The 57516-nt window shown below is 61.2% G+C and carries 55 protein-coding genes and 1 tRNA gene (1 of these 56 only partly in view); 18 read left to right on the plus strand and 38 right to left on the minus strand.

The genetic code is table 11. The annotated features are described in order from the left end of the window. From VN623_RS09065 to VN623_RS09075, 3 genes are all read left to right on the plus strand, one after another. Positions 1-468 (plus strand): sensor histidine kinase (locus tag VN623_RS09065; protein WP_325570270.1); only part of this gene is annotated, 468 nt, incomplete at its 5' end. Positions 469-676: 208 nt separating this feature from the next. Further along, on the plus strand, positions 677-820 hold the full coding sequence (locus VN623_RS09070) for a hypothetical protein (protein ID WP_325570271.1): 144 nt from the start codon (positions 677-679) through the stop codon (positions 818-820). Further along, entirely contained in the window at positions 813-1337 is a 525-nt protein-coding gene (locus VN623_RS09075; RefSeq protein WP_325570273.1) for a hypothetical protein, read from the plus strand. The genes VN623_RS09070 and VN623_RS09075 overlap by 8 nt, the downstream gene beginning before the upstream one ends. Positions 1338-1366: 29 nt before the next feature. Here the strand turns inward: VN623_RS09075 and glpD are convergent, their stop codons facing one another. Both glpD and VN623_RS09085 read right to left on the minus strand, forming a co-directional pair. Beyond that, on the minus strand, positions 1367-2854 hold the full coding sequence (gene glpD, locus VN623_RS09080; RefSeq protein WP_325570275.1) for a glycerol-3-phosphate dehydrogenase: 1488 nt from the start codon (positions 2852-2854) through the stop codon (positions 1367-1369). Between the two features lie 43 nt (positions 2855-2897). Further along, entirely contained in the window at positions 2898-4850 is a 1953-nt protein-coding gene (locus tag VN623_RS09085; RefSeq protein WP_325570277.1) for a sodium/substrate symporter small subunit, read from the minus strand. Positions 4851-5475: 625 nt separating this feature from the next. Here VN623_RS09085 and coaBC point away from each other — a divergent pair. The 4 genes from coaBC to VN623_RS09105 all read left to right on the plus strand — a co-directional run bounded on the left by coaBC (position 5476) and on the right by VN623_RS09105 (position 9280). Next, positions 5476-6717, plus strand: a complete 1242-nt coding sequence (coaBC, locus tag VN623_RS09090; RefSeq protein ID WP_325570278.1) for a bifunctional phosphopantothenoylcysteine decarboxylase/phosphopantothenate--cysteine ligase CoaBC — start codon at positions 5476-5478, stop codon at positions 6715-6717. Then, positions 6714-7289, plus strand: coding sequence for a dUTP diphosphatase (dut, locus tag VN623_RS09095; RefSeq protein WP_325570280.1), 576 nt, complete (start codon positions 6714-6716; stop codon positions 7287-7289). Before coaBC ends, dut begins: the two co-directional genes overlap by 4 nt. Positions 7290-7425: 136 nt before the next feature. Then, complete coding sequence (gene cysK / locus VN623_RS09100) at positions 7426-8424, plus strand: cysteine synthase A (protein WP_325570282.1); 999 nt, start codon at positions 7426-7428, stop codon at positions 8422-8424. Between the two features lie 19 nt (positions 8425-8443). Next, on the plus strand, positions 8444-9280 hold the full coding sequence (locus VN623_RS09105) for a HesA/MoeB/ThiF family protein (protein ID WP_325570284.1): 837 nt from the start codon (positions 8444-8446) through the stop codon (positions 9278-9280). Positions 9281-9319: 39 nt separating this feature from the next. Here VN623_RS09105 and VN623_RS09110 read toward each other — a convergent pair whose 3' ends face one another. Continuing rightward, positions 9320-10318: a D-glycerate dehydrogenase gene (locus tag VN623_RS09110; RefSeq protein WP_325570286.1), complete on the minus strand. Its 999-nt coding sequence runs from the start codon at positions 10316-10318 to the stop codon at positions 9320-9322. Between the two features lie 162 nt (positions 10319-10480). On the opposite strand from VN623_RS09110, the gene VN623_RS09115 reads away from it, so the two are divergent. Then, on the plus strand, positions 10481-11104 hold the full coding sequence (locus VN623_RS09115; RefSeq protein ID WP_325570288.1) for an SH3 domain-containing protein: 624 nt from the start codon (positions 10481-10483) through the stop codon (positions 11102-11104). 21 nt (positions 11105-11125) lie between these two features. On the opposite strand, the gene irrA is transcribed toward VN623_RS09115, so the two are convergent. Then, positions 11126-11539: an iron response transcriptional regulator IrrA gene (irrA, locus tag VN623_RS09120; RefSeq protein ID WP_325570290.1), complete on the minus strand. Its 414-nt coding sequence runs from the start codon at positions 11537-11539 to the stop codon at positions 11126-11128. A 298-nt stretch (positions 11540-11837) separates the two neighbouring features. Between irrA and fabA the strand changes: the two genes are divergently transcribed. The 5 genes from fabA (at position 11838) to VN623_RS09145 (ending at position 15994) form a co-directional block, all read left to right on the plus strand. Continuing rightward, positions 11838-12362 (plus strand): 3-hydroxyacyl-[acyl-carrier-protein] dehydratase FabA, encoded by a 525-nt coding sequence (gene fabA / locus VN623_RS09125; RefSeq protein WP_325570292.1) that lies wholly within the window; start codon positions 11838-11840, stop codon positions 12360-12362. A gap of 64 nt (positions 12363-12426) precedes the next feature. Continuing rightward, positions 12427-13659 (plus strand): beta-ketoacyl-ACP synthase I, encoded by a 1233-nt coding sequence (fabB, locus tag VN623_RS09130; RefSeq protein ID WP_325570294.1) that lies wholly within the window; start codon positions 12427-12429, stop codon positions 13657-13659. A 134-nt stretch (positions 13660-13793) separates the two neighbouring features. Then, positions 13794-14663 carry an enoyl-ACP reductase FabI gene (gene fabI, locus VN623_RS09135; protein ID WP_325570296.1) on the plus strand — a complete coding sequence of 290 codons (870 nt, stop codon included), beginning with the start codon at positions 13794-13796 and terminating at the stop codon, positions 14661-14663. Between the two features lie 51 nt (positions 14664-14714). Then, complete coding sequence (locus tag VN623_RS09140; protein ID WP_325570298.1) at positions 14715-15560, plus strand: glutamate racemase; 846 nt, start codon at positions 14715-14717, stop codon at positions 15558-15560. 170 nt (positions 15561-15730) lie between these two features. Next, the gene (locus VN623_RS09145; protein ID WP_325570300.1) at positions 15731-15994 is read left to right on the plus strand and encodes a hypothetical protein; all 264 of its coding nucleotides are present in this window, start codon (positions 15731-15733) and stop codon (positions 15992-15994) included. 133 nt (positions 15995-16127) lie between these two features. Here the strand turns inward: VN623_RS09145 and pnp are convergent, their stop codons facing one another. The 33 genes from pnp to VN623_RS09310 form a co-directional block, all read right to left on the minus strand. Continuing rightward, positions 16128-18329 (minus strand): polyribonucleotide nucleotidyltransferase, encoded by a 2202-nt coding sequence (gene pnp, locus VN623_RS09150; protein ID WP_325570302.1) that lies wholly within the window; start codon positions 18327-18329, stop codon positions 16128-16130. A gap of 175 nt (positions 18330-18504) precedes the next feature. Then, entirely contained in the window at positions 18505-18786 is a 282-nt protein-coding gene (gene rpsO / locus VN623_RS09155; RefSeq protein ID WP_325570304.1) for a 30S ribosomal protein S15, read from the minus strand. 206 nt (positions 18787-18992) lie between these two features. Next, positions 18993-19913 (minus strand): tRNA pseudouridine(55) synthase TruB, encoded by a 921-nt coding sequence (gene truB, locus VN623_RS09160; RefSeq protein ID WP_325570307.1) that lies wholly within the window; start codon positions 19911-19913, stop codon positions 18993-18995. A 46-nt stretch (positions 19914-19959) separates the two neighbouring features. Further along, on the minus strand, positions 19960-20361 hold the full coding sequence (rbfA, locus tag VN623_RS09165) for a 30S ribosome-binding factor RbfA (RefSeq protein WP_325570309.1): 402 nt from the start codon (positions 20359-20361) through the stop codon (positions 19960-19962). Between the two features lie 156 nt (positions 20362-20517). After that, the gene (infB, locus tag VN623_RS09170; RefSeq protein WP_325570311.1) at positions 20518-23247 is read right to left on the minus strand and encodes a translation initiation factor IF-2; all 2730 of its coding nucleotides are present in this window, start codon (positions 23245-23247) and stop codon (positions 20518-20520) included. Between the two features lie 11 nt (positions 23248-23258). Beyond that, positions 23259-23960 (minus strand): RNA-binding protein, encoded by a 702-nt coding sequence (locus VN623_RS09175; RefSeq protein ID WP_325570313.1) that lies wholly within the window; start codon positions 23958-23960, stop codon positions 23259-23261. 9 nt (positions 23961-23969) lie between these two features. Beyond that, positions 23970-25610, minus strand: coding sequence for a transcription termination factor NusA (gene nusA, locus VN623_RS09180; RefSeq protein WP_325570315.1), 1641 nt, complete (start codon positions 25608-25610; stop codon positions 23970-23972). 4 nt (positions 25611-25614) lie between these two features. Beyond that, on the minus strand, positions 25615-26256 hold the full coding sequence (gene rimP / locus VN623_RS09185) for a ribosome maturation factor RimP (RefSeq protein ID WP_325570317.1): 642 nt from the start codon (positions 26254-26256) through the stop codon (positions 25615-25617). Positions 26257-26383: 127 nt separating this feature from the next. Further along, positions 26384-27043 (minus strand): tRNA (guanosine(46)-N7)-methyltransferase TrmB, encoded by a 660-nt coding sequence (gene trmB, locus VN623_RS09190; protein ID WP_325570319.1) that lies wholly within the window; start codon positions 27041-27043, stop codon positions 26384-26386. Between the two features lie 76 nt (positions 27044-27119). Beyond that, positions 27120-28325 carry a methionine adenosyltransferase gene (gene metK, locus VN623_RS09195; RefSeq protein ID WP_325570321.1) on the minus strand — a complete coding sequence of 402 codons (1206 nt, stop codon included), beginning with the start codon at positions 28323-28325 and terminating at the stop codon, positions 27120-27122. Positions 28326-28544: 219 nt separating this feature from the next. Next, positions 28545-29009 (minus strand): helix-turn-helix transcriptional regulator, encoded by a 465-nt coding sequence (locus tag VN623_RS09200; RefSeq protein WP_325570323.1) that lies wholly within the window; start codon positions 29007-29009, stop codon positions 28545-28547. A gap of 99 nt (positions 29010-29108) precedes the next feature. Then, positions 29109-30749, minus strand: coding sequence for an apolipoprotein N-acyltransferase (gene lnt, locus VN623_RS09205; RefSeq protein WP_325570326.1), 1641 nt, complete (start codon positions 30747-30749; stop codon positions 29109-29111). Continuing rightward, positions 30746-31759: a hemolysin family protein gene (locus VN623_RS09210; RefSeq protein ID WP_325570328.1), complete on the minus strand. Its 1014-nt coding sequence runs from the start codon at positions 31757-31759 to the stop codon at positions 30746-30748. Before VN623_RS09210 ends, lnt begins: the two co-directional genes overlap by 4 nt. Positions 31760-31777: 18 nt before the next feature. After that, positions 31778-32290, minus strand: a complete 513-nt coding sequence (gene ybeY / locus VN623_RS09215) for an rRNA maturation RNase YbeY (protein ID WP_325570330.1) — start codon at positions 32288-32290, stop codon at positions 31778-31780. A gap of 6 nt (positions 32291-32296) precedes the next feature. Next, positions 32297-33292 (minus strand): PhoH family protein, encoded by a 996-nt coding sequence (locus tag VN623_RS09220; protein WP_325570333.1) that lies wholly within the window; start codon positions 33290-33292, stop codon positions 32297-32299. A 133-nt stretch (positions 33293-33425) separates the two neighbouring features. Next, positions 33426-34775 (minus strand): tRNA (N6-isopentenyl adenosine(37)-C2)-methylthiotransferase MiaB, encoded by a 1350-nt coding sequence (gene miaB / locus VN623_RS09225; protein WP_325570335.1) that lies wholly within the window; start codon positions 34773-34775, stop codon positions 33426-33428. 67 nt (positions 34776-34842) lie between these two features. Further along, a complete protein-coding gene (locus tag VN623_RS09230) occupies positions 34843-35724 on the minus strand; it encodes a lysophospholipid acyltransferase family protein (RefSeq protein ID WP_325570337.1) in 882 nt (293 codons plus the stop codon). 9 nt (positions 35725-35733) lie between these two features. Further along, entirely contained in the window at positions 35734-36189 is a 456-nt protein-coding gene (locus tag VN623_RS09235; RefSeq protein WP_325570382.1) for a Fur family transcriptional regulator, read from the minus strand. A 95-nt stretch (positions 36190-36284) separates the two neighbouring features. After that, positions 36285-36779: a ribosomal protein S18-alanine N-acetyltransferase gene (gene rimI / locus VN623_RS09240; RefSeq protein WP_325570339.1), complete on the minus strand. Its 495-nt coding sequence runs from the start codon at positions 36777-36779 to the stop codon at positions 36285-36287. Next, complete coding sequence (tsaB, locus tag VN623_RS09245; protein ID WP_325570341.1) at positions 36776-37474, minus strand: tRNA (adenosine(37)-N6)-threonylcarbamoyltransferase complex dimerization subunit type 1 TsaB; 699 nt, start codon at positions 37472-37474, stop codon at positions 36776-36778. Before tsaB ends, rimI begins: the two co-directional genes overlap by 4 nt. A gap of 10 nt (positions 37475-37484) precedes the next feature. Beyond that, positions 37485-38075 carry a malonic semialdehyde reductase gene (locus VN623_RS09250; protein WP_325570343.1) on the minus strand — a complete coding sequence of 197 codons (591 nt, stop codon included), beginning with the start codon at positions 38073-38075 and terminating at the stop codon, positions 37485-37487. Between the two features lie 74 nt (positions 38076-38149). Beyond that, positions 38150-38704, minus strand: a complete 555-nt coding sequence (locus VN623_RS09255; RefSeq protein ID WP_325570345.1) for a NifU family protein — start codon at positions 38702-38704, stop codon at positions 38150-38152. 136 nt (positions 38705-38840) lie between these two features. Further along, complete coding sequence (locus VN623_RS09260) at positions 38841-39341, minus strand: universal stress protein (RefSeq protein ID WP_325570347.1); 501 nt, start codon at positions 39339-39341, stop codon at positions 38841-38843. 63 nt (positions 39342-39404) lie between these two features. Continuing rightward, positions 39405-40442, minus strand: coding sequence for a tryptophan--tRNA ligase (trpS, locus tag VN623_RS09265; RefSeq protein ID WP_325570349.1), 1038 nt, complete (start codon positions 40440-40442; stop codon positions 39405-39407). A gap of 68 nt (positions 40443-40510) precedes the next feature. Next, the gene (murJ, locus tag VN623_RS09270; RefSeq protein ID WP_325570351.1) at positions 40511-42097 is read right to left on the minus strand and encodes a murein biosynthesis integral membrane protein MurJ; all 1587 of its coding nucleotides are present in this window, start codon (positions 42095-42097) and stop codon (positions 40511-40513) included. 192 nt (positions 42098-42289) lie between these two features. Next, positions 42290-45091 carry a [protein-PII] uridylyltransferase gene (locus VN623_RS09275; protein WP_325570353.1) on the minus strand — a complete coding sequence of 934 codons (2802 nt, stop codon included), beginning with the start codon at positions 45089-45091 and terminating at the stop codon, positions 42290-42292. Further along, positions 45088-47919 (minus strand): DNA mismatch repair protein MutS, encoded by a 2832-nt coding sequence (mutS, locus tag VN623_RS09280; RefSeq protein WP_325570355.1) that lies wholly within the window; start codon positions 47917-47919, stop codon positions 45088-45090. Before mutS ends, VN623_RS09275 begins: the two co-directional genes overlap by 4 nt. Before the next feature lie 204 nt (positions 47920-48123). Continuing rightward, positions 48124-49092: a GNAT family N-acetyltransferase gene (locus tag VN623_RS09285; RefSeq protein ID WP_325570357.1), complete on the minus strand. Its 969-nt coding sequence runs from the start codon at positions 49090-49092 to the stop codon at positions 48124-48126. Between the two features lie 78 nt (positions 49093-49170). Then, a complete protein-coding gene (locus tag VN623_RS09290) occupies positions 49171-50967 on the minus strand; it encodes an ATP-binding protein (protein WP_325570359.1) in 1797 nt (598 codons plus the stop codon). Positions 50968-51116: 149 nt separating this feature from the next. Further along, positions 51117-51347, minus strand: a complete 231-nt coding sequence (locus VN623_RS09295) for a Trm112 family protein (protein WP_325570362.1) — start codon at positions 51345-51347, stop codon at positions 51117-51119. A 26-nt stretch (positions 51348-51373) separates the two neighbouring features. After that, positions 51374-52057, minus strand: a complete 684-nt coding sequence (locus VN623_RS09300) for an LON peptidase substrate-binding domain-containing protein (RefSeq protein WP_325570364.1) — start codon at positions 52055-52057, stop codon at positions 51374-51376. Between the two features lie 31 nt (positions 52058-52088). Then, entirely contained in the window at positions 52089-53003 is a 915-nt protein-coding gene (trxA, locus tag VN623_RS09305) for a thioredoxin (protein WP_325570366.1), read from the minus strand. A gap of 27 nt (positions 53004-53030) precedes the next feature. Continuing rightward, complete coding sequence (locus tag VN623_RS09310; protein ID WP_325570368.1) at positions 53031-53528, minus strand: prolyl-tRNA synthetase associated domain-containing protein; 498 nt, start codon at positions 53526-53528, stop codon at positions 53031-53033. A gap of 168 nt (positions 53529-53696) precedes the next feature. On the opposite strand from VN623_RS09310, the gene VN623_RS09315 reads away from it, so the two are divergent. Continuing rightward, a tRNA-Gly gene (locus VN623_RS09315) sits at positions 53697-53771 on the plus strand. A gap of 90 nt (positions 53772-53861) precedes the next feature. Here VN623_RS09315 and VN623_RS09320 read toward each other — a convergent pair. Next, entirely contained in the window at positions 53862-54605 is a 744-nt protein-coding gene (locus tag VN623_RS09320) for a hypothetical protein (protein ID WP_325570370.1), read from the minus strand. 322 nt (positions 54606-54927) lie between these two features. Between VN623_RS09320 and VN623_RS09325 the strand changes: the two genes are divergently transcribed. The 4 genes in view from VN623_RS09325 to VN623_RS09340 are tightly spaced (at most 56 nt apart) and all read left to right on the plus strand, a layout consistent with a single transcriptional unit that may run on beyond the window. Continuing rightward, a complete protein-coding gene (locus tag VN623_RS09325; RefSeq protein WP_325570372.1) occupies positions 54928-55548 on the plus strand; it encodes a LemA family protein in 621 nt (206 codons plus the stop codon). A gap of 36 nt (positions 55549-55584) precedes the next feature. Next, positions 55585-56442, plus strand: a complete 858-nt coding sequence (locus VN623_RS09330) for a TPM domain-containing protein (protein WP_325570374.1) — start codon at positions 55585-55587, stop codon at positions 56440-56442. 37 nt (positions 56443-56479) lie between these two features. Next, positions 56480-57100 carry a TPM domain-containing protein gene (locus VN623_RS09335; protein WP_325570376.1) on the plus strand — a complete coding sequence of 207 codons (621 nt, stop codon included), beginning with the start codon at positions 56480-56482 and terminating at the stop codon, positions 57098-57100. 56 nt (positions 57101-57156) lie between these two features. Continuing rightward, positions 57157-57516, plus strand: partial view of an MFS transporter gene (locus tag VN623_RS09340; protein ID WP_325570378.1) — the 5' portion only. It continues 1104 nt past the right edge of the window; only the first 360 of its 1464 coding nucleotides appear in the window; it begins with the start codon at positions 57157-57159; its stop codon lies off the right edge, out of view.

The raw sequence follows: 57516 nt of genomic DNA on the forward strand, positions 1-57516 counted from the left end.
ATCGCCCTCGATCTCAACGCGATCGTGAAACGCACGGTATCGAGCGTCCAGGCGTTGGCCGAATTGCACGGGTTGGCGCTTGTCTTCGATGCCGGCGACGGCCGTCCGCACATTGTCGCCAATCCGACGGCGATGCGGCAAATCCTGCTCAACCTGCTGACCAACGCCATCAAGTTCACGCCGCGCGGCGGCGACGTTCGCGTCGCAACCGGTCATATCAAGGACGGCCGAATCTTTCTCGTCGTTCGCGACACAGGTTGCGGCATGAACGGCAAGACCCACGCGGATTCCGCGGTCACTGTATCCGACGGCGTTTCCGAGCCGTGGGCGCATGGACATGGCATCGGTCTGCCACTCGTGCAGCGGCTCGTGCGCGAGATGGGCGCCAACATCGAGATCGATAGCGCTCCCGGAAAGGGCACGGTTGTGCTGATCGCCTTCGGCGGCTCTACGCGCTCATCTGCATGAACAAGATCGCGATGATCGCCGGCGTCTGCTTTCCGCTCTAGCTAGTTGAAAATTATAAAAATTCTAATGTGAGCGCCGCGACCTGCTGACGGTTGACCAGCGCCTCGTGCTCAGGCTAGCTCAAGCGACGGTGCCGCCGCGGCACCCCGCGCCACGAACGGGCGTCAACCGATACCGGGGCCTTGAACCTCGATTATTGGAGCAGAAAATGAATGACTTTCCGCGCGCGCACTATCGCGCAAATCACTACCATTCCATCGCCAGTGCCGCTCGCGCTTCGTCCTATTCGGCCGAAGGCGCCGCCAGCTTCGTCTGCGAATACATGAGAACGGAGGCACGCCACAATGGCTGATCCGATTTCGAATTTCAGAAGCGAGCATCACGGACCGACCGCCAAGATCGTTCCGCTTCCGGCACGTGCGCCGGAAAGGCTCGTCGGTGTTGGCTTCCGCTGTTGGCTCGCAGGACTTTCGACGGGCGACATCAAGTGTTGGGAAGACGCCTGGAACACGTTTTCAGGCATGCTCGGGCCTGAGCACGCCAAAGCGCTACTGCTCGATCTTTCAAAATTCGTTCGCGCCGTGAAAGCCAACACGCATCGCGACATCGAAATCTCGCCGGCCGGTTGCCGGAGCTTTTGCCGCGACGAATGCCTCGCGATCTCGATCATCGCCGCCTGTCAGCACGACGAGCGCCAAGCGTTGACGGCGTCGGCATCGGCACTGATCGGCTCGGAAGACATCGGCGATACGCTGAACGGCGCCCAGGCTCTAGCAACCGCTTTGCGCCAGGCAAACCAATTGCTCTGCGCTGAATCAGTATGCCCGGCAACGTGCGCGCTGCGCGCTCGACGCCGCCGGTTGATGTAGGGGGAAGCACGGCCTGCATCAGACTTTGCCTAGATACGCCCCAATGCATCTTCGGCGCGCTGACGCTCATCCGGCGCAAGATGCAGGCCCGCTTTCGTTCGCCGCCAAAGAATATCATCTGCCGTTTGCGCCCACTCTTCGGCCTTGAGATACGCGATCTCGCGGGCACTGAGACCCACGCCGAAATTTTCGCCTAGATCCCGTTCTGTCGTTGCCTCCGCGATGATCCGCGACGAGCGCGTTCCGTATCGGCGCGCGAGGCGGCGAAGATAGCCCTTATTAAATCCGTGATTGCGCCGAGCGAAGTCGTCGAACCATGTGTCGAAGGTCCGGCCGTCGAGATCGCCGCCCGGCAGCGGCGTCGTCGCTGTCGTCCCCTGCCGCATTGGCACGAGGTGAGGCTCAAGCAGCTTCAGCGCCGCTTCCGCGAGCTTGCGGTACGTCGTGATCTTCCCCCCGATGACGTGAAGTATGGGCGGCGTAGTGCCTGCCTCGAGCTCGAGCCGGTAATCCCGGCTGACGGCTGACGCGCTCTCACTGCCGTCATCGTCGAGCGGCCGAACGCCGGCAAAGCTCCAGACGATCTGATCCGGCGTCAACGGTGCGCGGAAATAACGGCTGGCGATGTCGAGCAGATAAGTTTCTTCTTCCTTCTCGACACGCGCTGCACGCGGGCTTCCGAACTGGGGCCGCTCGGTCGTGCCGATCAGCGTGAAATTTTCCTCGAACGGCAACGCGAAGACGACGCGACCGTCGCGATGCTGAAACGTGTAGCCGTCATCGGCGCCGGTTATGCGCGGCACAACGATGTGGCTGCCTTTCACCAGCCTGACTGTTGGAGGAGAAGCGCGACGCGGGCTCGACACGAGCCGCGCCACGTCGCCGACCCACGGGCCCGCCGCGTTGACTATGGCGCGCGCCCTGACGCGGCGCTCCTCGGTGCCCAGCCTCACCACCCAAAGACCGCCGTCGACGCTCAACTCGCGAACGGGCGTGCGTGTCACTATCAGCGCTCCCGCCTCGCGCGCCGCGATGGCGTTGAGCACGACGAGCCGCGCGTCATCGACCCAGCAGTCCCAATACGAAAATCCATGCTGCAAGTCGGAAGCGAGCGGTGCCCCGGCGGGATCGCGACGAAGGTCGAGGGCTCGCGACCGGTCTAACGTCTTTCGTGACGCCAAATGGTCGTAGAGAAAAAGTCCGGCGCGCAGCAGCGCTCGCGGCCGCATGCCGGCAATGTGCGGCAGGATAAATCGCATCGGCCAAATGATATGCGGAGCCTTCGCGAGCAGGACCTCGCGCTCAGCCAGCGCTTCCCGGACGAGGCGAAGCTCAAAATGCTCGAGATAGCGGAGGCCGCCGTGGATCAGCTTCGAACTTGCCGACGACGTCGCGCCGGCCAGGTCTTCAGCCTCGGCCAGGAGCACGCTCAAGCCGCGCGCCGAAGCGTCCGCAGCGATGCCGGTGCCGTTGATGCCGCCGCCGATCACGACCAGATCGTAAATCTCGTCCGGCATCCGTGAGATCGCCCCGCGCACCGCGTCGCCCGTTACCTCAAGTCTAGGCGACTCGTCCGTCTGTGCGAAGTCTCACATGCTCGAGACTTCGCCGCCCGTGTTTCGATATGATGCTGCCGACGATCCCGGCAACGATCCCGGCGGGCACCGCTAGAAGCACGACTGCCGCCGGTTTGAGTCCACACCAATTGGCGATTTCCGCAGCGTGGAGCTTCAGCACCGCGGCCGCCGCGGCCTGGGCCGGTGGATCGGTGGCCGCTTGCAGCACAGCGTCAAGATCGGCGAATTGCTTCAGCGCCCCGGGCGCCGCGTCCGACAGCCCTCCTGAAATGCGGAAGAATTCGACCGGCCATAGATGCACGCCCAGCAGATAGAGCGCCGCGATCGAAGAGCCGACGAGCATCGCGGCGACGCCGCCCGTCGCGGTCATGCCGCGCCAATGCAGGCCAAGGATGAGAGCGGGGAAAATCCCGGCAGCGAGAAGTGCGAATCCCTCGGCCGCGAGAAGGCCCGAGCCGTTCGATGCGATCGACGCGATGATCGCCGCGACGGCCAGCAAAGCGACGCCCAGCGTCGATGAGCGAAAGTCGAGCCCCATTGGCTCGGGAGAGCGGTTCATCCGAACCTCTGCGTCGGCAGCGACCATACCGGCGATGAGGGCATTGCCGGCAAGCAGCGCCGCGAGCAACACGGCGAGCAACAGAGTATATTGCGCGTATCGATTTAGACCGGATATCTGCGGCGCTGCGACGACGAAACCGTCGGTCGTGAAGGCAATATCCTGAAGCCTGAGAAAGCCGCGTTGTCCCGAGACCTTGGCGCAGGCAGCGGCAAGGTCGGCGGCCGTGCCGGAATTTTGATCGCAAATCTTCACCCATCCCAGCGCACTCGCATCGGCGAGCGACTGCGGAATCGCGGCAGTCTCAATGCCCTTCAAAACCGCCTGCTCGACGCCGATGCGGCTGTAGACGGCAAGCGGCGGCAGGCTGATGGCGACGAGCGCAACCGCGGCGAGAGCGCAAGCGGTCCGCCGCACGGCCCCACCCGGCGCCACTACGGATTGCGAAACGTGTCGGCCTAGAAGGTGCGGAGCCGCCACGATGCCGAGCGCGACGGCAAGCAGCAAACCGGCGAAATTCCGCATCGAGAGCTGCAGGAACGGCGAGGCCATTGGCGTCAGCGACTTCACATCCGAAAATCGATTGATGACCAACGACTGATTGAGTTTTGCGTGATCCTGTAGCGCACCGCCGAGAGTCAGGTGCGGCAGGACCGAACCGCCAAAAGCAAACGCCAGCGCAAAGAGCGTGGCGAGAAGCCCGAGGAGGACCAACGCGAAGCTCAGCCCCGCAGCCTTTCTGGAAGCAATGAAATTGCCGGCAATCCAGGTGGCGCCTATCGCCAGGGCGAGAGCAAGAACTGCTCCGGGCTCCACGAATTTCATCAGGCTTTGCAGGGCGTGCGCACCGGCCTTCAGATCTGCGGCGAGCAGAAGCACAGTGGCAGCCGACGTAATCAAAAGCGCCAGCCTACGCGTCGCGCCGCCGCCGTAGCGAACGGCGAAGAAACCACTTATTGATCGAACCGGATAAAGCACGAAGCGAGGCGCCACGACGATCGCCAGCAACGCCATCCCCGCCACCAACCCGAGCGGCAATGCCAACCCATCATAGCCGAGCGCCGCGATATAGCCGGTGAAGCCGATAATCGTAACGGCGCCTGTCGCCTCTCCGGCGAAAACGAGCGCCGGCCGCAATCCTTCTCCCGTCGCCTGCCCACCAGCTCGCCGTGCGTAGGCGATGGCGAGCAGAGCCAAGCCGATAAGTGCGCCCTGCGCCGCGATCCAAAACCCGAAGGGAAATCCTGCGACGTGAAAGACGTTGAGCGTCAGAGCCGAGAGCGGCAACGCCAGCGCCACAACAAGCCAGATCGCGAGGCTCGCCAGCGTCAGGCGGCGCGATGGCCTGCTTGCTCCTTCGATGTCCCCCTCGCCCATCCCTTTGCCTCTCCACGCTGTCGTCGTCGCGCGCTGCGGCGTTATTGCCTTCAGAAAGGCGTTCCGATCAAGGCATCGCGAGATTTGGCAAGCCGTATTGACTGGGCACTGTCGGAAAAATGTCCGGTCCCCTAGGGACGACCTCCCTTTTTCGCTGTCGCCAAACACGGCCGCGCAAATTTAAAACGGCAGACCGGCTTTGCTTGGGATGAAATGGAAAGGGGCGGCGCTGTTCGCACCACCCCGATCGTTTCGTCCCTAGACTTGGACCTTTATTGATTTTTTTTTCGCGTCTGCGACCGGTCCGACCGTCGCAAGCGGGCGCACCATGAACTATCAGCAAGTCTGCGTCAAGTCACCGCGCGACATAAAAAATTCCGTCATGGAGCGCTCAAAAACTGCACAACTCGGATTGCTCTCGGTGATGCATTTTACCGCAGTCTCGCCGTTCGATGTCGAGCCGCTTGCGACCTCATGGACCCATCGTATTAGGCTGCCTCGGCGGCTCACGAGGCCACGCCTTCGCGCGCCTTTAGGTCCTTAACCTCCCGCGTCGAGGACCCATCGCGCGGCCCCTGTGTGTGGTACAGTCCTGCCATGTCTCGATGCCCCGAGTGTTAAAGATTTGTCATCGACAAAGCGCATCCTTCTGATCATCGGCGGCGGCATTGCCGCCTACAAGTGCCTGGACCTGATCCGGCGCTTGAGAGAGCGCGGCCATCACGTGCGCGTCGTGATGACGAAGGCCGCGCATCAGTTCGTGACGCCGCTTTCCGTCGCAGCATTGACGAACGAAAGGGTATTCACCGATCTCTTCGACTTGGATGACGAACGCGAGATCGGCCACATCCGGCTGGCGCGCGATGCCGATCTCATCATAGTCGCGCCCGCAACAGCCGACCTCATCGCACGCATGGCCGGCGGTCATGCCGACGACCTCGCGACCGCCGTTCTGCTTGCGACGGACAAGACCGTTCTGGTTGCGCCGGCAATGAACCCGCGCATGTGGCTCAATCCGGCAACACGGCGCAACGTCGTGCAGCTTCAGCTGGACGGCATTCGCTTCATCGGTCCCGCTCACGGCGAAATGGCCGAACGAGGGGAAAGCGGGCCCGGACGCCTCGTCGAGGTTCCCGATCTCATCGCTGCAATCGAAACCGCAATGGCTCCTCTAGGTGCCGAACAAGGACCACTTGCGGGCCGGCACGTCGTCATCACCAGCGGCCCGACGCACGAGCCGATCGACCCCGTCCGCTACCTTGCAAACCGCTCATCGGGGAAGCAGGGCCACGAACTCGCTGTCGCTGCCGCCCGCCTCGGCGCCCGCGTGACACTCGTCACGGGACCCGTCTCGCTTGCAGATCCCAGCAGCATCGGCGTCCGCGTTGTCCGTGTCGTCACCGCCGCGGAAATGCTTGAAGCCGTGAAGGCGGCACTGCCCGCCGATATCGCAATATTTGCAGCTGCGGTCGCCGATTGGCGCGTCACCGCGCCCAACGCCAGCAAGATCAAAAAATCATCCGCCGGAGGGCCACCGGCTCTGACCCTCACCGAAAATCCCGACATCCTCAAAACGATCGCGCAACTGACGAAGAACCGCCCGCCTATCGTCATCGGCTTCGCGGCCGAGACGCAGGACGTGCTGGCGTACGCCAAGAAGAAATTGAAATCGAAGGGTGCCGACTGGATAGTCGCCAACGACGTGTCGCCCGCGAGCGGCGTCATGGGTGGCGATCGCAACACCGTGCATGTCCTCACGAGCGGCGGCGTCGAAAGCTGGCCTGAGATGAGCAAGACCGATGTGGCGCGGAAAATCCTCGAACGCGCGGCTGAGCAATTGATTGCGAGACGGGCAGCCGCCGAATGACCCGGCGCGATGTTGCGAAAATCAAGATCAAGGTTCGCCGCCTGGAGCACGCCGAAGGCTTGCCGCTTCCGGCTTATCAATCATCCGGCGCGGCCGGATTCGACCTCGTCGCGGCCGTCCCGGCGGACAGCCCGGTGGTCCTCGCTCCCGGCGGCCGGGGGCTCGTGCCGACAGGCCTCATCTTTGAATTGCCGCCTGGCAGCGAAGCCCAGGTGCGACCGCGCTCCGGTCTCGCTGTGAAATTTGGCGTCACGGTCTTGAACAGCCCTGGCACGATCGACGCTGATTACCGCGGTGAGATCGCAGTCATTCTCGTTAATCTTGGTGACGCGCCGTTTGTCGTCAACCGCGGCGAGCGGATTGCCCAGGTGATCGTCGCCCCCGTGACGCGTGTCGCATTGCGCCAAACGAATAAACTCTCGGCGACGGTTCGCAGTACCGGCGGTTTCGGGTCCACAGGAACCGGCACCACACCATCCTTCACAAAAACCAAGAAAAAGGACATTGTCCCCAATCGCACCAAGCGTAGGCAGACGAAATCCCCAAGTCCCCGCAAGACGCCGGGCCGCTAAGCAATAGAACTGCAAAGCTTATCAGCCCCCAATTCAAGCAACCCGCCTCTTGAGGCCCGCGCGCGAACCTGCGAAAAGCCACGTCGATCTATTCAATCAGCAAGCGTCGAAGCTCCAGAGATGAAACGGACCGGCCATGACAAAAACTGAAATCAAAACCCTTGCCGCTACCAAAACCTGGGGTCGCGGTCGCGTCTACGACAGCATCGCAGAAACCATAGGTCACACGCCGCTCGTGCGACTTTCGAGGATCAAGGCGCAGGCGAACCTCAAAGCCGACATCCTGCTGAAACTCGAATTCTTCAATCCGCTGTCGTCGGTCAAAGATCGCATCGGCGTGGCGATGATCGACGTGCTCGAAGCCGAGGGCCGCATTACTCCCGGCAAAACCGTTCTCATCGAGCCGACCTCCGGCAACACCGGCATTGGCTTGGCATTCGTCGCCGCGTCACGCGGCTATCGTCTCATACTCGTCATGCCGGACACGATGTCTATGGAGCGTCGGAAAATCCTGACCCATCTCGGCGCCGAGTTGGAATTGACGCCCGGACCCGGCGGCATGCCGGTTGCTTTGGCGCGCGCCGAAGAGTTGGCGAAATCGTTCCCCGACGCAGTCATTCCGGGCCAGTTCGATAACCCGGCAAATCCGCTCGTTCACGAATTGACGACGGCTGAAGAGATCTTCAACGACACGAAAGGCAAGATCGACGCCGTCGTGGTCGGCGTCGGCACCGGCGGCACGTTGACCGGCTGCGGTCGCCTGCTGAAGAAGCGCGTACCCGGGATAAAGATCATCGCCGTCGAACCGGCCACGAGTGCTGTCATTTCAGGCCAGCCCAAAGGCCCGCACAAAATCCAGGGTCTCGGCGCCGGCTTCATTCCAGGGAACCTCGATGTCAGCTTTATCGACGAGGTCGTCACGGTATCGAACGACGTCTCGTTCGAGGTCTCGCGGATGGTCGCCAAGCTTGAAGGTATTCCCGGCGGCATTTCGACCGGAGCCAATGTTGCGGCGTCCATCACGGTTGCCCAGAGGCCCGAATATGCAGGCAAGACCATCGTGACATTTGCGCCGTCGTCCGCCGAGCGCTATTTTTCGAGCGAGCTTTTCGTCGAACCACAACCGAAGAGCTGAAGCTCTAGGAAGCAAGGCAATGGTGACACTGACGGCTGACGAGGTGGAGCGCTACAAGCGCCACCTTGTGCTGCGCGACGTCGGCGCACCGGGTCAGCAGAAGTTGAAGGCGGCGCGCGTCCTCGTCGTCGGCGCGGGCGGGCTCGGTTCGCCCGTCCTGATGTACCTGGCGGCGGCGGGTGTCGGAACCATCGGCGTTATCGACGACGATCGGGTCGCGATCGACAATCTGCAGCGCCAGATCGCGCATCGCGAAGAAGACGTCGGGCGGCTGAAAGTCGAGAGCGCACGGGACGCGGTCGCGCGCATCAACCCGCTCGTCAATGTCGAGACGATCACCGAGCGCCTCGAGCCCGCGAACGCGCTGGACATCATTGGCCGTTACGACATCGTCGCCGACGGAACGGATAACTTCGCCGCGCGCTACCTCGTTTCCGATGCCTGCTATCTCACGAAACGGCCGCTGGCCTATGCCGCGCTCGGGTCGTTCGACGGTTACGTGTCGCTTTTCAAACCGCACGAGACCGATGCAGGCGGGGTGCCCTATCCGACGCTGCGCTGTGTATTCCCGGAACCGCCGCCGCAGGGCCTTGTCGCCAACTGCGCGGAGGCCGGCGTTCTCGGGCCTGTCGCCGGCGTCGTCGGCACCTTGCAAGCGACCGAGGTCGTCAAGGAAATCCTTGGCCTAGGGGAAAGCTTGGCCGGGCGGCTGCTGATCTACGACGCGCTGGCGTGCCGGTTCGAAATTGTAACCGTCGCCTGGGACCCAGAAAATCCGCTCTCCGGACGAACACCGTCGATTACGGATCTCTCGGTTCATCAGTCCGCTGGGGCACGCTCCTGCGCGGCGGAATAGCCGCGAGCCGTCGCGCCCTGCAATTCACTAACCCGACGCTCAGAGCATCGCGGGATGCACGCGATCGGGCGGCGCGTGGCCGTCCGCAAAGGCCTTGATGTTGATGATGACCTTCTCGCCCATGTCGACGCGGCCCTCGATCGTCGCCGAACTCATGTGCGGCAATGCGATCACCCTATCCGATGCGAGGAGCCGCGGATTGACGGCAGGCTCGCGCTCGAACACGTCGAGACCGGCACCGGCAATCGCGCCGGTTTCCAGCAGCCTCGCCAGTTCGTTCTCGTCGATGACTTCGCCGCGCGCCGTGTTGACGACATAGGCCGTCGGCTTCAGCAGTTTCAGCCGTCGCGCCGAAAGCAGGTGATACGTCGCCGGCGTATGCGGACAATTCACCGAAACGATATCGACCCGCGTCAGCATCTGATCGAGGCTTTCCCAGTAGGTCGCCTCAAGCTCTTCCTCGACCTCTTCGAGCACGCGACGGCGGTTGTGATAATGGATCTGAAGCCCGAACGCTTTGGCGCGCCGCGCCACGGCTTGGCCGATGCGGCCCATACCAATGATGCCGAGTCGCTTGCCGAATATCCGCCGACCGAGCATCCATGTTGGCGACCAGCCGGACCATTTCGTCGATGGATCGCGCATGTACGCGGCACCTTCGGCGAGACGGCGCGGCACGGCGAGGATGAGTGCCATCGTCATGTCGGCGGTATCTTCGGTCAGCACGCCCGGTGTGTTGGTCACCAGGATGCCGCGGTTGCGCGCCGTATCGAGATCGACGTTGTCGACGCCCGTGCCGAAGTTGGCGATCAGCCTTAGTTTCGGCCCGGCCTGCGTGAGCACGGCGCGGTCGATACGATCGGTGACCGTTGGAACCAGAACATCGGCGATCCTGACGGCTTCGATAAGCTGAGCTTGCGTCATCGGCTTGTCATCGACATTCAGTCGGGCATCGAACAGCTCGCACATGCGCGTTTCGACGACGTCTGGGAGCTTGCGGGTGACGATAACAACAGGCTTCTTCTGTGGCGTCGGCATTCGTATTCCGTTGCAGAGGGATAGAGCGGTTTTCCACCCTTTGGGATGTGTCCGCTTGAGAATGTGCGGCCCCGTGTCTATCAGATGGCCATTACGAAGACAAAGTGATGATTGATTTGCTAGTGCGCGGGGCGAATCCATCGTTCGCGCGTCGATGACCGGATGATAGATCTCGCAGTGCTTCAGATGAAAGCATCGATATTCTCCCGCTTCAGGCTGGTTTTGGCCGGACGACGGGCCAAGCCGTTGCTGGCGTTCCTGTACCTCGCTGCCGTTTCCGCGGCGGCGCTACTGGTGCCGCCTGTCATCGCCGAGACACCTGCCGGCAGGCCCGCCGCAGTCGGAAGCGGGTTGCCTGTACCCCGGTTCGTCAGCCTCAAATCCGATCGCGTCAACTTAAGAAACGGGCCCGGCACCGACTATCCTACGGGTTGGGTCTACCGTCGAGCCGGCCTGCCGCTCGAGGTGGTCAAGGAATTCGAGGGCTGGCGCCAGGTACGCGATGCCGAAGGCGTCACGGGATGGGTCCTGCAGTCGTTTCTCTCAGGCAGGCGTACCGCCCTCGTGCTGCCGTGGGAGCGCAAATCCGGAGCGCCGCCGCCGCTCGTGCCCATTCTGGAGAGCGACAGCACGCACTCAAACATCGTTGCTAACGTCGAAGCCGGCGTCATAGCCGATCTGCATACCTGCGACGGCCGCTGGTGCCGCGTCACAGTCGATCAGTACAGCGGCTATATCGAGCAGAAAAAATTGTGGGGCGTCTATGAAGGCGAAGCGCTCAAATAGCACCGCCGTATGGCACCAAGCTTAGCTCTTGGATACCCGAACGACGACGTCGACGTGGGTGATCTTCATCCCGTCAGGTGGCTCAGGCAGGCCTTCCACCCGGATCGCATCGCCGGGGATGTCCATGAGATCGCCCGTCGTCTCAAGTAAAAAATGATTGTGATTCGATGTGTTGGTGTCGAAATAAGCCTTCGAGCCTTCGATCGCCAGTTCGCGAACCAGCCCGGCGCGTTTGAACTGGTGCAAAGTGTTGTACACGGTCGCGAGCGAAACGTGCTCGCCGAGCGCCGTCACCTCCGCATGCAACTGTTCCGCCGTGATATGACGGTCGCCGCTCTCGAACAGGAGACGGCCAAGCGTCAAGCGCTGCCGCGTCGGGCGCAGGTTTGCCTGACGTAGCATCTCCGGTACGGTGGCGGTTGGCCTCATGGCCATATCGGGCGGCGATCTTTCAGGCATTTCCGTTCATACGCTTGTCTTGATAGTTTCGCGTTAAGGCACACCTATCGAAGCAGCCGCAACGCTCTGATGCAGTGAACTATAGTCTGACGCCGAAAAAGCCGCAACTAATGCGAGAATTCAGGATTTCAGGCGATTAACGGGCTGTCGATCGCTATGCCCGCCATGCTAGGCGCGGCGTCAGGGGTGTGTTAGGACGCCCGCTGATGCGGGTGCGACCCGGAGTTTTAATGTGAATGAGCATCACGTGGTCGGCCGCGAGACGAGGGACTGCATGCCGGAACGTCGTTCTAGCTTCGAATTTGAAGATCTGTTGACCTGCGCACGCGGCGAATTGTTCGGCCCGGGCAACGCCCAGCTGCCGCTCCCGCCGATGCTGATGGTCGATCGAATCGCGTCGATTTCTGAAACCGGTGGCGTTCACGGCAAAGGGCAGATCGTCGCCGAGCTGAAAGTCGCCGGAAACGAGCGTCTCGACTGGTTGTTCGCCTGTCACTTCAAGGGCGACCCGGTAATGCCCGGCTGTCTGGGTCTCGATGCGCTCTGGCAATTGACGGGATTCTTTCTTGGCTGGCTCGGATTGACGGGCCAAGGCCGCGCCTCTGGTGTCGGCGAGGTCAAGTTCACGCGCGAAGTCACGCCGGACGTGAAACTGCTTGAATACGTCATCGACGTGAAACGCGTCATCGCGCGGAAGTTGAAGCTTGCCGAGGCCGACGGAGTCCTGAAAGCCGACGGCGAAGTGATATACACAGCCAAGGACTTGAGAGTGCTACTCAAGTCGAGCGAAGGTACCTAAGCGTGGCGGCTTAGCCCCACTGCCTCAACGGCCTACGGGACAAATCGCGGGAGACAAGGAGCGCATGCGGCGCGTCGTTGTGACTGGAATGGGCGTCGTGTCCTCGATCGGGAACAATGCCCAGGAAGTACTTGCCTCATTGAGAGAGGCAAAGTCGGGCATTTCGCGCGCCGATAAGTACGCGGAACTTGGATTCAAGTGTCAGGTGCATGGCGCTCCCAACATCGAGTGGGAGACCATGGTTCCGAGGAAGCCGAAGCGCTTCATGAACCCTGGCGTCGGCTGGAATTGGATCGCGATGGATCAGGCGATCCGCGACGCGGGCCTGGAATCCTCCGACGTCATCAACCCACGCTCCGGTGTTATTCTGGGCTCCGGCGGGCCTTCAACCCGCGCCATCGTCGAAGCCGCGGAAACAACGATTAAATCCGGCGGCCCGAAAAAGATCGGACCGTTCGAGGTGCCGAAGGGCATGTGCTCTGGCCCCTCGGCGGCGCTTGCGACGGCCTTCCAGATCAAGGGCGTCAACTACTCGATTTCATCAGCCTGCGCGACCAGCGCGCACTGCATTGGCAACGCCACGGAGTTGATCCAGTGGGGCAAGCAGGATGTCATGTTCGCTGGCGGCTGCGAGGAACTCGACTGGACGCTGTCAGACCTTTTCGACGCGATGGGTGCGATGTCGACGCATTTCAACGCCACGCCGGCGAAGGCGAGCCGGGCTTATGACAAAGACCGCGACGGCTTCGTGATCGCCGGTGGCGCCGGCGTCATCGTGTTGGAAGAACTCGAACACGCCAAGGCCCGTGGCGCCAAGATCTACGGCGAAGTCAAAGGCTACGCCGCCACATCCGATGGCTACGACATGGTGGCGCCATCGGGCGAAGGCGCGGAACGCTGCATGAAGCTGGCACTTGAAGGCTTCGACGGCAAAGGTCTGCCCAAAATCGACTACATCAATCCGCATGGGACCAGCACCGGCGTCGGCGACGCCAAGGAAATCGAAGCCATCCGCGCCGTATTCGGCAGCAGCGTGCCCCCAATCTCGGCGACCAAGTCATTGACGGGTCACTCTCTCGGCGCCATCGGCGTCCAGGAGGCGATTTTCTCGCTGCTTATGATGAACAATGGCTTTATTTGTGAAAGTGCCAACATCGACGAGCTCGATCCGGCCTTTGCCGATATGCCGATTGCCCTTAGTCGTATCGACAACGCCGACCTTAACTGTGTGATGTCGAACAGCTTCGGTTTCGGCGGCACCAATGCCACTCTGATCTTCAGCCGGCACGATGGTTAGCTGACGGAACAAATCATAACCGTCGCCGGGCCTTACTGAACGACAGACGGTCAATGAGTATGCGAGTTTACAAGCGCGGTTCCGGCTGGTTTGACGTACGCGGACGTGCATTTGGTGAAAAAGCGAGGCTTCCAATGACGGACATCGATATCGCAAAGCCAGGTCCCTTGATGGCGGGAAAGCGCGGTCTCGTGATGGGCGTCGCCAACGAGAGATCGATCGCCTGGGGTATCGCGCGCGTACTCGCGGGCCAGGGCGCAGAACTCGCGTTTACCTATCAAGGCGGCGCTTTTGGCCGCCGCGCAGTTCCGCTAGCTCAATCGCTCGGCTCCAAAATCATCGAGGAATGCAACGTCCTCGATCTCCCAAGTGTCGATAACACCTTCAATCGCATCAAGGAGGAGTGGGGCAGTCTCGACTTCGTCGTCCACGCTCTCGCGTATTCCGATCCCAAGGAGCTAGCGGGACGCTACGCCGACACCACGCGCGACAACTTCATCAATTCCATGGTGATCTCGTGCTTTTCCTTCACCGAAATTGCCAAGCGCGCCGCCGACCTGATGCCGAATGGTGGTTCGCTGATAACTCTCTCGTACGGCGGAGCGACCCGGTGGGTACCGTCATACAACGTTATGGGAGTCGCCAAGGCCGCGCTCGAAGCCTCCGTCCGCTATCTCGCGGCTGACCTCGGGCCGCAGGGCATCCGCGTCAACGCTCTTTCTGCAGGGCCGATGCGTACGCTCTCCGGAGCCGGCGTTTCAGATGCGCGCGTCATCTTCAACTATCAGCGCGAAAACGCGCCGCTCAAGCGCACGCCGACATTGGATGACGTCGGTGGCTCGGCTCTCTATCTCCTTTCGCCGTTGTCCGGCGCCGTCACCGGTGAGGTTCATTTCGTCGACTGCGGTTATAACACCGTGTCGATGCCGACACTGCAGAGCTTGAAAGAGCACGATGCCGAGGGCAAAACCCCAAGCAGATCTCCGTCCGAAGCGGCAGAGTGACCCTCCTGAGGGCGTTGACGTCCGCCGCCCGGCATCGCAAACACTCGGTCCATGATCGGCGTTTTTGATTCTGGCCTCGGCGGACTTACCGTTCTGCGCGCCCTCGTCGAGCGGTACAGAACCGTCGACTTCGTCTACCTCTCTGACCATGCGCACGTGCCCTACGGCAACCGGCCATCGGAAGAGATCGTCGATTATACGCGCGTCTGTGTCGAAGACCTGTTCGCGCGCGGCGCCAAGCTGGCGCTACTCGGTTGCAACACGGCGACGTCGGTAGCGCTGCGTCGTCTGCAACAACAGTGGCTGCCGAAAAGCCGCTGGGCTGGCACGCATAACGTGCTGGGCATTGTCGCCCCGACCGTCGAGGCCGCAACCCAAACACCGTGGGCGGTAGCGTCGCCGCAATATCCGCAGAAGAACAACACCGACACCATCGCCGTCTTCGGGACGGCACGAACGATAGCGTCGGGCGTCTACACGGAAGAAATCCGCAAACGCTGTCCGAAGGTCACCGTCGTCCAGCAAGTCTGCTCGGAGCTCGTCGGCGCGATCGAAAACAAACGTCCCGAAAGTGAACTCGACGCTCTTGTGCGCGAAGGGGTCGAAACGCTGCTAACGGCCACAAACCCGACGCTGCCGCACCGGGCGATCCTTGGATGCACACACTTTCCACTTGTCGAGCATCTCTTCCGCAAGCACCTGCCGCCGTTCACCCGCATTCTTTCGCAGCCCGAGGTTGTGTCCGATAGCTTCGAGGACTATCTCACGCGGCGGCCGCAGTACGTGAACGGCGACGAGGACGGGACGCTGACGCTGCTGACCACGGGCGATCCGCTCGATGTCAGCAACAAGGCCCGCGTTTTCTGGCACGACGTGCCGGCTTTCGCGAAGGCCTGAGACGCACGCACTGCTGATAGGCTTCTGCGTCTCGCGCATCCGTGTTGCCGTTGGACCACGGCCACAATTGAGCGCTTGGCGCTGACAATCGGCCTTTGTTACTTTGTCTCCGTTTCAGCAAACACTGGGGGTTTGCCTCCAGAAATTACGGGGAAAAGGAGTAAGGCCAAATGAATTTGAAATTGTCGCTTGCCGGCGCCGCGCTCGCCGCTGGGGTTTTATTCGCGACGATGCCGGCCATGGCAGCAAATATAGGATCATTCGGCGCCTTGAACGAAGTGGGCGCCGCACAACCCTCTCCCGTGCAGAAGACGTGGGGCTGGCACCGCACTTGCCGGCGCGGCCTTAACGGCTGGCACAAACACGTCAAAGGCATCGGTCGCGTGCAGTGCACGAACCACGTTTGCAAACGCGGCAAATGCCGCTGGTTCTGATCCTCTTCACGTCATGGCCGGGCTTGACCCGGCCATCCAGGACCACACGTGACGGGCGATGACGATGCCAAAGAAAAGGCCACCGGATCCTGCGATCCGATGGCTTTTTTCGTCTCAGTAATAACGAAGCGACTTAGCGATCGCGACGCGGACCGCCGCGGCCACCGCCACGCGCGCCTTCGCGGCGCGGCGGACGGCTTTCGAAGACCTCTTCCGGCTCGCCTTCGGCGCGCGGAATTTCCTGGCCCGTCGTTTGATCGACGATCTTCATCGACAGCCGCGTTTTGCCGCGATCGTCAAAGCCCAAGAGCTTGACGTAAACCTCTTGGCCTTCCTGCACGACTTCGCCGACCGTCGCCGGCCTGCCGGAAGAAAGCTGCGAGATGTGTACAAGGCCGTCCTTCGCGCCGAAGAAGTTCACGAACGCGCCGAACTCCATGATCTTCACGACCTTGCCCTTGTAGACCTGGCCGACTTCGGGCTCCGACGTGATGCCGCGGATGCGGGCAAGCGCCTTGTCGATGCTCTCGCGGTTTGCCGATGCGATCTTCACCGTGCCGTCATCCTCGATATCGATCTTGGCACCCGATTCCGCGACGATCTCGCGGATGACCGAACCGCCCGAACCGATGACTTCACGGATCTTGTCGGTCGGGATCTTGATCGTCTCGATACGTGGCGCGTATTCGCCGAGTTCCTCGCGCGCCCCGGTAAGGGCCTTCGACATTTCGTTGAGGATGTGCAGACGCCCGTTATGCGCCTGCTCAAGCGCAACGCGCATGATCTCTTCGGTGATGCCGGTGATCTTGATGTCCATCTGCAACGCGGTTACGCCGTTGGCGGTGCCCGCGACCTTGAAGTCCATGTCGCCGAGGTGATCTTCATCGCCGAGGATGTCTGTCAGGACGGCGAAATCATCACCTTCCTTGATCAAACCCATCGCGATACCCGCAACCGGCGACTTCAGCGGCACGCCCGCGTCCATCAACGCAAGCGATGAACCGCAAACCGTCGCCATCGACGAGGAGCCGTTCGACTCGGTGATCTCCGAGACGATGCGAAGCGTGTAGGGGAATTCCTCCTGCGTCGGCAGCATCGGACGGATCGCGCGCCATGCGAGCTTACCGTGACCGATTTCGCGGCGGCCCGGCGAGCCCATGCGGCCGACTTCACCGACGGAATACGGAGGGAAGTTGTAGTGGAGCAGGAAGCGCTCTTTCCTCGTGCCTTCGAGGCTGTCGACGTATTGCTCGTCTTCGCCCGTGCCGAGCGTCGCAACGACCAGCGCCTGCGTCTCGCCGCGCGTGAAGAGCGCCGAGCCGTGCGTGCGCGCCAGAACGCGAACTTCGGAAAGGATCGGACGCACCGTCTTCAGGTCGCGGCCGTCGATGCGCAGCTTCGTCTTAAGGACGTCGCCGCGCATGATATCCATTTCAAGCGCTTTGAAGGCGTCCGAAAGCAGCACCTTCTCATTCGGGTCGTCGGCAGGAATGGCAATGCCTTCGGCCAAAGCCTTCTTCGCAGCGCTGACGAGGTCCTGACGCTTGCCCTTTTCCTTCGTCGAGAAAGCTTCCTTCAAAGTCTTCTCGGCGATCCTCTTGACGTCGGCGGCGTACTTCGCCTTGTCGGGGATTTTGATATCCCACGGCTCCTTCGCTGCCTTCTCGGCAAGCTTGATGATCGCTTGGATGACCGGCTGCATATGCTTGTGACCGAACATTACGGCTTCGAGCATCTGCGACTCGGGCAATTCCTTGGCTTCCGATTCGACCATCATCACAGCGTCGAGAGTGCCGGCGACGACGAGATCGAGAGCGCTGTCCTTCATCTCGTCGACCATCGGGTTCAGCACGAACTCGCCATTGATGACGCCGACGCGCGCTGCGCCGATGGGACCGAGAAACGGCAGGCCCGAGAGGGTCAACGCCGCGGAAGCCGCGACCAGCCCGAGAATATCCGGATCGTTTTCGAGATCATGCGACAGGACCGTCACGACGACCTGTGTCTCGTTCTTGAAGCCTTCGACGAACAATGGGCGGATCGGACGGTCGATGAGGCGCGACGTCAGCGTCTCTTTTTCGGTCGGACGGCCTTCACGCTTGAAATAGCCGCCGGGAATTTTGCCTGCAGCGTAGGTGCGTTCCTGGTAATTCACGGTCAGGGGGAAAAAATCGATGCCGGGCTTCGCGGAGCGCGCCCCGACGACGGTCGCGAGAACGGTCGTATCACCATATTGGGCCAAGACGGCCGCATCGGCTTGGCGGGCATAACGGCCCGTCTCGAGCTTCAGCTTGCGGCCACCCCAGTCAATTTCGACTCGATGGATGTCAAACATGTTCAATCTTTCGTTTTTGCTTTTCTGTCGGTCGGACATGCTCGCCGGCCTCATGCCGGGCGAGCGCTTATTGCGCCGGCACGCTACGAGGCGCCGGCGTCTTTGCTGTTGTGATCGTATGCTTGCAAGCGGCCATCTGTCGGCCCTGTCTTGAGCGCGATAACGAGCGCGCGACTTAGCGCCGGATGCCGTGCTTCTCGATGATTTTCTGGTAGCGCGCGTTGTCCTTGCTCTTCACATAATCGAGCAGCTGACGGCGCTGGCTGACCATTTTCAACAGACCGCGACGCGAGTGATTGTCTTTCTTGTGCATCTTGAAGTGATCGGTCAGTTCGTTGATGCGATGCGTGAGCACGGCGATCTGAACTTCCGGCGAGCCGGTATCGTTGTCCTTCGTCGCGCTGTCTTTGATAACGGCGGTCTTCGCCACACGCCTGTGTGGTGCGATCTGCGACATCGGTTGCTCCTTTCGAATTGGAGTTTGAAATGAGCGGCCACGGCCGGGATGTCGTCCAGCGGGGTCGCAAATGAAAGCCGCGCGGAACACGAGTTTCCCGCGCGGTCGGCGTACTTATACACGAACCCCCGGCAAACGCGAGTTTGAATTGCCGAGGAATTTAATGCGCTATTTCAGCGCGTTAGACGCCTAGCGAGGCATTTAAATTATCCAAGATTGAAAACCCGTGTCGGGTGCAACGCGCCCTTCGCAAGTTCTCCAAGCGCGATGAGCCGCCCTTTTGACGTCGCGTAGGCGGGGCCCGTGAGAATGGGCGCGTCCCGGCCGCGGATCAGAACAGTCTGGCCGCGCGCCAAACTTGCCGCATCGCTGAGCGACACCAGAAGCTCCGGCAGGTCGGCAAGAGCCGCCTCAACAGGTTGAAGCAGACTCGCAAGCCCATCCCGATCCTCGGAATTAGCCGCAGCCAGAAGTGTCTCCATCGTTACGGCCCGCGGCTCGTCGAACGGACCGACCCTCGTCCGGCGCAATGCGATGACGTGGCCGTAGCAGCCGAGAATGCGACCCATATCACGCGCCAGCGCCCGCACGTACGTACCTTTGCCGCAGCGGGCCTCGAACACGCTCGTCGAAGCGTCGACCATCTCGACGAGCACCAGACTGTCGATGAAGATAGGGCGTGGATCGAGCACGACGGTCTCGCCGCCGCGCGCCAGATCATAGGCGCGTTCACCGGCGACCTTGATCGCCGAATAAGCCGGCGGCACCTGCATGATCTCCCCGTGAAACTGCGGCAGCAGGGCTTCGATGTCGCCACGCTCAGGGCGCTTGTCGCTCGTGTTTGTGACCGTACCTTCGGTGTCGTCGGTATCGGTTTCGCCACCCCAGCGGACAGTGAAGCGATAAGCCTTTTCGCCATCGACTGCGAACGACACGGTCTTCGTGGCTTCGCCGAGCGCGATCGGCAGGATGCCGGTTGCAAGCGGATCGAGCGTGCCGGAATGGCCAGCCTTTTGCGCGTCGAACGCGCGGCGCACCGCGCCGACCGCCTGCGTCGACGTCATATTCGGCGGCTTATCGAGAACCAGCCAGCCGTGGACTGGATTACCCTTCTTGCGTCGTGCCATTGTTTCCTCGACCCTCTTTCCGCTCGGGGAGAGAGGAAGACTTCAATCACTTCTTTTCGATATCCTGGCGGACCTTCGGACTATCGAGTAGGCGATCGATACGCGTCGCCTCCTCGAATGTTTTGTCCTCTTTGAACCGCAAATCCGGCGCGTAGCGCAGGTTCAGCGCCGCGGCAACGGCCGCGCGAAGGTATTTCTTGTTGCGCGCCAGTGCCTCGACGACGGGCTTCACGTCATTGCCGCCAAGAGGCATCACGTAGACCGTCGCGAGCTTGAGATCGGGCGATAGACGCACCTCCGGGATCGTGATGACATGCGACGCGAGTACTTTGTCGTGGAGTTCGCCACGCGCCAGCAATTCCGCAATCCTGTGCCGGATCAATTCGCCAACGCGAAGCATGCGTTGCGTGGGGGCTTTCGCGCCCGACTGCGTCGACTTTCTTGTCATTCTCTTCCCGCCGCGGGATCGGACCGCGTTCGGCCTCTTTAGCTAAAATGAACGACTTCGGCTTGGAGAGCCGGGCGGCCAGGGCCACCGCGGCATGCCGCACTTCGCGGAGCAAGCCCGTGCGATTCTCAGCGCACGGACAGCATGCGTGGGCGGTTATAGGCTCCTTGCGATCGTCTCGACCTGGAAGCACTCGATCTGATCGCCTTCGCGGATATCCTGATAGTTCGCGAAGGACATGCCGCATTCCTGACCCGAAACGACCTCTTTGACGTCGTCCTTGAAGCGCTTCAGGATCGCAAGCGTACCCTCGTGAATGACGACGTTGTCGCGCAACAGGCGAACCTTGGCGCCGCGTTCGACCTTGCCTTCGGTAACCTGGCAGCCCGCGACCTTGCCGAACTTCGAGATGTTGAAGACCTGCTTGATCGTTGCGTAACCGAGGAAGATTTCGCGTTTCGTCGGTGCCAGCAGGCCCGACATCGCGGCCTTCACCTCGTCCACGAGATCGTAGATGATGTTATAATAGCGGATCTCGACGCCCTGGCTGTCGGCGGCCTGTTTTGCCTGCGCGTTGGCGCGAACATTAAAGCCGATCACGATCGCCTTTGAAGCTGCCGCCAGCGCGACGTCGGATTCGGTGATGCCGCCGACGCCCGAATGTACGAGTCGCGCCTCGACCTCGTCGTTGCCGACTTTCTTCAGTGCGCCGACGATCGCCTCGAGCGAGCCCTGCACGTCGCCCTTGACGACGAGCGGGAATTCCTTGCGCCCGGCGTCCTTGAGCTGCTGCATCATCTGCTCGAGCGAGCTCTTGTTGCCGGCTGACCCAAGAGTTTCCCGACGCTTGCGTACCCGGTAATCAGTAATCTCGCGGGCCCGCGCTTCGTTCTCGACGACGGCAAACTGATCGCCCGCTTCCGGAGCCGAATCGAAGCCCAAAACTTCAGTCGGTACCGAAGGACCGGCCTCGTCGATCGGCGCGCCATGATCATCGAGCAGAGCGCGTACACGGCCCCAGGCCGTGCCCGCAACCATGATGTCGCCAACGCGCAGCGTGCCGCGTTGCACGAGGACGGTACCGACAGGACCGCGGCCGCGCTCGAGCTTGGCTTCGATGACGATGCCTTCCGCCGTGCGATGCGGGTTGGCTCGAAGATCCAGAATTTCGGCCTGCAGATGGATCGCTTCCAAAAGCTTGTCGAGATTGGTGCGCTTCAATGCCGAAACCGGCACTTCGAGCGTGTCGCCGCCCATGCTCTCGACGACGATTTCTTGCGACAAGAGATCGGTGCGCACGCGGCCCGGATCGGCCTGCGGCTTGTCGATCTTATTGATCGCAACAATCATCGGAACCTTGGCGGCCTTGGCGTGATTGATCGCCTCGACAGTTTGCGGCATGACGCCGTCGTCGGCGGCGACGACGAGCACAACGATGTCCGTCACCTTCGCACCGCGGGCCCGCATCGCCGTGAAGGCTTCGTGGCCGGGCGTATCGATGAACGTGATCTTGTCGCCGTCCGGCGTCATGACCTGATAGGCGCCGATGTGCTGCGTGATGCCGCCGGCCTCGCCGGACACCACATTCGTCGAGCGTATCGCATCGAGCAGCGATGTCTTGCCGTGGTCGACGTGACCCATAATCGTCACGACAGGAGCGCGGAATTCCAAAGCCGTATCGTCGACATCCTTGTCTCCGACAAAGCCGATTTCGACGTCAGCTTCCGAAACGCGCTTCGGCGTGTGACCGAATTCCTGAACGATCAGCTCGGCGGTATCCGCATCGACGACGTCGGTGATCTTATGCATCGCGCCTTCCCGCATAAGATACTTGATCAGGTCGACGGCGCGTTCCGCCATGCGGTTCGACAGTTCCTGAATGGTGATGGCTTCGGGTATGATCACCTCGCGCGAGATCTTCTCGCGAGGCTGCTGGATACCCATCGCCTTGAGTTTTTCTTTTTCGCGCTTGCGCTTCAGCGAAGCGAGCGAGCGAACCTGCGCTTCCCGATCAAAGTTCGAGATCGTCAGCTTCTGGCGCTGGCGTCCGTCATCGTTGAGCTTCACCGCTGGACGCGGCACCTTCACGCCGCCCGGACCGCGCTTGCGGCTGTCATCTTCTTCCGGCTGTTGGCGCGCGACGACCGGCCGTATCGGCCGGGTCGGCTTCTCGATGGTTGTTGCGTCTGCCGGAGCCGCACCGCGGCGGACTGGTGCCGGGAATTCGATCTCGCGCGGACGGCCTGCCTCGCGCGGCATGTAGGTATTGCCTGCGGGACGCGCCGGGGCTCTTTGGAAGGGCGGACGTGCGCCTTCTCGTGGCGCTCCCGGTCCGGCATCGCGCCGCTCGCGCGATTCCCGTGGCGCGCTATCGCGCGCAGCTGGTGCGGGCGCTGCTGCCGGAGCAGCGGCGGCAGCAGCCGTAGCACTGGCAACGGCTGGTTCGACGTGTTGAGGTTTCGCGTCTTCACCTCGCGTTTGCGGCTCGTGACGAACGGGCTCGAAGCGCACCGTCTCGGCATCGACGCGGCCCGGCTCCTCGGCCCGCGCGGCGGCAAGCGCACGTTCGCGCGCGGCTCGCTCCTCGTTGGAAAGAGTCCGTCCTTGCGGTTGGCTCGTTGCGGGTGCCGCCTGTGCTGGTGGCGCCGGTGGAGCTTTAGCTGCCGGAGCGGCAGTTTCGATCGGTGCCGCGGCCGGAGCCACTTCGGCGCCTTCCGATCCCGGCCCAAGCCTGCGCGTCTTCTTCTTCTCGACGACAACGGACTTGGAGCGCCCGTGGCTGAAGTTCTGTCGCACATGGCCAGACTCGACCGTTCGCTGTAGCGACAGCGGCTTGCGCGCGCCAACGCGTATGGTCTTGTCGGTCTGGTCGTTCGAATCCGTCATGCGTTGTCCGTTCAGCCTTCAAAAACTTCAGAAAAATCGTCGGCGACCTCGGTCGCGAAGCCCCGGTAGCGCGAGAGGCGCTCCGCTTCCTCGAGAAACCGATCCGACAGTCCTCCGGGTGTGAGGGCAGCATGTACCACACTTCCCCGCCCGATGGCCAAGCTCATTTGTGCAATCGTCAGAACATCGACGATCGGCGCTGGAACGCCCCGAGAACCCTGAATTGCCTGATATTTCCGATCGAGCTTAGCTCGCCCGTCAGCCGCGGCATCGGTGCCGTGGAGCACCGCTGCCACGGTAGTTTTCTCGAGTGTTGCAAAAACCTTCTCGAAGCCCGCAACAGCCAAGCCCGCCTTGTTGGCGAGCGACAGCATCGCGCCTACACGCTTAACGATTAACGCGTCGACCCGTTCCGGCAGGTCCTGCGGCGCCTCGGCCTTGGTCTTGAGGCTTTTGGCAAACACTTTGGTGGCGACGGCCCGCTCGACGAGCTTGCGGTCACAGCCAACCCAGACGCCGCGTCCGGGTAGACGCCGTTCGAGGTCCGGGACGACGATACCGTCAGGCGACAGTACAAACCTGATGAGCTGCTTCGGGTCGAGGCATTGACGCGTGACTGCGCACAGGCGTTCGGGACCCGACTCCTGCTCGGCATTTTCGGTCGGAGGCTGATGTTGCCGCTCTACCGTCACGCGCGTTGATTGCCTTTCCACTCATTGCCGTCAGCCAGGGACGCTGGTGTCGTCCGCCGGCGCGGCCTCGGATTCTTCTGCTTCGGCCACCGGCTGTTCGAGATCCTCGGCCTTGATCCACCCGGCGTGAACGCGAGCCGCCATGATCATGTTTTCGACATCGGTCCGCGACAGCTCGAAGCCGTCCAGAAAACCTTTATGCCTGACGGCCTCGGCGTCCTTCTCCTTCTTGCGCTCCGTCCATCCGATCAGATCGTCGGTGGCGCAATCGGCAAAGTCCTCGACGGTCTTGATGCCGTTCTCGCCGAGGGCCACCATCATCGCGGTGGTGATGCCGGGAATTTCCGCTACGTCATCGGCAACGCCAAGCTCGCGCCGCTTCGCATCGCGATCGGCTTCCTGCTGCTCGAGATATTCGCGCGCCCGGCTCTGGATCTGCTCGGCCGTGGCCTCGTCAAAACCTTCGATGTGCGCAATTTCCGAAAGGTCGACGTATGCGACTTCATCGATCGTCGCAAAGCCCTCGGTCACGAGAAGCTGGGCAATGACCTCGTCGACATCGAGCGAATCCATCAGAAGCTGCGTACGCTCCGCGAACTCCTTCTGCCGGCGCTCGCTTTCTTCCTGCTCCGTCAGAATATCGATATCCCAGCCCGTCAATTGCGAAGCCAGACGAACGTTCTGACCGCGCCGGCCGATCGCCAGCGAAAGCTGCGCCTCGGGAACGACGACTTCGATGCGGTTTGAATCTTCATCGAGCACGACCTTGGTAACTTCCGCAGGCGCCAGCGCGTTGACGATGAAGCTCGCCGCATCCGGGTTCCACTGGATGATGTCGACTTTCTCGCCTTGCAGTTCGTTGACGACGGCTTGCACGCGCGCGCCCCTCATGCCGACGCAGGCGCCGACCGGGTCGATGGACGAATCCTTCGAAATAACTGCGATTTTGGCGCGGCTCCCCGGATCGCGGGCGACGGACTTGATCTCGACGACGCCGTCATAAATTTCGGGAACTTCGGCGCGGAACAGGGCCGACATGAATTCCGGCCGCGCGCGCGTCAGGAAGATTTGCGGGCCACGCTGCTCGCGGCGCACTTCGTAGATGAAGGCGCGGATGCGATCGCCGAGCCTCACGTTCTCGCGTGGGATCATCTCGTCGCGGCGAATGATGCCCTCCGCCCGGCCGAGGTCGACGATGACGTTGCCGTACTCGACCCGCTTCACCGTACCGTTCGACGTGTCGCCGACGCGATCCTTGAATTCTGCAAACTGCCGGTCGCGCTCCGCTTCGCGCACCTTCTGAACGATGACCTGCTTGGCGTTCTGCGCAGCGACCCGGCCGAATTCGAGAGGCGGCAGCGTTTCGGCGAGCATGTCGCCGACTTTCGCGTCAGGATTGCGCTTTTTGGCGTCCTCGACGGTAATCTGCGTTGCGTCGTTTTCGACGAGATCGACAACGGCTAGCACGCGCGTCAGCTTGGCTTCACCCGTTTTGGGATCAATCTCGCAGCGAATGTCGTTCTCCGCGCCGTAGCGTGACTTCGCCGCCTTCTGGATCGCGTCCTCCATCGCCTCGATAACGATCTTCTTGTCGATCGTCTTTTCGCGCGCGACGGCGTCGGCAATTTGCAAAAGCTCAAGCCGGTTGGCGCTAATGCCTGCCATAGCCATGACTTCAATCCTCCAGATCGTCTTCGTCGAGTTCGGCGCCGTCACCGGGCCGGGTTGAGTGGCGCTCCTTGGCGCGGGCGAGAGCTTCGCGGATCAGCTCATCGGTCAGGACGAGCTTGGCATCCGAAATCAAATGCACCGGTAGCCCCAAAAGCTGGATGCCGTGTTCGCCGGTGTCGGCTTGAATACGAACTTCACCATCTTCGAAACCTTCGAGCACGCCCTTGAAGCGCTTGCGACCGCCAACAGGTTCCGTCAGTTCGATGCGAGCTTCGTGACCCGACCAGTCCTCGAAATCACTCGGCCGAACCAGAGGCCGGTCGATGCCGGGCGACGAAATCTCGAGCCGATACGTACCCGAAATCGGATCGGCGACGTCAAGCACCGGCGAAATGCTTTTCGAGATCGCTTCGCAATCGTCGATCGTAATCGAACCGTCGGGGCGTTCGGTCATCAACTGTACGATGCGATCGGCGGTTCCGCCGCCTTGAACCTTCACACGCACAAGCCGGAAACCCAAATCTTCGAGAACGGGCTCGACAATCGAAGCGATGTCGGCCGCAACGCCCGTCTCGCGCAAGAAGCGGCGCGTGTCCGGGCTGCCCTCTGATGGCTGCGGTGCGTTGCTGGCGATCGTCTCTTGCAAAGGCGTTCCGTGGCTAAAGTTCGTTCGGAGCGGGCCCGAAGGTCCACTCTCCTATCCGGTCGTAGTGTTATTGGAATGACTGGTAGATAGGCGAGATTTCAGAAGTACGCAAGGCTTTCGCATCGCGCTAGGTCCTCACAAATCGCAAATAATAGCTCCGCCGCCCGGCGGCGGCAGCTTTGGCCTCATAACGGGTCGCCGGCCAATCCGATGGCCGAACCCGCCAATCGGCAGGGCTTTCGGCCTGCCAGATGAAGCGCGGCTCACGCGCGAAAGCCTCGAGCATCGTGCGCGCATAATCGCCGATATCGGTTCCGATGCGAAGTTCTGCCCCCGGCCTCAGGGCCAGCGCCAGTAGGTCGAGAAGCGAAGTGTTAACGAGTCGGCGTTTGCGATGTTTCCGCTTTGGCCAGGGATCGGGAAAGAGAATGAAGGCGCGCTCAATCGACGACGGAGTAAGCCCTCGCAGCACGTCTCGCGCATCTCCCATGTGAATAGCGACGTTCTTCAGCCCGTCCGCCTCGACGGTGTCCAGCACCTTTATAACCCCGTCTTCGTATGGCTCGCAGCCAATGAGCCTGACTTCGGGATGCTGGCGTGCTTGCCAGAGAAGATGTTCGCCACCGCCGAACCCGATTTCGAGCCAGGTCGGACCAGGGCCTTGCGTCTTGGCGTTATCGAAAGCGACTTGCGGGAGATAGTCGCGCAGCAACGCTGCTTGACGTTCGCTCGGCTTGCGCCCGCGCCGGCGGCCGTATGATCTGAGTTCATGCTCGTCGCTGGACATTGTCGTATGCACCGCCACAACAAAAACGGCCGCTTTCGCAGCCGTTTTATACTCTCAAATTCCATCGGCCACGGGCTTAGGCGACGGCCTTCTTGATCTTCGGAGCGAGGTCGGTGCGCTCCCATGAAAAACCGCCGTCCTTCTCAGCGGGCCGACCGAAGTGGCCGTAAGCTGACGTGCGTGCATAGATCGGCTTGTTGAGTTCGAGATGGCCGCGGATGCCGCGTGGCGTCAGATCCATAACCTCGCCCAGCGCCTTCTCGATCGCCGCTTCATCGACCTTGCCGGTGCCATGCGTATCAACGTAGATCGACAGCGGTTTAGCAACGCCGATGGCGTAGGACAACTGGATCGTGCAGCGATCGGCAATGCCGGATGCGACGACGTTTTTCGCCAGATAGCGCGCCGCGTAGGCTGCCGACCGATCAACCTTGGTCGGATCCTTGCCGGAGAATGCACCACCGCCATGCGGTGCTGCGCCGCCGTAGGTATCGACGATGATCTTGCGGCCCGTCAGACCCGTGTCGCCATCGGGGCCTCCGATGAAGAATTTGCCGGTGGGATTGATATGCCAGATCGTATCCTTGCTGATCCAGCCCTCGGGCAGCGCCTTTCGCACATAGGGTTCGATAATCTCGCGAACTTGCCGCGAACTCAGATCTTCATCCACGTGCTGATGCGAAACGACGATCTGCGTTACGCCGACCGGCTTGCCGTTTTCGTAGAGAACCGTCACCTGGCTTTTTGAATCCGGACCGAGCTTCGCGGCTCCAGCCTGCTTGGCCTTCCGCGCCGTGGCGAGATCCTGCAAAATCTTGTGCGCGTAATAGATCGGCGCCGGCATGAGCTCCGGCGTTTCGTTACAGGCATAGCCGAACATGATGCCCTGATCGCCCGCGCCCTCTTCCTGGTTCGTCGGCTGCTTGGCGTCAACGCCCGCTGCAATGTCAGCCGACTGCGAATGCAGCAGAACTTCGATATTGCAGTTTGCCCAATGGAACCCTTCCTGCTCGTAGCCGATGTCCTTGATCGCCTTGCGTGTGATGTCCTGGATCGACGCAACGGTGACGTCTTTCGGACCGCGCGACTCTCCGGCGATGATCACACGGTTCGTCGTGGCCATCGTCTCGCATGCGGCCCGGATGCCCCAGGGATCGAGCCCTTCCTTGGCACCTTCACGATAGAAGGCATCGACGACTTCGTCGGAGATGCGATCGCAGACCTTGTCAGGGTGGCCTTCGGATACGGACTCGCTCGTGAAAAGAAAGGACTTTCGCGCCACTGGGGCCCCCGATGTTGAAGCGAAGTGCTATTGCGCTTGAGATGGAATGTGCAGCCGGTTTAGCAGTTGCCCGCTGTTCGAAAAGCGCCGGTTTGTCGCAGCATCGCTTCTGCCGGTCAAGCGCGCGGCCTTGCGCGAACACGAGATTTACCGCCTTGGACGACATGCTCATCTGAAAAGATTGAACGCTGGCAAAGACGGATTAGCAAGCCGGCCGCTTCAACCTTCTTCACCCGCAAGCGCCCGAACGAGATCGACGATCGAGCGGCGCACTTTCGGATCGGTGACGCGCGCAAATGCCTTGTTCAATTCAAGCCCCTCTCGCGTACCGAGAAACTCGACGACGTACGTCTCATCCGGTTGCTCGGCGAAGCCGGTCATCACGGCCCCGGCGCTTTGCGCGCCCGAAGGCGCCTCGTCGTAAAAAAACTGCACGGGAACGCCGAGAACCTTTGCGAGATCGAAGAGGCGGCTGGCGCCGATCCGGTTGACGCCCTTCTCGTACTTTTGCACCTGCTGGAACGTCAGCCCCAGATGCTCGCCAAGCTTTTCCTGGCTCATGCCGAGCAGCATCCGCCGCAGTCGGACCCGCGAGCCGACATGGACATCCATCGGATTGGCGCGCCGCGATCCACGCGGCGTCTCTTCGCTGGAAGCGTCCTCGGTTGAAATGTCGTTCGCCATCGCTCTTACAGCCAACAGTTAAATACGGAGAGCTTTCACACTTCCTAGGTGTATGCGCGGCGGGCGTCAACGTCCGAGCGTCGCCGCGACGAGTTGACGTCAAGGCCTTGATAAACTGCCTTTTTTGCTGAGCACGCCGGCCAGCGATGCGAACAGGACGAGCACAAGGACGAGCATCCAATCGCCGGCCTTCGCATAGAGAGGCGCCGCCAAGGCTTCGGGAAGCGGGCTATCGATCACCCCGCGCACGTTCAATCCCAGCGTCTGCAGAGCCCGTCCGTAAGGATCGACGACCGCGGAAATCCCATTGTTGGCGGCACGGATCAGCGGCACCCCCTCTTCGACGGCACGAACACGGGACTGATAGAAATGCTGGTAGGGGCCGGTCGTGTTTCCGAACCAGCCATCGTTGGTGACGTTGATCAACACGCCCGGACGCGCCACGCCCTGCACGATCTCTCCCGGAAACAACGCCTCATAGCAGACGAGGGCCAGCGCCGGCGGCAGCCCCGGGATGGTTAAGAGTTGGCGCGGCGAAACGCCCTCCGCAAACGAGCTTCGTCCGTGCGTGAGCTTTTGGATGCCAATACCCGAGAGGAGAGCGTCAAACGGCACGTATTCGCCAAATGGGACGAGCTTGATCTTGTCATAAACGCTGACGAGTTCCCCCCGATCGTTCAAGACGATAATGCTGTTCAGCGTGCGAGTTGCCGGCGAGATGAGGGTGCCGGGCGTCGGCTTCGGATCGTGTCGCAGAGCCCCGGTAATCAGCGTCGTGCCGGGCGGTATCACGGTCGCGAGAATGTCGATCGCTTCCGGCGTTTCGAGCGGAAAGAACGGCATCGCCGCTTCCGGCCAAACGAGGTGCGTGATGCCAGAAAGCGAATCCGCTTTGCCCTGCGGGTCCGCCAGCGACAAAGCCACGTGATCGTCGAAAATTTTGCGCTGAAATTCGGCACGCCACTTCTCGCGCTGCGGCACGCTTGGCTGCACAATCCGCATCTTCACGCCGCTGACGAATGTCTCCGGCGCGCTGAGCCGCCAGGCTCCGTAGGCAAAGAGGATCGCGATCGGAACCACCGCCAACGCTATTGCTCGAGCGATGCCTGCAATGGAAGGACGGCGACCTTCATCGGCGATCGCGACAAGCGGCGCCGGGAAAACAAACAGAGCGATCGCCGTCAAGCCGTAGGCGCCGAACAGAGCGGCGCTTTGCATCAGCGGCAGCGGATAGGTTAGCGCATAGCCGGGAACGTTCCAGGGAAAACCTGTCAGAACATGGCCGCGCAACCATTCGAACACCGCGAGGACAACGGCAAAAACGAAAACACGCGCGATACCCTCGATCCAAAACAATCGCGCAACGGCCGCCGCCGCCGACCAGAAAAGCGCCAGGCCCGCCGGCAACAGCGTCACCGCAAACGGCAGCAACCAGGCAAATTTCTCCGCTTCGACGAGGAACGCTTCGCCCACCCAAAACAAGTTAAAAAAGAAATAGCCGAAGCCGAATAGCCAGCCGGCGCTAGCGGCCCGGCGCCAATTCGGACTTGCATCGATCAGCCAGACGAAAACCGGCAGCGTCAAAAACAGAACCGGCGAAGCGAAAATCGGCGCGTACGCCAGCGCACAAAGGCCGCCCGCAATGAATGCAACGGCAGCACGCCTCCAGCCCGTGAGTGCCATGATCCGCAATCGCAGAGCTGCGAGCGTTGCCGATTTTTCGCCTTCGGCATTCCTCACGCCTTCGGCGCTTCAGCCGCCGGCTTCACGTTGGGCGCCAGTGTGCGCGGCAGGTGAACCTTGAGCTTCTTGACGCGCCGGGGATCGGCATCGAGAATTTCGAACTCGACGCCCGTCGCATGGCGGATCAATTCGCCGCGCGCCGGCACACGCCCAAGCATCGAGAACACGAGACCGCCGATCGTGTCGACATCCGTCTCCTCGGCATCGGCAACGAGTTTTACACCCAGATGTTTTTCAAGTTCCTCGATCGGCGTGCGCGCCGCCGCGATGATGCCGAGCTTCGGGTCCACGACGATATTCGTTTCCTCGTCGTCATCGTGCTCATCTTCGATGTTGCCAACGATCTGCTCGACAAGGTCTTCGATCGTTACGACGCCGTCCGTTCCGCCGTACTCATCGACGACGAGCGCCATGTGAATGCGCGTCGACTGCATGCGGATCAACAGGTCGACGGCGGGCATCGAAGGCGGCACGTAGAGAACCTGGCGGCGGATTTTCACCGTCGTAATCGGCCGGCTGAGATCGAGGCTTTGCAGATTGAGGCTCTTCGGCGCCGGTGTCTCCGTTGCGCCGTCGGAATTCGCGATCCGCAGCGGCTGGCCGGTTGCTTCCGACATCAGCCAGCGGAATAGGTCCTTGATGTGGATCATACCGCGCGGATCGTCGAGCGTTTCCCGGAAGAGCGGTATGCGCGATACGCCTGCCTCGTCGAATGTCTTCAACAGCTCTGAAATCGGCTCGTTTTCATCGAGCGCAATGATGTCGGCGCGCGGTATCATCAGCGACGCAACACGGCTCGCGCCGAAGCGCAAAAGCCGTTCCAGCATCTTGCGTTCGGCTTCGGTGAAGCTCGTCGAAGCGTCGGCCCTCAATGCTCCTTCGAGGGCATCGCGGACACTCTGCGGCATGGCGAAACCAAGCCTAGCGCGAAGAACATGCAGCCAGCCGTGCGCACGACTTTCGTCGGACGAGGAGGACGCGGTCTTGTCGTGTGTCTGGTCAGTCATCATGGGTCGCGGGCGCGGTCACTCGATTGTACCGGTTTCCAGCGCGCCGGTGTAGGGATTTGCAACACCCAATTCGGAAAGTATCTTAATTTCAAGGGCTTCCATGCGTTCGGCATCGGCGGTTGCGATGTGATCATGTCCTAAGAGGTGCAATATGCCATGAACGACAAGATGTTGCACATGATGCTCGAACGAGACGTCTTGTTCCTGCGCCTCACGCTTAACGGTTTCGAGAGCCATCACGATATCGCCGAGGTGGCCGTCAGCAGCGCCGGCGCCGGCCGGAAATGACAACACGTTTGTCGCCTTGGGAATACCGCGAAAATTCTCGTTGAGAACCGCGACACGGGCATCGGACGACAAGGCAACCGAGACCAGACCCGGACGCAATTCGCGACCCAAGACCGCCGTGACGGCACCCGCTGCTTGTTCGATGACCGTCTCGGCATCAGCCAGGCAAGACCAGTCGCCGTCGTCCTCGGTCAGTTCCACGCGAAGGACGGCACGCGGCTTCTTTTGTGACGCCGGCATCTCAGGTCACTTCGGTTTCTCGTAGGCATCGACGATCTTGGCGACAAGATCGCGGCGCACGATATCGCCGGCCCCAAAGCGCACGGCGGAAATGTCGTCGACCTCGGAGAGAAGCTCGACGGCCTCCTCGAGACCCGACCGCATTCCGGGCAGAAGATCGATTTGGGACGGATCGCCGGTGACGACCATCTTCGAACCTTCGCCGATGCGCGTCAGAAACATCTTCATCTGCATGCTGGTTGTATTCTGCGCTTCATCGAGAATGACGAAGGAATTGGCGAGCGTGCGGCCGCGCATGAAGGCAAGAGGCGCGATCTCAATGACGCCCGTTTCGATGTCACGCTCGACCTTCTCCGGCGGCAGCACGTCGTAGAGTGCATCGTAGAGCGGTCGCAAATAGGGGTCGACCTTTTCGCGCATGTCGCCGGGCAGGAAGCCCAAGCGCTCGCCCGCCTCGACAGCGGGCCGCGACAGGATGATGCGTTCCACGGATCCGCGCTCGAGACACTGCGCGGCAAACGCCACTGCGATATAGGTCTTGCCGGTGCCTGCCGGACCGAGACCGAAAACCAGATCGTGTTTCTCGATGGCGCGGATGTAAGTGCTTTGCATCGGCGTGCGGGCTTTGACGACGCGGCGCCGCGTGACGACCTGCGCCTGTCCGTCGGAGATCGCTCCCTCGGACCGGGCGTGGCGGATCAGACCATCGAAGTCGCCCGCTCCCACCGCCTCACCTTTCGCAGCGCGCATATATAACTTTTCCAAAACCTCGCGCGCAATCGCACATGGGCTCGCCGGGCCTGTCAGAATAACGACATTGCCGTGCGCGTGCGCGTCAATTCCGAGTCGGTCTTCAAGGAGCGCGAGGTTGCTGTCGAATTCACCGAGCAGCTGTGTCAACAAACGGTTGTCTTCGAAGGGTACGACGACACGAGCGGTTTCAAGTACAGGTTTGCTCGGCCGTCTCGACGTTGGCGCGGATGCCCCGCGAAATGCTCCCAAATCCCGACACTCCTTTTTTGGCCATACCCAAAAATCGAATCGCCGCTGGCACCAACGCTAGCATCCAAACGGCTTCTCGACACGTATGCAGTGTGCTTAACGCACAACTTCACGTGTGCTCATTATAACCGATTTATGCTGCAGCGATGACACCGGAAAGGCTCATGCGGCGCGCCTCCGTAACGGCAACGTTGGCCGTGCTGCCGACCAGATCGCCCGCACCGGCAGCATGGACAAGCTGTAGATAGGGAGTACGGCCGACAAATTCACCCGCTTGCCGCCCCTGGCGTTCGAACAGTACCGGAACCACCCCGCCAATGCTGCGACAATTGAATGCGACCTGCTGGCCTTCGAGAACCGCTTGCAGGCGCAGAAGCCGCTCCGTTTTCAACTCTTCCGGTATTTGTAGACTGCGGATTGCCGCGGGCGTTCCCGGGCGCGGGCTGTATTTGAACGAGTACGCCTGGGCAAAACCGATCTTCTCGATCAGGTCGATGGTCGCCTCGGCATCCTGATCCGTCTCGCCCGGAAATCCGACGATGAAGTCGCTGGACAAGGCGATGTCCGGCCTCGCCGCACGAACGCGCCCGATGACATCGATGTACTCGGTGGCCGTATGCTTGCGGTTCATTGCCGCGAGGATGCGATCCGATCCCGACTGCACCGGCAAATGCAGGAACGGCATCAGCTGCGGAATCTCGGCGTGAGCCGCAATCAGATCGTCGCTCATGTCGCGCGGATGGCTGGTCATGTAGCGGAGCCGCTCAAGCCCATCGATGCCGGCGAGGTGACGGATCAGGTCCGCGAGGCTCGCCGCCCGGCCGCCCGCGCCTTCGCCGTGATATGCGTTGACGTTCTGCCCGAGGAGAACGATTTCCCTGGCCCCGGCTCTGACGAGTTCGCGAGCCTCGGCCTCGATCTTGGCGACGGGCCGCGAGAATTCGCCGCCACGCGTATAGGGCACGACGCAAAAGCTGCAGAACTTGTCGCAGCCTTCCTGCACGGTCAGAAACGCTGACGGCGATGACACGCGCCGCCGCGCAGTCAACTTGGCGAACTTCTCGTCCCCCGGAAATTCCGTTTCGACGATGCTTTTACGTTCGTCCGCGATGCGCTTAATCAGTTCAGGCAGACGATGATAACTTTGCGGACCGATGACGAGATCGACCGCCGGCTGCCGCGCCGTGATCTCCGCCCCCTCGGCCTGTGCCACGCAACCCGCAACGGCGATGACCGTGTTTTTGCCGTGCCTACCGCGCGCATCCTTGATATCGCGAATGCGGCCCAGATCCGAATAGACCTTCTCTGCCGCCTTCTCGCGGATGTGGCAGGTGTTGAGGATCACGAGATCGGCGGACTCGAGTTCGGCCGTCTCGGCATACCCCTCACGCGCCAGCGCTTCGGTCATGCGCTCGCTGTCGTAGACGTTCATCTGGCATCCGAACGTCTTCAGATAAAAACTTTTGCGAACGGAGTGATCCACGTCGTGCGGCCGTATCCCGGTTGTGCGTTGTCGCGTCAAGGCATGCGCATAGCATAAAAGCCGGCGGTCATGTCCACCTCTGGCTCTTGGCATGCGGCGAAGCGAGCTTGCCGCGGCGGTGGTCTTCCGACGGCTCGACCGGCACGAGATCGGGATCGCCGGGGCGCCCCCGCAAGATGCCTAGCACGGCGTGACGTATGACGCGCTCGCTCTTGAGGGCAAGGTCTTTCCGGTCGCGGAACTCGCTTAATGGCACAGGCGGGCTGACCTTGATGGTCACGGTAATCGGCCCCGACCTAAGGACCCCCCAGGCGTGCGACGTCATTTCCATATCGCCGTACCAGCCGATCCTTGGCCGGTCAGCGCGCGTGACCGGGATGCCGTGGACGCTTGTGTAGACGACGGCGGCGGTCTGCACGACCGTGCGAGCCGCAGGTGGCGCACCCTGACCGACGACCGCACCGAACAGCGACGTCTTGAAGGGCAACACCCGGTTGCCGTCGCTGGAGGTGCCTTCCGCGAACAAAACGACGGTGTCTCCCCGCTGGAGCCGCGCCAGTATCGCGTTGGCCGCGTCGCCCGTGGCTTGGCGGCGTGTGCGATCGATGAAGATCGACCGTTGCAGGCGCGCCAAGGCCGAGACGAAGGGCCAACCGCCGACCTCCAATTTGGCAACGAACGAAACCGGCGCCAACGCCGAAAGAACCGGAATATCGAGCCAGGATGTATGATTGCAGACCAGCAGCGCTGGCGCATCGTGAACGACGGCACCCTCAACCTTGAGCGTGATGCCAAGGATGCGGCACACCTGCCGGTGATACCAGTGCGGAAAGCGGCGCGCGGCTTTATCTGAAACTCTGAGCAGCACGGCCTGAACCGGCATGAGCGGCAGCGTCAGGCCGAAGAAGGCGAGAAGCACGGCCGAGGCGCGAAGTGATCCCGTTGCCATTGGCGCCTGTCAGACTTTGCGGCCGGCGGGCTTCTTTTTTGCCAGCGGCACGCCAAAAAGCTCCAGCCGGTGGCCGACGAGTTCGAAGCCAAGCTCACGCGCGACGCGCTCCTGCAGGGCTTCAATATCGGGGTTGGAAAATTCGATCACTTTTCCGCTCGCGACGTCCAGCAGATGATCGTGATGGCCCCGCAATGCGGCCTCGTAGCGCCCGCGCCCCAGACCGAAATCATGGCGCTCGAGGATGCCCTTCGCCGAGAAAAGCTTGAGAGTTCGATAGACCGTCGAAAGGGAAATTCTTGCATCGATGGCGTGGGCGCGCCGATGTACTTCCTCGACGTCCGGATGGTCGGTCGCAGACGTCAGGACCTGCGCAATGACGCGGCGCTGTCCCGTCATGCGCAACCCGTACTCGGCGCATCGGGACTCGATCGGTGTTGCGGTCTTGGCGCGTATTGCGGACATGGCCATCAGCGTTGGCTTCGAAGCACGAATATCTAACTTGGGTCATATAGGCAGGGACAAGGCTTTGCGTCCATAACGACGCGGCGGCACTCAAATCACTGCTGTAGCGTCAGCACGAGCGTCAGCGCATCGACGGCTTCGCTGCCTGGCCGCTCGTAGTAACGCTTCCGCCGTCCCGCTTCGACAAAACCCAGTTTACGATAAAGGGCAACCGCCGGCGCGTTGTCTTGTGCAACCTCGAGAAAGATCCGCTTGGCCTCGCCACGACGCGCCGCTCGTGCCAAGCCCTCCAACAGCCGCGTACCAAGGCCTGCACGCTGCCAGTTCGGCGAGACGCCGATGGACAGTATTTCGGCCTCGTCGGCGGCCAGTTGTCCGATGATGAAGCCTATCGCGATCTTCGGTTCGCCGGCCACGGCGACGAGCGATGTCGCTGCGGGATGTTCGAGCAATGACTTGATCGAATCCGCACTCCATGCCGGCTCGAAGATTTTAGCGTGCAGCGCCGCGATTTCTTCGGCTCGTTCAGGAGAAGCCCACAACAAGCTGACGTGCTTCAGGTTTCGAAACGGCGTAACATTTGACGTCATACGCCAGCTCCGACGAAGGGACTTGGCGATGGCGGCTTGGCGTCGGGCGGCCTGAGGTAGAGTGGACGCACGCTTGCAGATGCCGGAAGCTCACCTGCGGCGAAAAGCATGTCGAGCGCGTCGGGAAGTAGGTCCGGAAGGATCGGCGTCGCATCGATGCCCTGTTTGCGCGCCGCTTCAGCCAGCAACGCGCCGCCTGAACCCGCAATCACGATCGGCTTGCGACCGAGCAAGCTTGCCGCCTCGGAAACCTCGCGACACTGCGCCGCGACGACGCTCTCGAGCGTGTGGCGATCATAAACCTCGAAGTAGATTTCGCCGCGTCGCGCGTCGGTCGCGACAGCGATGCGTTGCGTTGGCGCGGCGGGAATATACGGGCTCATCGCCATCAGTCTCAGGCTCGACAGCGAAACGATTTCGGCCTTGGTGGCAAGCGCCAGCGCCCGCGCCGCCGAAACGCAAATGCGCGTGCCCGTAAACGTTCCGGGCCCGCGACTGACCGCGATGCGGTCCAGCGCCCCGAATACCAAGCCGGCCTCCGCCATGACGGCCTCGATCATCGGCAGCAACCGCTCGGCATGGCCCTTGTGCATCGGCTCGAAGGCAAACGCGATTGCGGGCGTAAGCGACCTCAAGCCCCGCCCGGCCGCCACGGAGCACGCATCGAAACAGGTATCGAACGAAAGAATATTCATATCGGCAAAACTATATGATCCTGGCCATTTCGTCGAAATCAAACCGCGGAGACCGTGGATAAACGCCCGCCGGATCGCCATAAGCCAGATTGCATAGGAAATTAGACTTTATCTCGGTTCCAGCGAAAAATTCGGCATCGACCCCGGCATTATTGAAGCCGGACATGGGACCGCAATCGAGCCCCAGAGCACGCGCCGCCAGAATGAAATAGCCGCCCTGCAATGAACCATTGCGGAAGGCCGTTATGTCGGCATGCTCTTTCTTTCCGGCAAACCAGCTTTTGGCGTCGGCTGACGGAAAGAGCCGGGGCAGATAGTCATAGAACTTGAGATCGTATGCGAGAATTGCCGTAGCAGGTGCCGCCATCGTCTTATCGACGTTGCCGGGGCTGAGATGCGGCTTCAGCCGTGCTTTTGCTTCCTGCGATTTGACGAAGACAATGCGCGCCGGCGAGCAATTGGCACTCGTCGGACCCCACTTCATATGCTCGACAATTTTCTTCAATAGTTCATCCGGCACTTCGCGCGGCTGCCATTTGTTATGGGTACGGGCTTTGTCGAACAGTTGATCCAACGCGGCGTTGTCGAGCGGTTGAGCCATTTGAACCTGAATATCCTGATGCCTGAAACGAAGAACCCCGCCGGAGCGGGGTTCGATTGAAGAGCTCTCTCAAGCTAAACCGGCTCGACGGACTGCACGTCAGGACAGAAGTGCTTCAGCAGGTTTTCGATCCCATTACGAAGCGTCGCCGTCGAACTCGGGCAGCCGGAGCAAGCGCCGCGCATGTGGAGATAAACGACGCCCTTGCGGAAACCAGAGAACGTGATGTCGCCACCGTCTTGAGCGACAGCCGGGCGCACCCGCGTCTCCAAAAGCTCCTTGATCGTCGCCACCGTCGCCTCATCTTCGGGATCGTAACTGCCCGCGGCGCTATCGTTTGAATCCTCTTCATCCGTGATCGGCTCACCGGACATGTAGTGTTCCATGATGGCCCCAAGCACCATCGGCTTCAGATGCTGCCACTCGATATCGCCCTTCGTGACCGAGATGAAATCGGAGCCGAAGAAAACGCCGTCAACGCCCTCGATGGAAAAGAGACGCGTTGCGAGCGGCGAGTCCGAAGCATCGCTTTTCGAGCGGAAATCGGCGGTGCCTTCGGCTAGAACGTCTCTGCCGGGAATGAACTTCAGTGTCGCCGGGTTGGGCGTGGCTTCGGTTTGAATGAACATGGCGCCTCTCTGAATTCGCTCCGCAGTCAATAAACTAATGCCGAATGCGATCGGATACGACATTAGAATACTTCTAACATAAGGACACCAGGCCCTGTTGTCCAGGCCGGGCGGCTGCGGTCGGTTCAGCCGCAGCCTAGGCTAAGGCCTTGATTTCATCCAGCGAAAGCTGACCCGGCACGACGGCGATGGGCACCGGGAATCCACCCGCCATCCGGCCCGCGGCAAAAGAGGCAACCAGCGGCCCAGGTCCTTTTGCGTCGATGGACGCGCCCAGCACCAAGAGGGCGATATCCTCATCATCTGCGATGAGTTTGAGAATTTCTTCCGCCAGACGGCCTTCGCGAATGATTTCCTCGGTCTCGATATTCTCGAAGCCGGCGAGCGACAGCTTCCGCCGGAAAAGACGGAAAAGCGCTTTGGCCTTCGTCGTTTCCTCTTCCAGCTGAACTTGGCGCACACCAGCCCAATTCTGAAATTCGCCCGGCTCGATCACATAAAGCATGGCGACCGACCCGGACGAACGCAGCACGCGGCTCGCCGCGTAATAGAGCGCGCTTTCGACTTCCTGGCTCTCGTCGACGACGATCAGGAGCTTGCGGCGGTGGCCTTCTTCGAATGAACGGCGCAGTTTCATGTGCCGATGCTGCCATTCCTTTTGAGGCGCCGCAACGCCCGACCATTGCCGCCGCTCGACCGTTCAGCTTCTGATGAAACCGACGATATCCTTGACCTTGGCCATGACCGGAGCCGCGATGACACGCGCCCGGGCCGAACCATCGGCCAGAATGCGGTCGATCTCGGCCGGATCATGCATAAGCTTTGCGGCCTCCGCGCCGATGCGGCTGACCTTCTCGGTCGCGACTTCCGCGAGTACCTTTTTGAATGCAGAGAACTGCTGGCCACCGAAATCCTTGAGAACCTCCGCCATCGGCTGGCCGCTGAGCGCGGCATAGATGCCGACGAGATTTTCGGCTTCGGGACGGCCTTCGAAGCCCTTTTCGTCGCTCGGAAGTGGTTCGGTATCGGTTTTCGCCTTCTGAATTTTCTTCGCGATCGTATCGGCGTCGTCGCTCATATTAATCCGCGATAGATCGGAAGGATCCGACTTCGACATCTTTTTCGTACCGTCGCGCAGGCTCATGACACGAGTCGCGGGGCCGGTGATGATCGGCTCGGGAAGCGGAAAGAAGATACCATCCGAGAAACCTTCGGCGATGATCTCTTTCGAGAAATCGTTGTTAAACTTTTGCGCGATGTCGCGGGCAAGTTCGAGATGCTGCTTCTGATCGTCACCGACCGGAACCTGCGTCGCGCGATAGGCCAGAATGTCGGCCGCCATCAGATTCGGATAGGCATAAAGCCCAACGGACGCCTGCTCTTTGTCTTTGCCGGCCTTCTCCTTGAACTGCGTCATGCGGTTGAGCCACCCGAGCCGGGCAACGCAATTGAAGATCCAGGCAAGCTCGGCATGAGCGCTGACCTGCGATTGATTGAAAAGAACGCTCTTCTTGGGATCGAGACCGGCTGCGATGTAGGTCGCGGTCACCTGCCGGATCGCATTCTTGAGCTCAGCCGGATCCTGCCAGACAGTGATCGCGTGCAAATCGACGACGCAATAGATGCACTCGTGCGTCTCCTGCATCTTGATCCAGTTGATCATCGCGCCGAGGTAATTGCCGAGGTGGAGACTGCCGGTCGGTTGCATGCCGGAGAAAACGCGCGGCGTAATTTTCATGTGAAGAGCACCATGTTGTGGGAACGGCCTTATCGCGTGCCAGCGCCCGAGTGGCAAGCCTGAGTACTTCAGCCTTTGCCGCCACGTCCGATCAACATCCCGAGCTGCCGCATCGACATGACGCCCGATGCCATGATGACCACGCCAAATACAGCCAGTCCGATGCCGATCTCGACACCGAGCGCGGACGTCTTTTCGACGAACCCGCTACCCGCGTCGAGGTATGGCGCAAGGTGATGGCTCGCGACCAGAAGACCGGCAACCATCGCGAGGCTCGCGACGATGATCAGCGGCACGTTGCGCCGCAGCCTGGCATCGGTCACAAAATCGTTGCGTTTGCTGAGCGTCGACCACAGCAGATACGCATTGAGCCAGCCGCCGAGCGTCGTAGCGATGGCGATGCCGAGCTGCGGCAGCATCCCGAGTTCGCGCAGCAGGAAGAACAAAACGATGGAGCCGATCGTATTCGCCGTCAGGCTGATCGCTGCGTAACGCATCGGCGTCGTCGTGTCTTCGCGCGCGAAGTAGGCCGGCGAGAAAACCTTGATCATCACGAACGCCGGAACGCCAAGCGCGAACATCGCGAGCACTGCGGCCGTCGCCGCCGTATCCGCCGGCTTGAATGCGCCACGCTCGAACAGCACGCGGACGATGTCATAGGGTATGACGGCGAGCGCCAGCGCCGCCGGGATCGTCAACAGTAGCGCGAACTCGAGCGAGCGGTTCTGGCTGTCCATGACGGCGGCCGTATTACCGGCGCGCAGCTGGCGGGCAACATCCGGCAGAAGCACGATGCCGACAGCAATGCCGACGATCGCCAACGGCAGCTCATAAACCCGGTCCGCATAGTAGAGCTGCGATACGGCGCCTGGCTCCAGCGACGCAATGACCGTCCCGATCGCGATGTTGATCTGCGTGACGCCGCCGGAAATCACTCCTGGCACGCCGAGACGAATGAGATGGCGCATATCGTCCGTCATCCGCGGTCGTCTGAAGCCGAGCGTCAGACCGGCACGCCGCATGCCCCATATCAAGACGACGAGTTGCAGGAAACCTGCGACGAACACTGCCCAGGCCTGGATGACACCGGCTTCCGGTTCGGCTCTGAACCCGAGCCATAGCGAAAACAGCGTCGCGACCATCATCACGCCGTTGAGCACGATCGAGACGGAAGCGCTTTCCACAAAGCGACCGACTGAATTCAGCGCTCCCGACATCAGCGCCACGATCGACATGCACAGCAGGTAGGGCATTGTGATGCGCGTTAGGAGCACCGACAGGTCGAACTTTTCCGGTACCGCATCGAAGCCCGGCGCCAGGCCGTACATCAGAAACGGCATCGCCAGCTCGGCCACGATCGTAACAATCAGCAGAATGAACAGCAGACCTGCCATCGCCTCTTCGGCGAAGCCGCGCGCCGCATCGCGTCCTTCACCTTCGAGTTTTTTGGCAAAGATCGGCACGAACGCCGAATTGAACGCCCCTTCGCCAAAAAGCCTGCGAAACAGGTTCGGAAAGCGGAAGGCGACGACGAACGCATCGGCCACCCAGCCCGATCCGAGCGTGGCGGCAATCAGGATGTCGCGCAGAAAGCCGAAGACGCGGCTCAGCAGCGTCAATCCGCCGACGGTAGCGAACGATTTATAAAGCTTCATCGGATGAGCGGGGTAATGGTGTTCGGGTTCAGGGGCAAGGGCGGTCGCTTGACCTCTTAATTTGGCCTGAACCCTGCGTCATCAGGCACACTTCTCTAGCCGAGCTCCTTCTCGAGCCGGTGGGTTTCGGGCCCTGGGTACCCGGCCCGGTTGGCCGGATCGTGACGGTCAGCCGTCTTTTTTTGCTGTGGTTTAGCTGCCGGCCATGCCTGGCACGACCTTGGCGCGTTCTTCGTCCGCAAGAATGGATTGCAGCCGTGCCCGGATCGTCCTCTGTCGCGCCTCGCTGACGATCTGCTTGCCAGTGAGGTCCGTCACGTAGAAGACGTCGACGGCCTTCTCGCCGAATGTCGTGATGTGCGCCGAGGCGATATCGAGCGACAAATCCGAAAGAGCCGATGTCAGGTCATAGAGGAGACCCGGGCGATCGCGGCCCGCAACTTCGACGACGGTGAGCCGCTCCGATAGCCCATTGTTGATGACGACTTCCGGCTCGACCGTAAAGGCGTTACCGCCTCGCGCACTCGTGCGCCGCCGCCGTTCCAGCAGCGCCGGGAGCTGATCGTGACCGTTGAGCAAGCGTTGGATGGTACTGGAAATGCGGTCGGCGCGCCGCAGCTCGTCTTCGTCCTCCTGAAACTCACGGTTGAGCAGGAACGTGTCGAGCGCATAGCCATCACGGGTGGTCGTAATGTGGGCGCCCGCGATATTGGCGCCTGCCGCTGCACACGACCCGGCAAAAAGTGCCAGAAGCCGCGCATGGTTTGGCGCAAAAATCGTCAGCTCCGTGATCGCTGTGAATGAATCTGTCTTGACCGTCGTGGCGAGCTTCGTGTGCGACTGCGTGGCGTCGCGAACTACCTGCGCATGCGTCAGCTGCGTCGCGAGATCGGTCCGCAGCCAATAGTTCGCATAGTGACGGTCGATGAAGGCGTTGATCTCCTGCACCGGCCAGTCCGACAAGGCATTGCGTAATGCGGCTTGCGCCTGTTCTATGCGCTCGCTTCGCGGAATTTGCGTATGACCGCCGGCGACCAGCGGCTCCGTTTCGTGAAAGAGCGTGCGCAGCAACTGCCCCTTCCAGCCGTTCCAGACGCCGGGACCGACGGCCATGATATCGGCGCACGTCAAGACCAAAAGCAGCTTCAACCGCTCGGGGCTTTGCACGATATTGGCAAACGCTCGGATCGTCTCGGGATCGGAAATATCGCGCGAATGAGCGAAATTGCTCATCGTCAGATGCTCCGTGATGAGCCAGGCGACAAGTTCGGTCTCGGCGGGCATCAAACCGAGGCGCGGGCAGAGCTTGCGGGCTATCCGCGCTCCGACGATCGAATGATCTTCCTTCCGGCCCTTGCCGATGTCGTGCAGGAATGCTGCGATAAACAACGCCCGCCTGTTCTGAATGGAACCGAAGACCGCGGTTGAAAGCGGCAGCTCGGCGGCAAGTTCGCCCCGCTCGATGGCAGCGACGTTGCCGAGGGTCCGCAGCAGGTGTTCATCGACGGTATAGTGATGATACATATTGAATTGCATCATCGCCACGATGCGGCCGAACTCGGGAACAAACCGGCCTAAGACGCCGGCTTCGTTCATGTGCCGCAGAGACACTTCAGGATTGCCCTGCGCGGTGAGCAAAGACAGAAAAATCTGATTGGCTTCGCAATTTTGCCTCAGATCGTCGTCGATCAGCCGCAATGACGCTCGCAGCAGACGGATCGCGTCGGGATGCAGATAGGCGCCGGTGGTCGCGGCATGCGCGAAAAACCGAATGAGATTGACCGGGTCGCGCGTGAAGACTTCAGGGTCGGCGACGTTCAGCCGATCGTTGTCGATACGGAAGTCGGTTTTCTGGCGAACCTCGCGCCGCATCTTCCAATTGAGCGGACTTAAGAGTCGCCGGTATCTCGGCGTAGTTTTCAGTTGCTGCATTTCGAGCGCGCCGCAAAGGATCGTCGTCAGATCTCCGACGTCCTTGGCGATCAGGAAGTAGTGCTTCATGAAGCGTTCGACGGCCCTCATTCCGCCACGCGACGTATAACCGAGGCTCTGCGCCATTGCCGGTTGCACTTCGAACGACAACACTTCTTCGGGGCGGCCCGTCAAGAAATGCAGGAAACAACGCACCCGCCAAAGAAAATCCTCGCAGCGCCGAAACGTCTGCACCTCTTCCGGCGTGAAGATGCCGGCTTCGACGGCTGCCGTACCGACTTCCTGTCCGAAAATATATTTCGATAGCCATTGCAGCGTATGGAGATCGCGGAGGCCTCCCTTCCCGTCCTTGATATTGGGCTCGACCTTGTAGCGGCTCTCGCCGGCCCGCCGCGTCCGCTCGTCCCGCTCGGCCATTTTGGCGTCGATGAATTGTCGCGCGGAACCCTTCACCACCTCCGAGCGGAACCGTTGTTCGAATTCGTCAAAGAGCTGCGCGTCGCCAAGTATCAATCGCGCATCGAGAAGCGCCGTGCGAACCGTGATGTCGGCCTGCCCGTACTTCAGACACTGGTCGACGGTGCGCGTCGCGTGGCCGACCTTGAAGCCGAGATCCCAGAGCAAATAGAGCATGTACTCCGCGACGCTCTCGCCCCACGGGGTCTGCTTGTACGGCAATAGAAAGAGTAGATCGATGTCGGAGCCCGGCGCCAGCAGACCGCGCCCGTAGCCGCCGGTCGCAACGATAGCCATACGCTCGGCTTCCGACGGATTGGTGGCGCGGTAGACGTGCGTGACCGTGTAGTCGTAGATCAGCCGGATCAGTTCATCCTGGAATTGGTTGAGGCCGGCCGCACAGCGCCGTCCGTTGCCATCAACCTCGAGTGCCGCTTGGGCGGCGTGACGTGCATTTCTAACGATGGTCTTCAGGCTTTCGAGAACCTGCACCCGCGCTTCCGCTAGCGTCGTGGTGGCATTGTAGTGTGCGGTCAATTCGAGACGCGCAGCGTGGCCGTCGAAATAGGGCGGCGGGATCAGTCTGTTTTGCGCGTCATCAGTCAAGACTTCGTCTTCTTCGCGTTGTCGGCAAGAGCTTTGAGTTCATATAGTTTCTCAAGCGCCGCCTTGGGCGACATCTCGTCAGGATGCATGCCACTCAGTACCTTTTCAACGGCCGAAAGGGGGACGTCCGTCGCGCCGCCGCGAGGCCGCGCCGCCGAAAATAGCGGCAGGTCGTCGATACCATCATCTCCCAGGCGAGGACGCCGATCGGCCTTTTCGAGCCGCGTCAGGACTTCGCGCGCCCGCTCGACGACCGTATGAGGAAGTCCGGCCAGCTTGGCGACCTGGATTCCGTACGAACGGTCTGCTGCCCCGGCCTTAACCTTATGCAGAAAAACGATCGTATCCTGCCATTCCGCGACGTCCATCGTGACGTTGGTGATGCCGTCGAGGCGTCGCGCCAGCGCCGTCAGTTCGTGGTAGTGGGTCGCAAATAGCGCCCGCGCCTTCGTGACGGAATGCAGGTATTCAACCGTCGCCCAGGCGATGGATAGGCCGTCGAACGTCGCGGTGCCGCGGCCGATTTCATCGAGAATGACCAGCGACCGCTCAGTCGCCTGATTGAGGATCGCCGCCGTCTCGACCATCTCGACCATGAACGTCGAGCGGCCGCGCGCCAGATCGTCGGACGCCCCGACACGCGAGAATACCCGGTCGATGACGCCGATGTGGGCGCTCCGCGCCGGTACATACGAGCCCATCTGCGCCATCACCGCGATCAATGCATTCTGGCGCAAGAACGTCGACTTGCCCGCCATGTTCGGGCCCGTTACCAGCCAGATGCGCGCTTCCGGAAGCTCGTCGAATCCCGGCGGCGCGCTCGAACCGCTTCGCCCAAGCACGCAGTCGTTTTCAATGAAGGTGCTCGCCTCCGTCTTGGACAATGCCTGCTGCACGACGGGATGGCGTCCGCCACGGATTTCAAAAGCCAGACTGTGATCGACGATGGGACGCGCGTAGCCCTGCTCGAGCGCCAGTTGCGCGAGCGACGCAAAAACGTCGAGTTCTGCCAGCGCCGTCGCGGCGGCGCCGAGTGCACCTCCTGCTGCCGCGATGGTCTGAGTGAGATCGGCGAAAATCTCCTGCTCCAGATTGAGCGCGCGTTCGCTTGCGGACGCGATTCGGCCTTCCGTTTCGAGAAGCTCCGGCGTCGCGAAGCGCACGGCGTTGGCCATCGTCTGGCGGTGCCGGAACTTCTCGCTCAACGGTGGCGACAGAAGTGGCTTTGCATTGAGCTGGCTCACTTCGATGAAGAAGCCCAGAATATTGTTGTGACGAATTCGCAAGGTCTTGATGCCGGTCTCGGCGATGTAACCGGCTTCGAGTTCCGCCATCACCTTGCGACTGTCGTTGCGCAAGGCCCGAGCCGCATCGAGATCGGCGTTGTGGCCCTCCCTGACGAAGCCGCCGTCTCGGCGCAACAGCGGCGGATCATCGACAAGCGCGGTCTCGAGCGCTGTGACCAGGGTCGCCGGTACCGCGCTCAACCGCTCGCACACCGATTGCAACTCGACAGGTAAAGCCAACGGGCCGGCCGTTTCGCCAAGTAAAGCGGCGGCATCGCGAGCAACGCCGATCGCATCGCGCACGGCGGCTACATCGCGCGGCCCACCCCGTCCGAAAGCCAGACGCGGCAAGGCGCGCGCCAGATCGGGCGCCGTACGAAGCTCAAAACGCACATCGTCGATGAGCCTGCGGTTGGTCACCAGGTAGGTGACAGCATCGAGCCTTGCGTCGATCGCACCCGAGTCGGTCAATGGGCTCGACAGCCGCGCTTGCAGCTCCCGCGCCCCGCCGGCCGTCACCGTCCGGTCGATGGCCCCCAAAAGTGTCGACGATTTCTCACCGGACACGGATTTGACGAGTTCCAGGCTCGCGCGGCTCGCCGCATCGATAGAAAGACCGGCGCCGCCTGCTCTCTTTGGCGCTCGAATGAGCGGTTTCCGACCCATTTGTGTCAGGTCGACGTACTTCAGAACGGCAGCGATCGCGGCAAGCTCGGCCCGCGAAAATGTGCCGAAGCCCGAGAGGTCGGCGACCCCGAGACACGCCTTCAGATCGCGAGCGCCGGCTTTGGGATCGAAATAAGCCGACGGGATCGGCGTCGGTTTGCCGCCTGAGTAGTCGACGGATCGCGTGAACATCGGGTCGGCCAGCAGCCCGTCCGGCGCCAGCACTTCGCCCGGCGCCAACCGGATCAACTCGCCCGCCAGATCGAGACCCGTCACCTCGGAGATCTCGAACTCGCCCGTCGAAATATCGAGCGAAGCGACGGCCAGCCGCGATTCCGCCGCCATGGCCCCGAGTTCGTGCGGCGTCTCGCAATAGACCGCAGTCAGGTAGTTGCGTGCCTTGGCATCGAGGAGAGCTTCTTCTGTCAGCGTCCCAGGCGTGACGAGACGCACGACGTCCCGCTTGACGACGGCCTTGGCGCCGCGCTTTCGCGCTTCGGCCGGATCCTCGAGCTGCTCGCAGACCGCGACGCGATAACCGTGCTTGATCAGACGTTGAAGATATTCGTCGGCCCGATGCACCGGCACGCCGCACATCGGAATATCCCGGCCCTGATGCTTGCCGCGTTTGGTCAGAACGATCGACAGGGCCTCTGAAGCCGCAACGGCATCTTCGAAAAAGAGTTCGTAGAAATCGCCCATCCGATACCAGAGCAGGCTATCGGGATTTGCCGCCTTGATCTCGAGATACTGCGCCATCACCGGTGTCGCATCGGCAAAGGCTGCGGGCTCGCCTTCGACGTGCGAGACTTCGGCTACGGCTTCGCTTGCGAATTCTGCCGGGCCGGGCTTGCGCGGTTTTTCGTTTCTGGACATCAGGATGTTCGTTCGAGTTCGACACGCCGGGCTTCATCGGGGATATTCTGAAGCCAGACGCCCCCGACCAAAGTCGAGGCCATCCATAGGTTGCGGACACGTCTCCCGCAACCTGTCGCGTCGGTTCGGATCAACAGATGTTGATTATGATCTGCATCGTGGCGCGCGGCCCACGGCCCCGGCGCGAATAATTGCTAGAAGTCATTACGCGTCGGCTGCAATCCGGCTTTTGGTTTCGTCCGGCGTGCCGTAATGCTCGAAATAGCGCGGATCGATCTTCTCCACCGGCATGATAATGAGCACATCGGTCGTGCCGAATTGCCGGTCGATGACAGCGCCATCGCCGACGAAAGCGCCAAGCCTGAGATAAGCCTTGATCAACGGCGGCATCGCCTTCATGGCGGCTTTGGCATCAAGAGAGCTTTTCGGAATAAGACCCATCTCAACATGAAGGGAATCGTGCGCGCGGCAGCGCCATTCGGCCGGCGCCAGCGCATGATGATGCAGGAAGCTCAGCGCCATTGCGTGCGTATTCGGATCGGTGCCTTCGAAGCTGGCGCAGCCGATCATTACATCGATGCGGTTCTCGCGGACATACGTCCAAAGACCGTGCCAGAGAAGCTCGACGGAGCGTTTGTTGCGATAGGGCGCAAGCACGCATGAGCGCCCAAGCTCCATGAAGCTGTAGTCGTGCGATTTTGCGCGAAGAAGGGCGCCAATATCGTACTCCGCCGCCGAGTAGAACCCCGGACCGCGCTCGGCGATTTCCTGCCGAAGAATGCGATAGGTGCCGACGACCTTCGGCCGTTCGGGGCGGCCGTGCCGGCGCGGCGTCGTCTGATCGAGATCGACGACGAGCAAATGATCGCAGATGGCATCGTAGGCGTCTTCGTCCCGGCGGCGAAACTGCGCAAGGCGCGTCGGAGTGGCCGACATCTCCTCGAAGAAAACCTGGTAGCGCAGCCGCTGTGCAAGTTTGATCTCCGACCACGTCCGCGCCAGACGGACCTCGAGATTGCCGACGCGGCCATAAACCTTCGGCTCTATATCGCGTGCAAATGCCGTGAGCCGGCGCGACTGCGATCTGAGAGCTTCCAACGCCGCAAGGCCGGGTGGAAATTTTACCGGGAATTCAGAGCGCCGCTTGCCGCGATCCGCAATCGCCTGCCACATCGCTGAAGAACCTCGCCAGTTGCCTTGCAATGCGGCTAGCACGATTCCGTGACAGTTTTGAGATTCGAATGCTGGCGCTCACGCCGCAGGCGACGTTTTGCCTATCCGCTGCGGAGCCCATCGCAGTAACAAATCTTCCAGATGCTGCGCATCGAAGGGCTTCGCTAGATAGTCATCCATGCCTGCCGCCCGGCAGCGTTCGCGGTCCTCGGGAAATGCATTGGCCGTCAGCGCAATGATCGGGGGGGAAGTTAGGCCCAGGTGCCCGTGCTCGGCGTAAAGCGATTTGATGGATTTTGCAGCCATCAGGCCGTCGATGCCCGGCATCAGTACGTCCATTAAAATGAGATCGAGAATAGGATTACGGCGCTCGATTGCTTCCCAAACGGCGGCGATCGCCGAACGACCATCCTTGACGACGATGGCTTTGCCCCCGGCGCGCTCGATGACTTTGCGGGAGAGTAGCGCATTGATTTCGTTGTCCTCGGCAACGAGCACGCTGAATGTGCCGCCTACGGGCGCCCGCCTTTCCTTGACCGGCTTTATGATCGCGCCTCGCGTCACCCTCGGCCGGGCAGCGATACCCGCCGCTCCACTTTCCGACTCCGCGATTTCGAAGCGCAAAACCGCGGTGAACGTCGCGCCCTCGTAAGGCGCACCGCGGGCAATGATGTCGCCACCCATCGCACGCGCCAGCCGCCGAGAAATCGCGAGACCAAGTCCGGTACCACCGGGCTGCCGGCCTGCGGCCACCTCGCCCTGCTCGAACTCCTGGAACAATTGCAGCATCATGTCGGACGGAAACCCGATTCCGGTATCCTCGACCTCGATCGCTATTCTGACCGAACCGCTAGGCGCAGTCTGACGCCGCGCCAAAGCGAGATGAAGCTTGACGCTGCCGTTGTCCGTGAACTTCACCGCATTGAAAAGCAGATTCAAAATAATCTGACGAACGCGCATTTCATCGCCGCGAACATGATCCGGAACATCCTCGGCCACTGTTGACGTCAGCAACAGACCTTTCGCGCTCGCTTGCGGTGCAACCAGCTGCACCGCTTGCGCCACGCAGGTTCTGAGTGAGAACGGCTCCTTGGAAATATCGAGCTTGCCGGCCTCGATCTTCGAAAAATCAAGAATATCGTCGATGAGACCGAGCAAGGCGCGCGCCGAATCTTCGACAGCGCGTGCATATGTTCGCTGCTCGTCATCGAGATGCGTATCGTGCATCAAACTGATCATGCCGAGGATACCCGTCATCGGCGTGCGGATTTCGTGGCTCATCGAAGCCAGAAAGCGCGATTTCGCGCGGCTCGCTGAATTGGCCTGGTCGCAAGCCTCTTTCAGCCCCTCTTCCGCCGCGCGTTCGAGGGTCACGTCACGGCCAACGCTTTGGACTTCCGGTTCGCCGAGATCGTTGCGAACTTTCGACTCGTCCCAGGCGATCCAGCGCTTACCGTTGCGCGTGCGCAAAAGTTCGAAGCGGCGATGATTGCCAGATGGCTTCGCCGGGACCTCCGTCCGAACGACAGGCGGCTGGAACATCGACCCAACCACGTCTTCGCGGCGAACGTCGAAGGCCTTGCAAAATGCGGCGTTGGCGAACACGACATGGCCGTCACCGGATCTCCGCACGATGAAATCCTGCTGCGCATCGAGAAACTGCCGATAGTGAGACGCGCAATCCGCGAGTTCCCAATGCGCGTCTTTGATTTCTTCGAGCTTTTCAATGTCCCCGTGTTTGCGGCCGCTAAAGCGGAACGCAATCGCGGAAAGCCACGTGCGCCACGTTTTCGGCCAACGCGCACGACGCGCAAGCGCCACAGGCGCAGAAGCGCCCGCCTCAGCGGAACGCGAGTGAGATGTTTCGTGAAACAATCCGGCCGGCCCCCTTCAAACGTGCGGCCGACACTCGTCCTCTGACGTTTTATAAAATCTTAAGGAATGTAGTTAACCGCCAAATCCGATCTAAAGTCGTGGCCAATTCCTTTAAATTTATCATGCTTGCAATTTTGTCGGGAACGGCACTAGCGGCGCTTCAGATCTTCGTCCGTCAGCTTGCGCGCCGCGTCCTCGATCATCAACGGAACGCCATTCCGAATTGGAAAGGCCAGGCCGGCTGCTGTGCTGATCAGCTCTTTTGCCGCCGCATCGTAGATCAATGTCGTCTTCGTCAGCGGACAAACCAGCAGTTCGAGCAGCTTCGGATCAACGGCGTTCGCTTGGCTGTCTTGCGTTTCAATACTATCCGCCGCCATCGTTCAGCGCTCCTCAGCCCGGTCGATTATTGCAGCGTCGTGCCGCTGCTGCCGTTCGTCGCCAGATCGATTTCGGCAAGCGCGACGAGAACTTCGGCGCGCGATCGCAAATCCTTTGCTTCGAGCAAAGCCTGCTTTTCTTCAGGACCATACGGGCACATCACCGACAACGCATTGATCAGAAATTCGTTCGAGGCGCGCTGGATAGTCGCCCAATCGGTCTTTAGACGATTGGCCTCGAGGTAGGTCTTGAGCACGCGCAGAAGGTTCTGCCGATCGACGAGTTCCTCTCCCAGTCCCTCGGTCAGATCGCTGGCGAACCTGTCGTAGCTGACGCTCATGATGCGATAGGGTGCGTCCGCCTCCGTTTCGCCAAGGCACTCGAAGCGCACGATGCCCGTCAACGTGATGATCAAACGCCCATCGTCCAGCTCCTGATAGGACGTCACGCGACCGGCGCAACCGACCGAGCGCAGAAGTGCCGTTTTTTCCAGCGGACTTTCCTGGTCGTCGTCATCTGAAACGACTGGTTGCAGAATACCGATGACCCGGGCGCCCGACATCACGGCCTCGATCATCTCGAGATAGCGGGGCTCGAAGATATTCAGCGGCAGTGTCGCGCGCGGCAACAGGATGGCGCCGCGGAGCGGAAATACAGGAATCCGCGGCGGCAAATCGGCCGGGCGCCGATAGCGATCCGTAAGTGTCACGTCGCATTGTCTCCGCTGGGCGGTCGCAAATTCAACTGAAAAGCGTCGTTGATAGCCGCCGGCGTCCCTCCGCGACCAACGGCTCCTTGGGGCCCCACGCATCGAAAAGCTGCAGAAGTTGCTTGCGCGCTGCCTCTTCGTTCCATTGGCGGTCTATCCTGACGAGATCGAGCAGAAGATCAAGAGCTTCGGCCCTCTCGCCATTCGCCGCAAGGCCAACGGCAAGGTCGAAACGCGCCTGATGATCCCCGGAATCGTAGCTGAGCCGCTTCCTCAACGCGCTCAGATCACCGGCGCCGGCGCCCTTTTCTGCGAGCAGGATCGCCGCCTCAATACTTTTGACGGCCGCAATCTCTCTCTTGTCAGGCGGCACGAGCGCAAGGGTCTGCTTGGCCCGCTCGACGTCGCCACTTTTCATATAGCACGACGCAAGGCCCGCCAGGGCTTCGGCATTCGTGCGATCCTCCTGCAGGACGGTCGCGAAGATTTCTGCCGCACCCTGAAGATCGCCTTGCTCCAGCAATTCCTCGCCAGCTTTCAAAACCTCTCCTAGCCCCAGCTCGGCATCGTCAGCAACGAGGCGATCGATGAACGCCTTGATCGCACTTTCGGGCTGAACGCCGACGAAGCCGTCGATCGGCTGTCCATCGCGAAACGCCAGCACCGTCGGCAACGACTGCACACGCAGCTGCGCGGCCACGGCCTGGTTCTCGTCGACGTTGATCTTCACGAGCCGGACTTTGCCGTTATAGCTGCGAACGATTCTCTCGATGAGCGGCGTCAACTGCTTGCACGGGCCGCACCAGGACGCCCAGAAATCGATGACGACAGGGACCGACTTCGAGGCGTCGATCACATCGGCCTTGAATGATGCGGTCGTAGCATCCTTGATTGTATCCGCCGCACCGGGCTGACCCGGCGCGGGCTTTTTCGTACCAAAGTCCATTGGCTCAATCTCCTCGCCGCCCACAATTCATGCGGCGGTCAGTACCATGACTCGCGGTTCATGGCCGGTCGTGCGAATGAACCGCAAAAGGTCGTCACGCGCAATGTTGGTCGTTGCGGTGTTTTCAAGCGGGTGACAGTTCACGCGGTCGTCGGCCATCAGCGCCTGATCGAATACGACCTTCACGCGCCTTGCGACATCGTTGACGACGGCGAATGCCGTGACGGAACCGGGTGTCACGCCGAGCGCTTCCATCAGCAGTTCGGGCTTGCCGAACGAGAACCGCCCGGCGCCAAGACGCTTTGATAAGGCTTTGAGATCGACGCGTGTTGTGCTTTTGGCAACAACGAGAACAAGCGTGCCCTCATCATCCTTAAGAAAGAGGTTCTTCGTGTGCCCGCCGGCCAGTGGAATTTCGATCGAGCTGCTGTCCGCCACCGTGAATGCCGGCGGGTGCTCTATCGTCTGGGTCTCGATGCCAAGACTGGCTAGTTGCGCAAAGAGCTGATTGCGAGTGAGGCGCATTTTGGTCGTAATTCTCCAACTTGCATGCTGCAAGACGCCGTTCGAGCCGCCTCGACGCTTTCGGTAGCAGCCGCCTTTACGGAGGTCGACCCAGCCCTTGCATTGGTTTGGCACTTGCGCCATAAGGCGTGTCTCCCAGCGCCGCAAGGTGCTGACGAAACTGGAAATGCGGGTGTAGCTCAGGGGTAGAGCACGACCTTGCCAAGGTCGGGGTCGAGGGTTCGAATCCCTTCGCCCGCTCCAGTTGCGGTCTCGTTCTACGGCTGCAATCGGCGCGACAAAAAGGGCGCACCCACGGGTGCGCCCTTTGTCATAGGCGTCGCGCGGACTTTCTTACCAGCGATCAAAACCTGGGCGTGACCGCGACCAGGCGTACCCACCGGCTCGAACGAGCACCGTCTCGCGAGCCACACCGACAACCGGGGGATGATAGAACACGCCCACGGAGGCGGGCCGGACGACGACCGACCGACTGTACAACGCATGGACCGGCGGCTCGTAAACACGTTGAGCACTGCCCGGCCGGATGAGCACGGGCACCGCGACGGTCCCGTAAACCGGGGCCGTCCTGTGTGCGATACGGCGCGCTGGTGACACAATAACTTCACGGACGACCGTGCGCGTCTCCGGTGATCCAACGACCTTGCAAAGTTTTTCGCGACCGAACAGATCGCGGCGGCGTTCCCACCGGATGCCGCCCCGAGAGACGACAACCCTTTGCGTGACCCGCCGGGTGATGGGCGGAATCACGTCATAGGTTCGGCTCGCGGGCGCTACGACGACGCGTTGCAGCCTCGTGCCGTAAACGGGTGGAGTCATCGTCCAACGCCAGCGGCCAGGCCGCACCTCAACCGGTGTCGTGTAGCGTCCGTATAGCGCAGGCGCCGGCACCACCTCGCGCCAGCCGGGGCTAACCAGAACAGGCCTCGTCCGCGTCGCATAAACGTCTGGCAGCCGCACCTTGTTGTAGCATTCGATGGTGCGATCGCCGCAGCCATCGCCGAAAGCGAGAGTTGGACTTGCCGCGACGATGCTAAGTGCGACGGCTATGCAGGCCGACGCCGCAAACTTCCACATTTCGGACCTCATGAGAAACAAACACCAGGGTGCCCTGCCCACCAACCCCGTCAAAGAAGAGATAAATCGTGCAGATCGGACGCGGAAACCGGTCTGTTCGATCGGCTATTCAGCAAGTAGCCGCCTGATGCGAGTCTACCCGAAGGCTTGTTATTTCCGAAGTCTTGGCCGGAAGCTTGGTAAAGCTGTTAAACGTTGTAGAGGCGTCAAGTATTCGTACGATCACTTGAATAGAACCGCGTAAACTCATACGACGGTTGGCGAGGCTTCGAGGCCGAGAGTTCATTGCCCAAGCTGTCGATATAAAAGGATGGTCCGAGTCATGAACCAAACTGCAAACGGCTTTGTCGTACGTCCGCTTGGATTTCTCGCGGTCATCATCGCAGCGCTCGCCATTTCCGGCTGCGGCGTCAACAACATCCCGACCTACGAGCAATCGGCCAAAGCCGCGTGGAGCGAAGTCCTCAACCAGTACAAGCGCCGCACGGATTTGATCCCGAACCTCGTCGAGTCCGTGAAGGGTTTCGCCGATCAGGAAAAATCCGTACTGACCGAAGTGACCGAAGCCCGCAAGCAGGCGACGAACATTCAATTGCCTCCCGATATTCTGACGAACCCCGAGGCGATGAAGAAATTCCAGGATGCTCAGGCGACGCTCGGCGGCGCACTCGGCAGGCTGATGGCGGTCGTTGAGCGTTACCCCGACATCAAATCAGGTCAGAACTTCCTGGCGTTGCAGAGCGAGCTTTCCGGAACCGAAAACCGCATCGCCATAGCCCGGCGCGATTACATTCAGTCCGTCAGAGCTTTCAACACCGAGATCACGACGATCCCCGGGCGCTGGTGGAAAGCGATCCTCTATCCGCAGGCCAAGGAAATGGCGGCATTCGACATCCCGGCCGAAGATCAGAAGGTGCCGAAAGTCGATTTCAGCAAGCCGTAACGCCGAGGCGCCCTAACATCAGCAGGAATGTCTCCGATGGCAGGCGCCGCGATCGCCACTCGGTCTTGGGCGTTACGAGATCAGCCTCGCAGCGGTGTCCGCAAATGCTTGCTGATGGCGCTGGTTGCGCTTGTCGCGCTCATTTCTCCGGTGATCGCGGAACCGACTTATCCCGAGCTTACCGGCAGAATTACCGATCAGGCGGGGCTATTGACGGCGGCCGATAAGGCCGACATCGAGAGTCAGCTTGCTTCCCTCGAACAGACTTCGACCGACCAGCTCGCGGTCGTGACGGTCAAGTCGCTCGACGGCTACTCGATCGAGGATTACGGCATCGGCCTCGCCCGCAAGTGGGGCATCGGACAGAAGGGCAAGGATAACGGCATCCTGCTCATCGTCGCGCCGAACGACCGCAAAGTCCGTATCGAAGTCGGCCGCCGGCTCGAGCCGATGATGACCGATACTATGTCGACGCTCATTATCGAAAACGCGATCCTGCCGAAATTTCGGCGCGGCGATTTCGGCGGCGGCATCAAGGACGGCGTGCGCGATATCAAGACCGTTCTGCTTGGCGACGCTGAGGAAGTGAAGCAGCGCGCCGGAGGCGCACGCAACCCTCAAAACGATCCGACCGTGATGCTGCATGTGATCATCTGGCTACTGATCGTGGCACTGATTGTCTGGATCAATTATCGCAATCTGCGCAGCGTCGGCGCCGGCCAGACGATGGGACCAGATGGCCGACGCCGCATGCGACGCAACGGCGGCATTATCGTGATTCCCGGCGGGTCGGGAAATTGGGGTGGCGGCTGGTCGGGCGGCGGCAGCGGTGGCGGTGGTTGGTCCGGCGGCGGTGGCGACTTCGGCGGCGGCGGAGCTTCAGGTGGCTGGTAGCAATGACGACTGAACAGCAAACCGGCGGATGCGAACAATGAACTTCATCAGCGCCAAAGACGCCGAACGGATCTCCGCGGCCATTACGGACGCAGAGCGCGCCACATCGGGAGAGATCGTTGCCGTTGTTGCCGAGCAAAGCAGCCGCTATCAGCACATACCCTTCATGTGGGCGGCTCTGCTGGCGCTGATCATTCCGTGGCCCCTCATCCATTTTACTTGGATGAATGTGCAATGGATTTTTCTAATCCAGCTGCTGGTATTTCTCGCGCTTCTGGTGCTCGCGTGGCCTGCCAAAGTGCGGATGGCGCTGGTGCCGAAGTCAATCGCGAATGCCAACGCCCGGCGCCGGGCCAGCGAGCAATTTCTTGCCCAGAACCTGCACACGACGACCGGCCGGACCGGCGTGCTGATTTTCGTTTCAACCGCTGAGCAGCGCGTCGAGATCATCGCCGATAGCGGTATCGACGCGAAGGTGCCGAAGGGGACGTGGCAAAACATCGTCGATGACTTCACGCGCGAGATCGGCGAAGGACGCGCGGTCGACGGCTTCGTTCACGCTATCGAACGGATCGGCCGCCATCTCGCCCAGCATTTCCCGCCGGGCTCTCGAGACCCCAACGAACTCTCCGACCATCTGATCGTTTTGCGGAACTGACGCCGTTTCGTGCTAGTGACGCCAGACGGTTGAAAAAGCATCGGAGGGGGACGACGATGTCGACGGTTGATCTCGGCAGTTTAGCGGCCGAAAGAGCATCGACGCTCACCGGAGACGTTGTTCGGGCGCCGCTTCGAGCGCGCACCTCATGGATGCTGTTCGACTGGGCGACGCAGCCGCACTACACGCTGGTGCAGACGTTTCTTTTCGCGCCCTATTTCGCCAACGCCATCGTCGATAACTCGGTCTGCGGTACGCTCATTGCGCAAGGCAGCGAGAAGGCGGCCTGTGGTCAGGCACTCTGGGGCTACGCAGCATCTGTTGCGGGCCTCTTGATCGCCATCGTCAGCCCGTTCCTCGGCGCAGCCGCCGACGGTCGCGGCGCTCGCAAGCCCTGGATGGCCGGGCTCTCATTG

The organism is Hyphomicrobium sp. (assembly GCF_035572195.1).
Lineage (GTDB): Bacteria > Pseudomonadota > Alphaproteobacteria > Rhizobiales > Hyphomicrobiaceae > Hyphomicrobium_B.

Bases quoted from the DNA above. Each gene is read 5' to 3' on its own strand.
- VN623_RS09070 (WP_325570271.1), top strand. From the start codon at position 677: ATGAATGACTTTCCGCGCGCGCACTATCGCGCAAATCACTACCATTCC.
- VN623_RS09075 (WP_325570273.1), top strand. From the start codon at position 813: ATGGCTGATCCGATTTCGAATTTCAGAAGCGAGCATCACGGACCGACC.
- glpD (WP_325570275.1), bottom strand. From the start codon at position 2,854: ATGCCGGACGAGATTTACGATCTGGTCGTGATCGGCGGCGGCATCAAC.
- VN623_RS09085 (WP_325570277.1), bottom strand. From the start codon at position 4,850: ATGGGCGAGGGGGACATCGAAGGAGCAAGCAGGCCATCGCGCCGCCTG.
- dut (WP_325570280.1), top strand. From the start codon at position 6,714: ATGACCCGGCGCGATGTTGCGAAAATCAAGATCAAGGTTCGCCGCCTG.
- cysK (WP_325570282.1), top strand. From the start codon at position 7,426: ATGACAAAAACTGAAATCAAAACCCTTGCCGCTACCAAAACCTGGGGT.
- VN623_RS09105 (WP_325570284.1), top strand. From the start codon at position 8,444: ATGGTGACACTGACGGCTGACGAGGTGGAGCGCTACAAGCGCCACCTT.
- VN623_RS09110 (WP_325570286.1), bottom strand. From the start codon at position 10,318: ATGCCGACGCCACAGAAGAAGCCTGTTGTTATCGTCACCCGCAAGCTC.
- VN623_RS09115 (WP_325570288.1), top strand. From the start codon at position 10,481: ATGATAGATCTCGCAGTGCTTCAGATGAAAGCATCGATATTCTCCCGC.
- irrA (WP_325570290.1), bottom strand. From the start codon at position 11,539: ATGGCCATGAGGCCAACCGCCACCGTACCGGAGATGCTACGTCAGGCA.
- fabA (WP_325570292.1), top strand. From the start codon at position 11,838: ATGCCGGAACGTCGTTCTAGCTTCGAATTTGAAGATCTGTTGACCTGC.
- fabB (WP_325570294.1), top strand. From the start codon at position 12,427: ATGCGGCGCGTCGTTGTGACTGGAATGGGCGTCGTGTCCTCGATCGGG.
- fabI (WP_325570296.1), top strand. From the start codon at position 13,794: ATGACGGACATCGATATCGCAAAGCCAGGTCCCTTGATGGCGGGAAAG.
- VN623_RS09140 (WP_325570298.1), top strand. From the start codon at position 14,715: ATGATCGGCGTTTTTGATTCTGGCCTCGGCGGACTTACCGTTCTGCGC.
- VN623_RS09145 (WP_325570300.1), top strand. From the start codon at position 15,731: ATGAATTTGAAATTGTCGCTTGCCGGCGCCGCGCTCGCCGCTGGGGTT.
- pnp (WP_325570302.1), bottom strand. From the start codon at position 18,329: ATGTTTGACATCCATCGAGTCGAAATTGACTGGGGTGGCCGCAAGCTG.
- rpsO (WP_325570304.1), bottom strand. From the start codon at position 18,786: ATGTCGCAGATCGCACCACACAGGCGTGTGGCGAAGACCGCCGTTATC.
- truB (WP_325570307.1), bottom strand. From the start codon at position 19,913: ATGGCACGACGCAAGAAGGGTAATCCAGTCCACGGCTGGCTGGTTCTC.
- rbfA (WP_325570309.1), bottom strand. From the start codon at position 20,361: ATGACAAGAAAGTCGACGCAGTCGGGCGCGAAAGCCCCCACGCAACGC.
- infB (WP_325570311.1), bottom strand. From the start codon at position 23,247: ATGACGGATTCGAACGACCAGACCGACAAGACCATACGCGTTGGCGCG.
- nusA (WP_325570315.1), bottom strand. From the start codon at position 25,610: ATGGCTATGGCAGGCATTAGCGCCAACCGGCTTGAGCTTTTGCAAATT.
- trmB (WP_325570319.1), bottom strand. From the start codon at position 27,043: ATGTCCAGCGACGAGCATGAACTCAGATCATACGGCCGCCGGCGCGGG.
- VN623_RS09200 (WP_325570323.1), bottom strand. From the start codon at position 29,009: ATGGCGAACGACATTTCAACCGAGGACGCTTCCAGCGAAGAGACGCCG.
- VN623_RS09210 (WP_325570328.1), bottom strand. From the start codon at position 31,759: ATGACTGACCAGACACACGACAAGACCGCGTCCTCCTCGTCCGACGAA.
- ybeY (WP_325570330.1), bottom strand. From the start codon at position 32,290: ATGCCGGCGTCACAAAAGAAGCCGCGTGCCGTCCTTCGCGTGGAACTG.
- VN623_RS09230 (WP_325570337.1), bottom strand. From the start codon at position 35,724: ATGGCAACGGGATCACTTCGCGCCTCGGCCGTGCTTCTCGCCTTCTTC.
- VN623_RS09235 (WP_325570382.1), bottom strand. From the start codon at position 36,189: ATGTCCGCAATACGCGCCAAGACCGCAACACCGATCGAGTCCCGATGC.
- rimI (WP_325570339.1), bottom strand. From the start codon at position 36,779: ATGACGTCAAATGTTACGCCGTTTCGAAACCTGAAGCACGTCAGCTTG.
- tsaB (WP_325570341.1), bottom strand. From the start codon at position 37,474: ATGAATATTCTTTCGTTCGATACCTGTTTCGATGCGTGCTCCGTGGCG.
- VN623_RS09250 (WP_325570343.1), bottom strand. From the start codon at position 38,075: ATGGCTCAACCGCTCGACAACGCCGCGTTGGATCAACTGTTCGACAAA.
- VN623_RS09255 (WP_325570345.1), bottom strand. From the start codon at position 38,704: ATGTTCATTCAAACCGAAGCCACGCCCAACCCGGCGACACTGAAGTTC.
- VN623_RS09260 (WP_325570347.1), bottom strand. From the start codon at position 39,341: ATGAAACTGCGCCGTTCATTCGAAGAAGGCCACCGCCGCAAGCTCCTG.
- trpS (WP_325570349.1), bottom strand. From the start codon at position 40,442: ATGAAAATTACGCCGCGCGTTTTCTCCGGCATGCAACCGACCGGCAGT.
- murJ (WP_325570351.1), bottom strand. From the start codon at position 42,097: ATGAAGCTTTATAAATCGTTCGCTACCGTCGGCGGATTGACGCTGCTG.
- mutS (WP_325570355.1), bottom strand. From the start codon at position 47,919: ATGTCCAGAAACGAAAAACCGCGCAAGCCCGGCCCGGCAGAATTCGCA.
- VN623_RS09285 (WP_325570357.1), bottom strand. From the start codon at position 49,092: ATGTGGCAGGCGATTGCGGATCGCGGCAAGCGGCGCTCTGAATTCCCG.
- VN623_RS09295 (WP_325570362.1), bottom strand. From the start codon at position 51,347: ATGGCGGCGGATAGTATTGAAACGCAAGACAGCCAAGCGAACGCCGTT.
- trxA (WP_325570366.1), bottom strand. From the start codon at position 53,003: ATGGACTTTGGTACGAAAAAGCCCGCGCCGGGTCAGCCCGGTGCGGCG.
- VN623_RS09310 (WP_325570368.1), bottom strand. From the start codon at position 53,528: ATGCGCCTCACTCGCAATCAGCTCTTTGCGCAACTAGCCAGTCTTGGC.
- VN623_RS09320 (WP_325570370.1), bottom strand. From the start codon at position 54,605: ATGTGGAAGTTTGCGGCGTCGGCCTGCATAGCCGTCGCACTTAGCATC.
- VN623_RS09325 (WP_325570372.1), top strand. From the start codon at position 54,928: ATGAACCAAACTGCAAACGGCTTTGTCGTACGTCCGCTTGGATTTCTC.
- VN623_RS09330 (WP_325570374.1), top strand. From the start codon at position 55,585: ATGGCAGGCGCCGCGATCGCCACTCGGTCTTGGGCGTTACGAGATCAG.
- VN623_RS09335 (WP_325570376.1), top strand. From the start codon at position 56,480: ATGAACTTCATCAGCGCCAAAGACGCCGAACGGATCTCCGCGGCCATT.